At 66.7% G+C, this 57,671-nt stretch carries 47 protein-coding genes and 1 pseudogene (1 of these 48 running past the window's edge); 34 read left to right on the plus strand and 14 right to left on the minus strand.

Annotated features, from left to right (window positions below; translation table 11 throughout):
- Positions 1-170: 170 nt before the first annotated feature.
- The 7 genes from tkt to def form a co-directional block, all read right to left on the minus strand.
- Complete coding sequence (gene tkt / locus ACTFO6_RS03180) at positions 171-2,195, minus strand: transketolase (protein WP_439932992.1); 2,025 nt, start codon at positions 2,193-2,195, stop codon at positions 171-173.
- A gap of 235 nt (positions 2,196-2,430) precedes the next feature.
- On the minus strand, positions 2,431-3,693 hold the full coding sequence (locus tag ACTFO6_RS03185; protein WP_439932993.1) for a sigma-54-dependent transcriptional regulator: 1,263 nt from the start codon (positions 3,691-3,693) through the stop codon (positions 2,431-2,433).
- 8 nt (positions 3,694-3,701) lie between these two features.
- A complete protein-coding gene (locus ACTFO6_RS03190) occupies positions 3,702-5,858 on the minus strand; it encodes an ATP-binding protein (protein ID WP_439932994.1) in 2,157 nt (718 codons plus the stop codon).
- Between the two features lie 28 nt (positions 5,859-5,886).
- On the minus strand, positions 5,887-6,480 hold the full coding sequence (locus ACTFO6_RS03195; protein ID WP_439932995.1) for a DUF4390 domain-containing protein: 594 nt from the start codon (positions 6,478-6,480) through the stop codon (positions 5,887-5,889).
- The gene (gene rsmB, locus ACTFO6_RS03200; RefSeq protein WP_439932996.1) at positions 6,437-7,732 is read right to left on the minus strand and encodes a 16S rRNA (cytosine(967)-C(5))-methyltransferase RsmB; all 1,296 of its coding nucleotides are present in this window, start codon (positions 7,730-7,732) and stop codon (positions 6,437-6,439) included. Before rsmB ends, ACTFO6_RS03195 begins: the two co-directional genes overlap by 44 nt.
- A gap of 18 nt (positions 7,733-7,750) precedes the next feature.
- Positions 7,751-8,680 (minus strand): methionyl-tRNA formyltransferase, encoded by a 930-nt coding sequence (fmt, locus tag ACTFO6_RS03205; protein ID WP_439932997.1) that lies wholly within the window; start codon positions 8,678-8,680, stop codon positions 7,751-7,753.
- Between the two features lie 34 nt (positions 8,681-8,714).
- Positions 8,715-9,218 carry a peptide deformylase gene (gene def / locus ACTFO6_RS03210; RefSeq protein WP_439932998.1) on the minus strand — a complete coding sequence of 168 codons (504 nt, stop codon included), beginning with the start codon at positions 9,216-9,218 and terminating at the stop codon, positions 8,715-8,717.
- A gap of 128 nt (positions 9,219-9,346) precedes the next feature.
- Here def and ACTFO6_RS03215 point away from each other — a divergent pair, with 128 nt between their 5' ends.
- The 3 genes from ACTFO6_RS03215 (at position 9,347) to ACTFO6_RS03225 (ending at position 14,196) form a co-directional block, all read left to right on the plus strand.
- Positions 9,347-10,381 (plus strand): LysM peptidoglycan-binding domain-containing protein, encoded by a 1,035-nt coding sequence (locus tag ACTFO6_RS03215; protein ID WP_439932999.1) that lies wholly within the window; start codon positions 9,347-9,349, stop codon positions 10,379-10,381.
- 34 nt (positions 10,382-10,415) lie between these two features.
- Entirely contained in the window at positions 10,416-11,516 is a 1,101-nt protein-coding gene (dprA, locus tag ACTFO6_RS03220; protein WP_439933000.1) for a DNA-processing protein DprA, read from the plus strand.
- Between the two features lie 139 nt (positions 11,517-11,655).
- Complete coding sequence (locus ACTFO6_RS03225; protein ID WP_439933001.1) at positions 11,656-14,196, plus strand: DNA topoisomerase III; 2,541 nt, start codon at positions 11,656-11,658, stop codon at positions 14,194-14,196.
- 28 nt (positions 14,197-14,224) lie between these two features.
- Here the strand turns inward: ACTFO6_RS03225 and gyrB are convergent, their stop codons facing one another.
- The 3 genes from gyrB to dnaA all read right to left on the minus strand — a co-directional run bounded on the left by gyrB (position 14,225) and on the right by dnaA (position 19,272).
- Positions 14,225-16,654, minus strand: coding sequence for a DNA topoisomerase (ATP-hydrolyzing) subunit B (gyrB, locus tag ACTFO6_RS03230; RefSeq protein ID WP_439933002.1), 2,430 nt, complete (start codon positions 16,652-16,654; stop codon positions 14,225-14,227).
- Positions 16,655-16,659: 5 nt separating this feature from the next.
- On the minus strand, positions 16,660-17,769 hold the full coding sequence (gene dnaN, locus ACTFO6_RS03235; protein ID WP_439933003.1) for a DNA polymerase III subunit beta: 1,110 nt from the start codon (positions 17,767-17,769) through the stop codon (positions 16,660-16,662).
- 189 nt (positions 17,770-17,958) lie between these two features.
- Entirely contained in the window at positions 17,959-19,272 is a 1,314-nt protein-coding gene (dnaA, locus tag ACTFO6_RS03240) for a chromosomal replication initiator protein DnaA (protein ID WP_439933004.1), read from the minus strand.
- Between the two features lie 201 nt (positions 19,273-19,473).
- On the opposite strand from dnaA, the gene rpmH reads away from it, so the two are divergent.
- The 23 genes from rpmH (at position 19,474) to ACTFO6_RS03355 (ending at position 45,165) form a co-directional block, all read left to right on the plus strand.
- Positions 19,474-19,608 (plus strand): 50S ribosomal protein L34, encoded by a 135-nt coding sequence (gene rpmH / locus ACTFO6_RS03245; RefSeq protein ID WP_439933096.1) that lies wholly within the window; start codon positions 19,474-19,476, stop codon positions 19,606-19,608.
- Between the two features lie 47 nt (positions 19,609-19,655).
- The gene (gene rnpA / locus ACTFO6_RS03250) at positions 19,656-19,973 is read left to right on the plus strand and encodes a ribonuclease P protein component (protein ID WP_439933097.1); all 318 of its coding nucleotides are present in this window, start codon (positions 19,656-19,658) and stop codon (positions 19,971-19,973) included.
- Positions 19,958-20,191, plus strand: coding sequence for a membrane protein insertion efficiency factor YidD (yidD, locus tag ACTFO6_RS03255; protein ID WP_439933005.1), 234 nt, complete (start codon positions 19,958-19,960; stop codon positions 20,189-20,191). Before rnpA ends, yidD begins: the two co-directional genes overlap by 16 nt.
- Positions 20,173-21,819 (plus strand): membrane protein insertase YidC, encoded by a 1,647-nt coding sequence (gene yidC, locus ACTFO6_RS03260; RefSeq protein WP_439933006.1) that lies wholly within the window; start codon positions 20,173-20,175, stop codon positions 21,817-21,819. Before yidD ends, yidC begins: the two co-directional genes overlap by 19 nt.
- On the plus strand, positions 21,806-23,149 hold the full coding sequence (gene mnmE / locus ACTFO6_RS03265; RefSeq protein WP_439933007.1) for a tRNA uridine-5-carboxymethylaminomethyl(34) synthesis GTPase MnmE: 1,344 nt from the start codon (positions 21,806-21,808) through the stop codon (positions 23,147-23,149). Before yidC ends, mnmE begins: the two co-directional genes overlap by 14 nt.
- A 73-nt stretch (positions 23,150-23,222) precedes the next feature.
- Positions 23,223-25,061 (plus strand): phosphoenolpyruvate carboxykinase (GTP), encoded by a 1,839-nt coding sequence (locus ACTFO6_RS03270; RefSeq protein WP_439933008.1) that lies wholly within the window; start codon positions 23,223-23,225, stop codon positions 25,059-25,061.
- A 156-nt stretch (positions 25,062-25,217) separates the two neighbouring features.
- Positions 25,218-27,125 (plus strand): tRNA uridine-5-carboxymethylaminomethyl(34) synthesis enzyme MnmG, encoded by a 1,908-nt coding sequence (mnmG, locus tag ACTFO6_RS03275; RefSeq protein ID WP_439933009.1) that lies wholly within the window; start codon positions 25,218-25,220, stop codon positions 27,123-27,125.
- Positions 27,126-27,160: 35 nt separating this feature from the next.
- On the plus strand, positions 27,161-27,760 hold the full coding sequence (gene rsmG, locus ACTFO6_RS03280) for a 16S rRNA (guanine(527)-N(7))-methyltransferase RsmG (RefSeq protein ID WP_439933010.1): 600 nt from the start codon (positions 27,161-27,163) through the stop codon (positions 27,758-27,760).
- A gap of 33 nt (positions 27,761-27,793) precedes the next feature.
- Positions 27,794-28,579: a ParA family protein gene (locus ACTFO6_RS03285; protein ID WP_439933011.1), complete on the plus strand. Its 786-nt coding sequence runs from the start codon at positions 27,794-27,796 to the stop codon at positions 28,577-28,579.
- 13 nt (positions 28,580-28,592) lie between these two features.
- Positions 28,593-29,450 (plus strand): ParB/RepB/Spo0J family partition protein, encoded by an 858-nt coding sequence (locus ACTFO6_RS03290; protein WP_439933012.1) that lies wholly within the window; start codon positions 28,593-28,595, stop codon positions 29,448-29,450.
- 165 nt (positions 29,451-29,615) lie between these two features.
- Positions 29,616-29,987, plus strand: a complete 372-nt coding sequence (locus ACTFO6_RS03295) for an ATP synthase subunit I (protein ID WP_439933013.1) — start codon at positions 29,616-29,618, stop codon at positions 29,985-29,987.
- On the plus strand, positions 29,984-30,739 hold the full coding sequence (gene atpB, locus ACTFO6_RS03300) for a F0F1 ATP synthase subunit A (RefSeq protein ID WP_439933014.1): 756 nt from the start codon (positions 29,984-29,986) through the stop codon (positions 30,737-30,739). The genes ACTFO6_RS03295 and atpB overlap by 4 nt, the downstream gene beginning before the upstream one ends.
- 36 nt (positions 30,740-30,775) lie before the next feature.
- A complete protein-coding gene (gene atpE, locus ACTFO6_RS03305) occupies positions 30,776-31,069 on the plus strand; it encodes a F0F1 ATP synthase subunit C (protein ID WP_439933015.1) in 294 nt (97 codons plus the stop codon).
- Positions 31,070-31,106: 37 nt separating this feature from the next.
- Positions 31,107-31,577, plus strand: a complete 471-nt coding sequence (locus ACTFO6_RS03310; RefSeq protein ID WP_439933016.1) for a F0F1 ATP synthase subunit B — start codon at positions 31,107-31,109, stop codon at positions 31,575-31,577.
- 7 nt (positions 31,578-31,584) lie between these two features.
- Entirely contained in the window at positions 31,585-32,121 is a 537-nt protein-coding gene (locus ACTFO6_RS03315; protein WP_439933017.1) for a F0F1 ATP synthase subunit delta, read from the plus strand.
- 60 nt (positions 32,122-32,181) lie between these two features.
- Entirely contained in the window at positions 32,182-33,723 is a 1,542-nt protein-coding gene (gene atpA / locus ACTFO6_RS03320) for a F0F1 ATP synthase subunit alpha (protein WP_439933018.1), read from the plus strand.
- A gap of 26 nt (positions 33,724-33,749) precedes the next feature.
- Entirely contained in the window at positions 33,750-34,643 is an 894-nt protein-coding gene (atpG, locus tag ACTFO6_RS03325) for a F0F1 ATP synthase subunit gamma (RefSeq protein WP_439933019.1), read from the plus strand.
- A gap of 154 nt (positions 34,644-34,797) precedes the next feature.
- A complete protein-coding gene (gene atpD, locus ACTFO6_RS03330; RefSeq protein ID WP_439933020.1) occupies positions 34,798-36,177 on the plus strand; it encodes a F0F1 ATP synthase subunit beta in 1,380 nt (459 codons plus the stop codon).
- Positions 36,178-36,186: 9 nt separating this feature from the next.
- Positions 36,187-36,615: a F0F1 ATP synthase subunit epsilon gene (locus ACTFO6_RS03335; RefSeq protein ID WP_439933021.1), complete on the plus strand. Its 429-nt coding sequence runs from the start codon at positions 36,187-36,189 to the stop codon at positions 36,613-36,615.
- Between the two features lie 143 nt (positions 36,616-36,758).
- The gene (glmU, locus tag ACTFO6_RS03340; protein ID WP_439933098.1) at positions 36,759-38,132 is read left to right on the plus strand and encodes a bifunctional UDP-N-acetylglucosamine diphosphorylase/glucosamine-1-phosphate N-acetyltransferase GlmU; all 1,374 of its coding nucleotides are present in this window, start codon (positions 36,759-36,761) and stop codon (positions 38,130-38,132) included.
- A 51-nt stretch (positions 38,133-38,183) separates the two neighbouring features.
- Entirely contained in the window at positions 38,184-40,013 is a 1,830-nt protein-coding gene (gene glmS, locus ACTFO6_RS03345) for a glutamine--fructose-6-phosphate transaminase (isomerizing) (protein ID WP_439933022.1), read from the plus strand.
- A gap of 519 nt (positions 40,014-40,532) precedes the next feature.
- Entirely contained in the window at positions 40,533-42,887 is a 2,355-nt protein-coding gene (locus tag ACTFO6_RS03350) for an HDOD domain-containing protein (RefSeq protein WP_439933023.1), read from the plus strand.
- 97 nt (positions 42,888-42,984) lie between these two features.
- Positions 42,985-45,165, plus strand: coding sequence for a putative bifunctional diguanylate cyclase/phosphodiesterase (locus tag ACTFO6_RS03355; protein ID WP_439933024.1), 2,181 nt, complete (start codon positions 42,985-42,987; stop codon positions 45,163-45,165).
- 573 nt (positions 45,166-45,738) lie between these two features.
- Here the strand turns inward: ACTFO6_RS03355 and ACTFO6_RS03360 are convergent.
- The 4 genes from ACTFO6_RS03360 to ACTFO6_RS03375 all read right to left on the minus strand — a co-directional run bounded on the left by ACTFO6_RS03360 (position 45,739) and on the right by ACTFO6_RS03375 (position 48,353).
- Entirely contained in the window at positions 45,739-46,050 is a 312-nt protein-coding gene (locus tag ACTFO6_RS03360; RefSeq protein ID WP_439933025.1) for an endonuclease domain-containing protein, read from the minus strand.
- Between the two features lie 303 nt (positions 46,051-46,353).
- Positions 46,354-47,238, minus strand: coding sequence for a hydrolase 1, exosortase A system-associated (locus tag ACTFO6_RS03365; RefSeq protein WP_439933026.1), 885 nt, complete (start codon positions 47,236-47,238; stop codon positions 46,354-46,356).
- Complete coding sequence (locus tag ACTFO6_RS03370) at positions 47,235-48,065, minus strand: hydrolase 2, exosortase A system-associated (RefSeq protein WP_439933027.1); 831 nt, start codon at positions 48,063-48,065, stop codon at positions 47,235-47,237. Before ACTFO6_RS03370 ends, ACTFO6_RS03365 begins: the two co-directional genes overlap by 4 nt.
- Positions 48,066-48,068: 3 nt before the next feature.
- Entirely contained in the window at positions 48,069-48,353 is a 285-nt protein-coding gene (locus ACTFO6_RS03375; RefSeq protein WP_439933028.1) for a phosphopantetheine-binding protein, read from the minus strand.
- 213 nt (positions 48,354-48,566) lie between these two features.
- Between ACTFO6_RS03375 and ACTFO6_RS03380 the strand changes: the two genes are divergently transcribed.
- From ACTFO6_RS03380 to ACTFO6_RS03415, 8 genes and pseudogenes are all read left to right on the plus strand, one after another.
- Positions 48,567-49,754: a DegT/DnrJ/EryC1/StrS family aminotransferase gene (locus ACTFO6_RS03380; RefSeq protein WP_439933029.1), complete on the plus strand. Its 1,188-nt coding sequence runs from the start codon at positions 48,567-48,569 to the stop codon at positions 49,752-49,754.
- Complete coding sequence (locus ACTFO6_RS03385) at positions 49,751-51,049, plus strand: glycosyltransferase (protein WP_439933030.1); 1,299 nt, start codon at positions 49,751-49,753, stop codon at positions 51,047-51,049. The genes ACTFO6_RS03380 and ACTFO6_RS03385 overlap by 4 nt, the downstream gene beginning before the upstream one ends.
- A 311-nt stretch (positions 51,050-51,360) precedes the next feature.
- The gene (locus ACTFO6_RS03390) at positions 51,361-52,407 is read left to right on the plus strand and encodes a GNAT family N-acetyltransferase (RefSeq protein ID WP_439933031.1); all 1,047 of its coding nucleotides are present in this window, start codon (positions 51,361-51,363) and stop codon (positions 52,405-52,407) included.
- A gap of 277 nt (positions 52,408-52,684) precedes the next feature.
- Positions 52,685-53,683, plus strand: coding sequence for a KpsF/GutQ family sugar-phosphate isomerase (locus ACTFO6_RS03395; protein WP_439933032.1), 999 nt, complete (start codon positions 52,685-52,687; stop codon positions 53,681-53,683).
- A 136-nt stretch (positions 53,684-53,819) separates the two neighbouring features.
- A complete protein-coding gene (locus ACTFO6_RS03400) occupies positions 53,820-54,791 on the plus strand; it encodes a glycosyltransferase (RefSeq protein ID WP_439933033.1) in 972 nt (323 codons plus the stop codon).
- A gap of 44 nt (positions 54,792-54,835) precedes the next feature.
- Positions 54,836-55,993, plus strand: coding sequence for a hypothetical protein (locus ACTFO6_RS03405; RefSeq protein WP_439933034.1), 1,158 nt, complete (start codon positions 54,836-54,838; stop codon positions 55,991-55,993).
- 103 nt (positions 55,994-56,096) lie between these two features.
- Positions 56,097-57,106: pseudogene (locus tag ACTFO6_RS03410) on the plus strand (integrase core domain-containing protein).
- A gap of 68 nt (positions 57,107-57,174) precedes the next feature.
- Positions 57,175-57,671: the start of a glycosyltransferase gene (locus ACTFO6_RS03415; protein ID WP_439933035.1), read on the plus strand. 751 nt of this gene lie beyond the right edge of the window; the window shows 497 of its 1,248 coding nt (coding positions 1-497); its start codon is at positions 57,175-57,177; its stop codon lies beyond the right edge, outside the window.

The following is a 57,671-nucleotide window of genomic DNA, read 5'->3' on the forward strand; positions in this document are numbered from 1 at the left end:
CAAGCGCCGCGCCCGCGCGATCGCACCCGGCACCGCCTTCGCTCATAGCACCGACTTCACAGCCTTCACCACGTTTTAGCTCCGGCCTCACCTTGGCCTCCCGGCAAAGGTGAGCCTGCGCTGAAACTCAAGCGCCGCGCCCGCGCGATCGCACCCGGCACCGCCTTCGCTCATAGCACCGACTTCACAGCCTTCACCACGTTTTCCACGGTGAAGCCGAAGTGCTTGAAGAGGTCCCCGGCGGGCGCCGATTCGCCGAAGGTGTCGATCCCCACCACCGCGCCTTCGATCCCCACGTACTTGCGCCAGTAGTCGGTGACACCGGCTTCCACCGCCACCCGGGGTACACCCCTGGGCAGCACCGCTTCCCGGTACTGGGGATCCTGGCGATCGAACAGGGAGGTGCAGGGCATGGAGACCACCCGCACCGGGAGGCCCTCGCCGGCAAGGGCTTTCTGGGCGCCCATGGCGAGGGACACTTCCGAGCCGGTGGCGATGAGCACGCAGCGGGGCGCTCCCCCGGGCGCCTCCGCAAGCACGTAGCCCCCGCGCCGCACCCCCTCCAGGGCGGCCGCGTCCCGGGTCTGGAACGGAACGTTCTGCCGGGAGAGGAGGAGCGCCACCGGCCCGTCCCGGCGCTCGACGGCCCGCACCCAGGCCGCCGCGGTCTCCACCGTGTCGCACGGCCGCCACACCTCCATGTTGGGGATGAGCCGCAGGCTCGCCGCGTGCTCGATGGGCTGGTGGGTCGGCCCGTCTTCGCCGAGACCGATGGAGTCGTGGGTCAGCACGAACACCGCGTGCGCCTTCATCAGGGCCGCCATGCGCAAGGCGTTGCGGGCGTAGTCGGAGAACACCAGGAAGGTGCCGCCGTAGGGGATGAACCCGCCGTGCAGGGCCAGCCCGTTCATGATGGCGGCCATGCCGAACTCCCGCACGCCGTAGTGGATGTAGTTGCCGCCGTCCTTGCGGGTGACCGGCTTCGAGCCGGACCAGTTGGTCAGGTTCGACCCGGTGAGGTCCGCCGAGCCGCCGATCAGCTCCGGAAGCAGCGGCCCCAGCCCCTCGAGGGCGTTCTGGGACGCCTTGCGGGTGGCGATGGTCTCGGCCTTCTCGTGGGCCCGTTGCAGCAGCGCCTCCACGTGGGCGCTCCAGTTTTCCGGCAGCTCGCCCCGGATGCGCCGCTCGAACTCGGCCGCTTCCCGGGGATAGGCTTTGCGGTATTCGGCGAATTTGGCGTTCCACTCCGCCTCCAGCCTCGCCCCCTTTTTCCTGGCGTCCCAGGCCTCGTACACCTCCTTGGGAATCTCGAAGGGCCCGTAGTGCCAGCCGATGTGGGGCCGGGTGGCGGCCACCTCGGCCTCTCCCAGGGCCGCCCCGTGCACGTCGTGGCTTCCGGCCTTGTTGGGCGCGCCCATGCCGATCACCGTCTTGCAGCAGATGAGGCTGGGCTTGTCCGTGACCGCCTTCGCTTCCTCGATGGCCCCCTGGATCGCCACCGGGTCGTGGCCGTTCACGTTCGGCACCACGTGCCAGCCGTAGGCCTCGAAGCGCTTGGGGGTGTCGTCGGCGAACCAGCCTTCCACGTGCCCGTCGATGGAGATGCCGTTGTCGTCGTAGAAGCAGACGAGCTTGCCGAGCCCGAGGACCCCCGCCAGCGAACACGCCTCGTGGGAGACGCCCTCCATCAAGCAACCGTCGCCCAGGAACACGTAGGTGTAATGGTTGACGATGTCAAAGCCCGGACGGTTGAATTCCGCGGCCAGCACCTTTTCCGCGATGGCCATGCCCACGGCGTTGGCCAGTCCCTGACCCAGGGGGCCGGTGGTGGTCTCCACCCCGGGCGTGACCCCGTATTCCGGGTGGCCCGGCGTCTTCGAGTGCAGCTGGCGGAAGCGCTTGATCTCCTCCATGGGCAGGTCGTAGCCCGTGAGGTGCAGCAGCGCGTAGAGCAGCATGGAGCCGTGGCCGTTGGACAGAACGAACCGGTCCCGGTCGGGCCACTTGGGATTGGCCGGATTGTGGCGCAGATGATGGATCCACAACACCTCGGCGATCTCGGCCATGCCCATGGGCATGCCCGGGTGGCCGGACTTGGCCTTCTCCACCGCGTCCATGGCCAGCGCCCGGATGGCGCTGGTCAGGTTCTTGAAAACCGGTGCCTCGAAATCCTTGAAGCGCGCCTTGGCACTCATGCCTTGCTCCTTGGCGTTACGGTGAGGGATCCGGACGGGGCCCGGGCCCCGAGTCGCACTCCGAACGGCCCAGGCCGGGATCTGCGCCGAAGGGCGCTGATTATCGCCGACCCCTCATCCCCTAGGCAACGACACCCCCGCCGGATCCCTCGTGCGCGAGAAATTATGGGTGGCGGGCGCAGAGGAGAAAATCGAATGTTTTTATGGTGGGTATAACGACCGGGCGTCGGCGCGGTCAATCCTCGCCGCGGCCGGGAATGCGAATCCCCAACTGCTTCAGCTTGCGATAGAGGTGGGTGCGCTCGAGCCCCACCTTGTCCGCCACCCGGGAAATGTTGCCCTCTTCCCGGGCGATGTGGTGCTCGAAGTAGATCTGCTCGAAGCGCTCCCGGGCCTCCCGCAGGGGTAGATCCAGCGGGATCGGGAAGGGCTGCGCCGGGCCATCCGGGCGCGGCAGCAAGCGCTCGATCTCCTCCGCGGTGATCTCCGGGCCGAGGGCGGCGTGGGCGGCGGAACGGATCACCCCGTTCAGTTGCGCCAGATCGCCGGGCCAGCGGGCGTTGCGCAGCAGGTTGAGCGCCCCGGTGGACAGGGTGCGCACGGGCACCTCACCCGCCTCCACGCACTGGGAGAGGAGCATGCGAGCGATCTCGGGGATGTCTTCCCGGTGATCCTCGAGGGCCGGCACCGGGACAGTCAGCGCCGAGAGCAGCTCGTAGAGCTTGGCGTCGAACTGGCCTTGGCTCACCAGGGCAGCCAGGTTGTTGCGGGCGCTGGCGCACACCAGCCGGACGTTGTAGCGCTCCAGCTTGGCCGCGTGGATCAGCAGGCCCTTCTGCTCCAGGCGGCTCAAGTCCGCCACCTCCCGCAGGAACAACACGCCGTCGCGGGCCTCGGCCAGCAGGTCGACGGCCGGATCGATGAGGCGGGCGCCGTTCTCCAGCGCCACCCAGGGGGTGTTGGGGCGGTGCAGGAAGCGGGCGCACAGCTCCACCGGCGACCCCGGCGGGCCGAGGAGCAGCACCGGCGAGCGCAGGTTCGCCACCTGCTCCAGGCGGCGGCGCAGCTCGGCCACCACGGGCGAGCGGCCCAGGGCCAGCAGGGAAAGGGGCGGGGCGGGCTCGCTCTTGCCCCGCTGCAGGGCGCGCCCGACGGTGGCGAGCAGCTTCTGCATGGCGATGGGCTTTTCCAGGAAGTCGAAGGCGCCGATACGGGTCGCCTCCACCGCCGTGTCGATGGTGGCGTGCCCCGACATCATCACCACGGGCATGGTGAGCAGCCCCCGGCTGGCCCACTCCTTGAGCAGCGTCACCCCGTCGGTGTCGGGCATCCAGATGTCCAACAGCACCAGGTCGGGGCGCATGCGGTTGCGGATGTCCCGAGCCTGGCTGGCGTTCTCCGCCAGGCGCACCCGGTAGCCCTCGTCCTCCAGGATCTCGGACAGGAGCTCCCGGATGCCCACCTCGTCGTCCACGATCAGGATCTGGCTGGGTCCCATGGCCCGCCTCAGGAAGCCACCCGCCCCACGGCCATGCCGGCCTCGGCTACGGCGAGGGCCGGCAGCTCGATGGTGATGCGCGCCCCCCGGGGAGCGAGGTTTTCGATGCGCACTTTGCCGTCGTGGGCTTCGACGATTCTTCTCACGATGGCGAGCCCCAGTCCCGTGCCCTTGGGCTTGGTGGTGACGTAGGGTTCGAAGGCGCGGCGCACCACTTCCTCCGGAAACCCCTGGCCGTTGTCCAGCACCGACAGGGTCACCGTGCCGTCTTGCGCCCGGGTCGCCAGGGTGATCTGGGGCCGCGTCGCCTCCGCCGTGGCGTCCTGGGCGTTGCGCAGCAGGTTGTGGATCACCTGCCCCAACTGCTCCGCGTCGCCCATCACCAGGGGGAGCTGCGGCGCCAGGTCGACCCGGATAGCGGGCGCCGCCGCCTCGTAGAGGGGCAGAATGTCGTTGACCAGCCGGTTGATGTCAAGGGGCGCGCGCTTGATCTCCGGAAGCCGGGCGTAGCGGCTGAAAGCGTCCACCATGGTCTTCATGGCCGCGACCTGGGCGACGATGGTGCGGGTCGCCCGGGCGAGCACCTCCGCGTCGCGCCCGGTAAGCTTGTCCGCCAGCTTGTGCTGCAGCCGCTCGGCGGCGAGCTGGATGGGGGTGAGGGGATTCTTGATCTCGTGGGCCAGCCGGCGCGCCACCTCGCCCCAGGCCGCCTCCCGCTGGGCCTGGATCAGGTCGGTCACGTCGTCGAAAACCACCACGTAGCCGCTCGCCGCCACTTCCGGGAGCCGCGTGCCCCGCGCGAGCAGCACCTGGGTGCCGGAGGCGAGGGGTCGCTCCACCTGGCGCTGCCAGCGCTCCTCCTGGGATTGGGCGAATTCGCGCGCCACCGTCTCGACGAGAGGGGCGAGCTCCGGAAAGCGCTCGGCGATCTCGGCGTAGGTCAGGCCGACGAGGGCCTCCGCGTCCACCCCCAGGATGCGCGCCGCGCTGCGGTTGGCGGAGCGCAGCCGTCCCTCCTTGTCGAAGGCCACCACGCCCGAGGACAGGTTGGCGAGCAGGCTCTCCAGGTAAGCCTTGGCGCCTTCCACCTCGGCCTGCTTGCGCAGGGCCTCCGCCCGGGCCTCGGCGAGCTGCTGGGTCATGGCGTTGAACGAGGCCATGAGGATGCCCATCTCGTCCCGGCTCTGCACCGGGTGGCGGCGGCTGAAGTCCCCCTGGGCCACCGCCCGGGTGCCTTCAGCCAGCAGCCCCAGGGGCGCCGCCAGCCGCTCGCTCAGGATGAAAGCCAGGGCCAGCGCCGACAGCAGCGACAGCAGCAGCGACAGGGTCAGGGTCACGCGATACAGGCGCTTCAACCCGGTGCGCGCCAGTAGCAGCTCCTGGTAGTCCTGGTAGACCGCCTGCACCGACTCCGCGTCCTGCCTGAGCTGGGTCGGCACCGGCTGGATGAGCTGCAGCACCCGCACGTCCTCTCCCGGCAGGAGCACGTTCACCGGCATCAGCACCCGCAGCACCATGCCCCGGTCGGGCAGCCGCTCCACCGCCGAGTACGCCTTCTGCAACCGCACCTGCCGCAGCACGGCGGCGTCGGGAAAGTGGGGCAGCAGGGCCGCGCTGGCGCCGGTGGAGAAGGCGAGGAGCTTTCCCCGCTGGTCGAACAGGGACACTTCGAACAATCCCGTCTGCTCGCGCAACTGGTTGAGCAGCTCCAGGGGCTCGCGGCCGGGCTGTTCGGCGAGCACCAGGGAGAGATTCACCGCCGCCGCGTTCATGTCCTTGAGCATGTTGTCGAGGGCGGTACGGCCCAGGTTGAGGCCGCCTTCCAGCGCCCGCTCGACCCGCACGTCGAACCACGACTCGATGCTCTTGGTGAGGAACTGGACCGAGACCACGTACACCAGCGCCCCCGGCACCAGCGCCATGAGGGTGAAGAGCGCGAGCAGCTTGAAGGCCAGCCGCGAGCCGAACACGCCACGGCGCAGCTTCTTCACCAGCCGCGCGAGCTGCGTTCCCACCACCAGCAGCAACAGGACCACGAGCGCCCCGTTCAGCGCCAGCAGCAGCGGATACTGGTCGGCGAAAAGGGCGCTGTTGCGGCTCGCGGTGGCGAGGAGATATAGCAGCACCGCGCCCAGCCCGATGACGATGACCACCAGGTACTTCACGGGCGCCTCCTGCGGGCGGCGGCGCGGCTCACGGCATGAACCTCCACTGGTACCAGTCGGACTCGATCGCCCAGTCCCGGGTGGTGAGGGAGCTCACTTGAAACGGCGGCGGCAGCCGGGCGGGATCCAGGCGCATGCGCACCGCCGCCCGGTACACCACGCCCCGCTCGAGGGCTCGGCCGTCCAGCACCCGCCAGCCCCGCACCCGCCCCGCCCAGCGCAGCGCCGCCTCTAGGCTGTCGGCCACATGGGTGCCCTGATCGTCGGACACCTCGTACTGGCGCGTGAGGGGGACGTAGGAGAGCCGCACCGAATGCTCGCCGCCCGCGATGCGCTTGCCGAACCAGTACCTGCGCGGGCGCGACACTTCCACGTCCACCACGAAATGGACCGGCACGCCCTTGCTCAGGGCGGTAATGACGACGGGATTGAGGGAGATGGCGAAATCCGCGTTCAGGACGTAGCCGCTGCCCGCTTGCACCAGCTCGGCCGAATTCACCTCGATCGCCTCGGCCCGGGCCGCGGCGGCAGCGGCGAGGAGCAGGCAGGCGGCAAGCGCCCCGCGCCACGGACGCCGCTCAGCCCAGGGCCGGTTCAGCGCTTCCCTTACCGAGCAGGGCATAGAAAAATCCGTCCTGGGAGGCGTCGGGGAAAAGCTGCCGCATGCCGGACTCGGCGCCCGGCAGCGGCAGGAGCCGGGCGTCGCCGTGCCGCTCGAGGAACGCGCCGATGACGCCCTGATTCTCCTCGGCGAACACGGAGCAAGTGACGTAGAGCAATTTACCACCACTGTCCAGGACCCGCCACACGCCGTCCAGGATACGCCCCTGCTCGGCGGCGAACCGGGGAAGATCGGCGGCGCGTCTCAACCACTTGATGTCAGGATGGCGCCGCACGACCCCCGAGCCGCTGCAGGGCACGTCCGCCAGCACCCGCTGGAAGGGCCGGCCGTCCCACCAGCGTTGCGGGTCCGCGCCATCGGCGCACAGGAGGCTTGCCGAAAGCCCCAGGCGGGCAAGGTTGGCCTCGACCCGCTTCAGCCGCTCCGGGTCCCGGTCTAGGGCCACCAGCGCCACGTCCGCGTGCTCGAGGAGGTGGGCCGCCTTGCCCCCCGGGGCGCTGCAGGCGTCCAGCACCCGCATCCCGGGCTGCGGGTCCAGGAAGGCGGGCGCGAGCTGGGCTCCCAGGTCCTGCACCGACACCCAGCCTTCGGCAAAGCGCGGCAGCCGCTCCACCGGCACCGGCCGCTCCAGCAGCACTCCCGCGGGCGGCACCGGGCGGGCTTCGAGCCCCGCCTCCGTGAGCAGCGCCAGGTACCCCTCCAGGGTCGTGCGCCGCAGGTTCACCCGCAGGCCCATGGGCGGATGCCCGTTGCCGGTCTCGAGCAGCGCCCGGTAGCGCCCGGGATACTGGATCTTCAGCGCCTCGATCCACCAGCGGGGATGGGAGTAGCGGGCGCTCTCGTCGTCGGCCACGGCGCTCCTCACCAGCTCCGCCGAGCGGCGCTGGAAGGCGCGCAACACCGCGTTGGCGAACCCGCGCGCCCCCTGCCCTGCCAGCTCGCCCGCAAGCCCCACCGCTTCGCTTACCACGGCGTGGGGCGCCGCCCGGGTGGCATGGAGCTGGTACAGAGCCACCAGGAGCAAGGCCCGAAGCCGCTGCGGGCGGGGGGCCTTACGCGCGAGCCGCTCGAGGACCGCGGCGAGCAGCCCGTAGTGGCGCAGGGTGCCGTAGGCCAGATCCTGGGCGCGGGCCCGCTCGGCCCCCGCCAGATCTTTCCGCCGGTCCAAGGCGAGGGGCAGCGCCGTGGAGAGACTCTCGCCCCCGAGGACCCGCGCCACCGCTTCGGCGGCCACCCGCTGGGCTTCGCGCATCGTCCCGAGACCCCCGCTTCAGCCGCCCAGCCGCTCCCCGGGCTGCAGGGGGAAGCCCCGCAGGAACTCGGCCGCGGGCAAGCGCCGCCCGCCCGGGCGCTGCAATTCCAGGATCCGCAGCGCCCCCGAGCCGCAGCCCACCACCAGGCCTTCCGCGTTCGCCTGGAGCACCCGACCGGGCGCGCCCCCTGGAGATTCCACCGGCCGAGCCCGCCACAGCTTGAGGGCCGTGCCTCTGGCGGAGGTGGCGGCTCCCGGATGGGGGCTGAACGCTCGCACCTGGCGCTCGATGAAAGCGGCCTCCCGGCTCCAGTCGATGGCGGCTTCCTCCCGGGCGATCTTGGGGGCGTAGCAGGCCCCCGCCTCATCCTGGGGCGTGGGGCGCAGCTTCTCCGCTTCCAGGGCGTCCAGAGCTTCCACGATACATTGGGCCCCCAGGGCAGCCAGCTTGCCGGTGAGGCTGCCTGCGGTATCGTCCGGGGCAATGGGCAGGGCCCGCTGGAGCAGCACCGGGCCGGTGTCCAGGCCCTCGTCCATCTGCATGATGGTAATGCCCGTTTGCTCGTCCCCGGCGAGGATGGCTCGTGGGATGGGCGCGGCGCCGCGCCAGCGGGGGAGGAGGGAGGCGTGGATGTTGACGCAGCCATGGCGCGGGATCGCTAGGACCGCGCGGGGGAGGAGCAGGCCGTAGGCCGCCACTACCAGCACATCCGGCGCCGCCTCCACCAGCGCCTGCTGGACCGCCCCATCCCGCAGGGTCTGGGGCTGGAGCAACGCGAGCCCCGCCTCCTGCGCCAGTCGCTTCACCGGGCTTGGGGCGGGCTTGAGGCCCCGACCTGCCGGCCGGTCCGGCTGGGTCAATACCAGCATGACCCGGTGTCGGGAACGCAGCAGCGCCGCCAAGGCGGTCGCCGCGAATTCGGGCGTGCCGGCGAAAACGAGATTCATGGGGGAATCTCCCGGTCCTGGACCGGGACCGGGCTCACATGACCTTGCGCTGCTGCTTGCGCAGCTTGGCCAGGATGCGATTCTGCTTGAGGCGCGAGAGGTACTCGACGAAGACCTTGCCCTGCAGGTGGTCCATCTCGTGCTGGATGCACACGGCGAGCAGGCCCTCCGCGTCCAGGGTGAAGGATTTGCCCTGCGGGTCCAAGGCCCGCACGGTCACCCGCTCGGCCCGCTGCACCCGCTCGAAAATGCCGGGCACCGAAAGGCAGCCCTCTTCGATCTCCGACACGCCGCTCTTCGCCAGGATCTCCGGGTTGATGAGCACCAGCAACCGATCCCGGGTCTCGGACACGTCGATGGTGATCACCTGCAGATGAACGTCGATCTGGGTGGCAGCGAGCCCGATGCCTGGGGCGGCGTACATGGTCTCCGCCATGTCCTGGACCAAGGCCCGGATGGAATCGTCCACCAAGGCGACCGGGGCCGCTTTCTTGTGCAGCCGAGGATCGGGGTACTGCAGGATTTGCCGGATCGCCATAAAATCTTGCCGATTGAATGGACTATATGGAGAATTTAATCTAAAGTGTCAACTGGAAGCCAGCCGTCCGCCCCTCTTTACTCCGCCGGCGGGGGAGGCGCCAGCCCATCGAAAAAGGCGAAGCCGCTATGCATAAGAGCATTATATCCCTGTTTTTGTTTCCTTGTTTCCTCCTTTGGCTGCCCGCCAAGGGCGTTCAGGCCCAGCCCCTACAGCTCGTCCCTGACGCCCCGGACCGGTACGTGGTCCAGAAGGGCGACACCCTGTGGGCCATCTCCGGCCGCTACCTCCAGAGCCCGTGGCGCTGGCCCGAGCTATGGGGGATGAACAAGGAACAGATCAAAAATCCCCACCTGATCTATCCGGGCGACGTGCTGGTGCTGGACCGCCGCGGCCCGGCACCCCGGCTCTCCAAGGAAATGGAGACGGTGAAGCTCTCTCCCCGGGTCCGGGTGGAGCCCAGCACCCGGGAGGCCATTCCCACCATCCCGGCGAGCGCCATCCGGCCGTTCTTGGCCAAGCCTCTGGTGGTGGACGCCCAAGGACTCCATGGGGCGCCCCGCATCGTCGCCATGCAGGAGGGGCGGGTGATCGCCTCCGCCGGCGACCTGCTGAGCGTCGCCGGCCTGCCCCAGGGCCAGGGCCTGCTCTGGGACATCTACGAGCTGGGGGGTGCCTTGAAAGACCCGGGAACTGGAGAAATCCTGGGCCACGAGGCGGTGCATCTGGGGACGGGCCGGATCGTGCGCCATGAACCCGCGGCCACGGTGGTGGAGGTGGTGGATTCCAACCAGGAGATCCTTCTGGGGGCCCGGCTGGTGAAAGCCGTCGAAATGCCTTACATCAACTTCGTACCTAAGGCGCCCCAGCGCCGGATCTCCGGTTTCGTCATCTCCACCTACGGCGGGAGCACCGAGGCGGGCCCCACCGCCGTCGTGGCCATCAACAAGGGCAAGCGGGACGGCCTGGAGCTTGGGGACGTACTGAAGGTGCGGGCGGGCCAAGGCCGGGCGACGGTGGAGCGGGGGCGCTCGGCGGAGGCCGCCCCTGACCAGAGCATCGGGTTGATCATGGTGTTCCGCACCTTCGACCGGGTGTCCTACGCCATGGTGATGCAGGCGAACCGCCAAGTGGCGCCTCTGGACACGATCGAAAACCCTTGAGCGACGGCAGGGCCGCGACCGGGCGATTTCGCCCATGGCGCCGGATCGCCGCACCGAGGCCTGGGTTCGGCTGAGCCTCGTTCCCGGATCGGGCGGCAAGACCCTGCGGAGTCTCCTCGCCGCCTGCGGCGGACCGGAAGAGGTGCTGGCCGCCTCCCGGGGCTTGGTCGCCCGCATCGCCGGGGAAGCCGCCGCGGCCCGCTTGCAGGCGGGCCCTGACCCGGCCCAGGTCGAAGCGACCCTGGCCTGGGCCCAACTCCCCGGCCATCACCTGGTGGCCCTGGACGACCCCCGCTATCCCGGACAACTGCTCCATATCCCGGATCCACCCCTGCTCCTGTACGTGAGGGGCAGGGCCGAGCTCCTGGCGCGACCGGCCCTGGCCATCGTGGGCAGCCGCAACGCCACGCCCCAGGGCCTGGCCAACGCCGAAGCCTTCGCCAAGGCCTTGAGCGACGCCGGGCTGACCATCGTGAGCGGTCTCGCCTTGGGGATCGACGCCGCGGCCCATCGGGGCGGCCTCGCCGGAGCCTCCAGCAGCGTGGCGGTCACCGGGACCGGGCTTGACCGGGTCTACCCGGCCCGCAACCGGGACCTGGCCCTGGCCCTGGCGGAACAGGGGGCCCTGGTGTCCGAGTTTCCCCTGGGAACGCCCGCCCGGGCGGAGAACTTCCCCCGCCGCAATCGGCTCCTGAGCGGCCTGTCCCGGGGTTGCCTCGTGGTGGAGGCGGCGCTCCAGAGCGGCTCCCTCATCACCGCCCGCCTGGCCGCAGACCAGGGCCGGGAAGTCTTCGCCATCCCCGGCTCTATCCACTCGCCCCTGTCAAAGGGCTGCCATGCCCTCATCAAGCAGGGGGCGAAGTTGGTAGAAACCGCCCGGGACATCCTGGAAGAGCTGGGCCTCCAAGCGGCGGGCATCGGGCCGTCCTTAGGCCTCGCCCCCGGTTCTGCGGCACCCGGCCAGGCGGAGGCCTCGCCCCTGCTCGCCCACCTGGGCTTCGACCCGGTGGACCTGGATACTCTGGCCCAGCGCAGCGGCCGGCCACCCCAGGAGCTCCTGGCAGAGCTGGTGGCCCTGGAGCTGGAAGGCCGGATCGCCAGCCTACCCGGCAGCCGCTACCAGAGAATCAAATAAAAAAATCAAAATATTGTGAGTAAGTAAGCGCTCGCAATACGAGTGCCCCGGCTGCCCGCCTGACTTGTACCGCCCGGGAATAGCTCCTATCATCAACCGCTTTCTTTTTCCGGCGCGAACGCTCCCAGCGGTCCATTCCATGGGTAAGAAACTGATCATCGCCGAGAAGCCTTCCGTCGCCGCGGACATCGCCCGGGCGCTGGGGGGCTTCAAGAAGCACGGCGAGTATTACGAAAGTGATCGCTACGTGCTCTCCTCCGCCGTGGGCCATCTGCTGGAGCTAGCCGTTCCTGAGGGGCACGAGGTGAAGCGAGGCAAGTGGTCCTTCGCCCACCTACCGGTGATCCCGCCCCACTTCGAGCTCAAGCCCATCGAAAAATCCGAGGAGCGGCTCAAGCTCTTACTGCGCCTCATCAAGCGCAAGGACGTGACGGGCCTCATCAACGCCTGCGACGCCGGGCGCGAAGGGGAGCTCATCTTCCGCTACATCGTCCGCTACGCCAAAACCCGCAAGCCCATCGAGCGGCTGTGGTTGCAGTCCATGACCCCCGAGGCGATCCGGGAGGGCTTCGCCCAGCTCAAGAAGGACGAGGAGCTGCGGCCCCTGGCGGACGCGGCCGTGTGCCGCTCGGAGGCGGACTGGCTGGTGGGCATCAACGGCACCCGGGCCATGACCGCCTTCAACTCCAAGGACGGGGGCTTCTACAAGACCACCGTCGGGCGGGTCCAGACGCCCACCCTGCGCATCCTGGTGGAGCGGGAGGAGCAGATCCGCAACTTCGTGCCCCGGGACTACTGGGAGGTGCACGCCACCTTCGCCTGCGCGGGGGGCGAATACCCGGGCCGCTGGTTCGACGAAAAGGCGGCCAAAACGGGCGCCGAGGGCGACCCCGAGGCGCGGCCCGAGCGGCTGTGGGACCAGGCCCGGGCGGAGGCGATCCGCGCCAAGTGCGAGGGCAAGCCGGGCACGGTCAGCGAGGAGGCGAAACCGTCCACCCAGGTGGCGCCGCTGCTTTTCGACCTGACCAGCCTGCAGCGGGAGGCCAACAGCCGGTTCGGCTTCTCCGCCCGCATGACCCTGTCCCTGGCCCAGGCCCTGTACGAAAAGCACAAGGTGCTCACTTATCCGCGCACCGACTCCCGGGCGTTGCCCGAGGATTACCTCGCCACGGTCAAGAAGACCCTGGAGACCCTGCGCGGGGGGAAGAAAAGCGAAGCCTCCCCCTACGCCCCCTTTGCCGACCAGATCCTGAAACAGGGCTGGGTGCGGCCGAACAAGCGGGTCTTCAACAACGAGAAGGTCTCGGACCATTTCGCCATCATCCCCACCCTGCAGCCGCCCAAGCACCTGAACGAGACGGAAGCGAAGCTCTACGACTTGGTGGTGCGCCGCTTCCTGGCGGTGTTCTACCCAGCGGCCGAGTACTTGGTGACCACCCGGATCACCCGGGTGGCGGGCGAGGCGTTCAAGACCGAAGGGCGGGTGCTGGTGAACCCGGGCTGGCTCGCGGTCTACGGCAAGGCGGCCGAGGAGGACGCCCAGCGCCTTCCTCCCGTCCAGGCGGGAGAGAAGGCGCGCACCCTAGCGGTGGAGGTGCGGCAGAACCAGACCAAGCCTCCTCCCCGCTACACGGAGGCCACGCTCCTCTCCGCCATGGAGGGGGCGGGCAAGCTCATCGAGGACGAGGAGCTGCGGGCGGCGATGGCGGCCCGGGGCCTGGGAACCCCCGCCACCCGCTCCCAGATCATCGAGGGCTTGATCCAGGAGGAATACGTGCATAGGAACGGCCGGGATCTGCAGCCCACCGCCAAGGCCTTCTCCCTGCTCTTCGCCCTGGACCACTTCGGGGTCAACGAGCTCACCTCCCCGGAACTCACGGGCCAATGGGAGTACAAGCTCAAGCAGATGGAGCAGGGGAAGCTCCCCCGCAGCGAGTTCATGGACCACATCGTGGACCTCACCCGCGACATGGTGAAGCGCATCAAGGAGGGAGAGATCCCGGACGAAGCCTTCCGCACCCTCAAGACGCCCTGTCCCAAGTGCGGCGGCGTGGTGCAGGAGAACTACCGCAAGTTCCAGTGCCAGGGCTGCGACTTCGCCATCTGGAAGGTGATCTCCGGCCGAGAGCTGGAGCCGGAAGAGGTGGAGCGGTTGATCACCCAGCGCAGCGTGGGGCCCCTCACGGGCTTTCGCAGCCGCATGGGCCGGCCGTTTTCGGCGGTCCTACGGCTCAGCGACGACCTGCGCACCGAGTTCGACTTCGGTCAGGCGAGTGCCGAAGGCGACGAGGAGGAAGCGGACTTCTCAGGCCAGGAGCCCGTGGGCCCCTGTCCCAAGTGCGGGGCCCGGGTCTACGAGGTCGCCGCGGCGTACCTGTGCGAGCGCTCGGTGGGGCCCAGCCGTAGCTGCGACTTCCGTACCGGCAAGGTGATCCTGCAGCGGCCCATCGAGCGGGAGCAGATGAAGAAGCTGCTTGCCCACCGCAAGACCGACCTGCTGCATCGCTTCATTTCCCGCAAGAACGGCCGCCCGTTCTCCGCCTTTCTCACCCTGTCGGGCGATGGCAGCGTGGGGTTCGAGTTCGCTCCCAGGGAATCCAAGAGCGCGAAGCAGAGAGAAGCGGGAGAGGCCAAAGCGGCGCCGAAGCCCGAAACCCGCCGCCGGGCAGCCGCCAAATAACCCCTTTTAACCCCTTTCGAAATCGCCTCTAGATATCCAGGTTGCGTACGCCGAGGGCGTTTTCCTCGATGAACGCCCGCCGCGGCTCCACCTGATCCCCCATCAGGGTGGTGAAGATCTCGTCCGCGGTGATGCTGTCCTCGATCTGGGCCTTGAGCAGCCGGCGCTTGGCCGGGTCCATGGTGGTCTCCCAGAGCTGCTCCGGGTTCATCTCCCCCAGGCCCTTGTAGCGCTGGATGGAGGCGTGGGCGCGCACTTCGGCGAGGAGCCAGTCGATGGCCTCGCGGAAATCGGCGACCGCCCGCTTGTGCTCGCCCCTGGCCACGTAGGCCCCTTTGTGCAGCAGGCCCGAAAGGGCTTGGGCCGTCTCCCGGATCTGGGCGCAATCGCCGCTTTGCAAGAACTCCTGGTCGATGGAGCTCGCGCGCACGACCCCGTGCTCCCGGCGCAGGATCATAAGGCGCAGGGCCTCGGTGGCCTCGTCCACCCCCACCTCGACGGCGAGCGCCGGATCGTCCACCGCCGCCGCCAGGACCCTGGCGCTTTCCTCCGCCGCCGCCCGGCCGGACAGGTCCAGCGTCACGCCCTTGAGCAGGGCGCGCAGGGCGTCCCGGTCCACCCCCCGGCTTAGCCGGTCGATCACCGCTTCGGCGAGAAGATACTGTTCCGCGAGCCTCTGGAAAGCGGCCGGTGGCAGCGCCTCTGCCTCCGCCGAGGGGTACAGGGCCGCGTCGGCGAGGGCCTGCTTGAGCAGGAACTGCTTGAGCTCGTGGTCGTCCCGCAAATAGGTCTCCTGGCGCCCAAGCTTTATCTTGTAGAGGGGCGGCTGGGCGATGTAGATATGGCCGCGCTCGATCAGCTCCGGCATCTGGCGATAGAAGAAGGTGAGCAGCAGCGTACGGATGTGGGAGCCGTCCACGTCGGCGTCCGTCATGATGATGATGCGGTGGTAGCGCAGCCTGTCCGGGTTGTACTCGTCCTTGCCGATGCCGGTGCCCAGCGCCGTGATCAGGGTGGCGATCTCCTGGGAGGAGATGAGCCTGTCGAAGCGCGCCCTCTCCACGTTGAGGATCTTGCCCTTCAAGGGCAGCACCGCCTGGAAGCGCCGGTCCCGCGCCTGCTTGGCCGAGCCGCCGGCGGAGTCCCCTTCCACCAGGTACAGTTCCGACCGGGACGGGTCCCGTTCCTGGCAGTCGGCGAGCTTCCCCGGCAGGCCGAAGCCGTCCAGCACCCCCTTGCGCCGGGTGAGCTCGCGCGCTTTCCGCGCCGCCTCCCGGGCCCGCGCCGCCTCGATGATCTTGTTGCAGATGATCCTGGCGTCCTGGGGATGCTCCATCAGGAAGTCGTGGAGCTTGGCGGAGACGATCTCCTGCACCACCGGCTGGACCTCCGAGGAGACCAGCTTGTCCTTGGTCTGGGAGGAGAACTTGGGCTCGGGGACCTTCACCGAGAGCACGCAGGTCAGCCCTTCCCGCATGTCGTCGCCGGTGGTCTCCACCCTGGCCTTCTTCGCCAGCTCCTCCTTCTCGATGTAGCTGTTGAGCGTGCGCGTGAGCGCCGCCCGAAGCCCGGTCAAATGGGTGCCACCGTCGCGCTGGGGGATGTTGTTGGTGAAGCACTGGACCGACTCCTGGTAGGAGTCGTTCCACTGCATGGCCACCTCCACCGTGATGCCGTCCTTTTCTCCGACCGCGTGGAAGATGTTGGAGTGGAGCACCACCTTGGTGCGGTTCATGTACTCCACGAACCCCTTGACACCGCCGCTGTAAGCGAAGTCCTCGCTCTTGCCGCTGCGCTGGTCCACGAGCTGGATCCTGACGCCGTTGTTCAGGAACGAGAGCTCCCGCAGCCGCTTGGCCAGGATCTCGTAGTGGAACTCCACCTTGCCGAAGATCTTCTCGTCGGCGAGGAAGTGCACTTCGGTCCCGGTCTTCTCGGTCTTGCCGATCACCTTGAGGGGCGCCACCGGCACGCCGTGGTCGAACTCCATGGCGTGCACCAGGCCGTCGCGGCGGATGGTGAGGCGCAGCCACTTGGAGAGGGCGTTGACGCAGGACACCCCCACCCCGTGCAGCCCGCCCGACACCTTGTAGGAGTTGCTGTCGAACTTGCCCCCGGCGTGCAGCTCGGTCATCACGATCTCCGCCGCCGAGCGCTTGAGCTCGTCGTCCTCCTTGATCCCGGTGGGGATGCCGCGGCCGTTGTCGATCACCGACACGGAATTGTCCGGGTGGATCACCACCTTGATGTCGTCGCAGTAGCCGGCCAACGCCTCGTCGATGGAGTTGTCCACCACCTCGAACACCATGTGGTGCAGCCCGGTGCCGTCGGAGGTGTCGCCGATGTACATGCCGGGGCGCTTGCGCACCGCCTCCAAGCCCTTCAGCACCTTGATGCTGCTGGAGTCGTAGCTGGAGCTCGGGCGTTCTTTGGCCGCTATCTCAGTCACCGGATTCACCCTCGTTAGATGCGCATCGGCATGACGACGTACTTGAACTGGTCGTCGCCCGGCACCGTCACCAGGCAGCTGGAATTGGGATCGTTAAAGGCGCAGCGCACGGTCTCGCTGGCAAGATTGCCCAGCACGTCCAAGAGGTAGGTCACGTTGAAGCCGATGTCCAGCGGCTCGCCGCTATAGGCCACCGCCAGCTCCTCCTGGGCCTCCTCCTGCTCGTTGTTGGTGCAGATCACCCGCAGGCTATCGGCTGTCAGCACCAGGCGCACGCCGCGGATCTTGTCGTTGGAGAGGATGGCGGTGCGGCTTAGCGCCTGCAGGAAGGCGAGGCGCGGCAACTCGACCACCTTGGGATGGGCCTGGGGAATCACCCGCTGGTAGTCGGGGAACTTGCCGTCTACCACCTTGGAGACCAGCACCACGCCGCCGAAGGCGAAGCGTACCTGGTTCGGCCGCACGGTGATCTCCACCGCGTCCTCCGAGTCCGACAGGAGCTTCAGCACCTCCAGCACTGCCTTGCGCGGCACGATCACCTCCCGCGCTTCCTGGGCGGAGGGAAGCCCCGTCGCGGCGTAAGCCAGACGGTGGCCGTCGGTGGCCACCAGCTTGAGGGCCTGGCCGCCCAGCACCAGCAGCAGCCCGTTCAGGTAGTAGCGGATGTCCTGCTGGGCCATGGCGTAATGGACCAGGGCCAGCAGCCGCCGCAACTCCTTCTGCGGCAGCCGCACGCTCAATTCGTCACCCGCGGTCTCGGCGAGCCGGGGAAAGTCCTCGGCGGGCAGGGTCTGCAAGCTGAAGCGGCTGCGGCCCGCCTTGACCTGGAGCCGCCCGTCCTCCTGGGCGAGCGCCACCTGGGCATCCTCCGGAAGCGCCCGCAGGATATCGTGGAGCTTGCGCGCCGCCACGGTGAGGGAGAAAGGTTTCGCGCTTTCCTTGAGCCCGTGAGCCGAGGTGGAGACCTGGATCTCCAGGTCGGTGGCCATGAAGCGAGTGCCGTCCTGGCCGCGCTCGATCAGCACGTTGGATAGGATCTGAAGGGTGTGCCGCCTCTCGACGATTCCGGTGACCGCCTGGAGGGGCCTCAAAAGCGCGTCCCGGTCGGCTTCGATCAGTAACATGATTGTCCTTCTGGTAAGAATAGATAAGCCCGTCGAAAAGCCCTCGAAACAGGAAATTTGTTAATTATAACAATCTCTTGTACCTATGGAAAGACTGGGTATAAGCCCCAGTCGGGCTGTGGACAGATTGTGTACGAAAAACCGGACCGGACGCGCCGCGGGGGTTATCCACAGGCTGTCCATGCGCCATCAACCGCGCAGGATCTGAATGAGCGTCTTGAAATCCCGGGAGATTTCAGGGTTTGTGGCCTGCAGCTCGCCGATCTTGCGGCAGGCGTGGAGCACGGTGGTATGGTCGCGCCCTCCGAAGGCGTCGCCGATGTCCGGCAGGCTCAAGGAGGTGAGTTCCTTGGCCAGCGCCATGGCGAGCTGTCGCGGGCGGGCCACGTTGCGGGAGCGCTTCTTCGAGTACAGGTCCGACACCTTGATCTTGTAGTAGTCGGCCACCGTCTTCTGGATGTTCTCGATGGAGATCTGCCGGCTCTGCACCGCCAGCAGGTCCTTCAGCGCCTCCCGGGCCAGGTCGAGGGTGATGGGCATGCCGGTGAAGCGGGAGAAGGCTACCACGCGCTTGAGTGCCCCCTCTAGCTCCCGGACGTTGGAGCGGATGTGCTTGGCGACGAAGAAAGCGACGCCCTCGTCCAGTTGAATCTGCTCGGAGGCCGCCTTCTTGATCAGGATCGCCACCCGCATTTCCAGCTCCGGCGGCTCCACCGCCACCGTGAGTCCCCAGCCGAAGCGGGAGATCAGCCGGTCTTCGATCCCGTTGATCTCCTTCGGGTAGCTGTCGCAGGTGATCACCACCTGCTTGTGGGCCTCGATCAGGGCGTTGAAGGCGTAGAAAAACTCCTCCTGGGTGCGGCTCTTGCCACCGAAGAACTGGATGTCGTCGATCAGCAGCAAGTCCAGGGAGTGGTAGTACTGCTTGAAGTCGTCGAAGGACTTGTGCTGGTAAGCCTTCACGACGTCGGAGACGTACTGTTCGGCGTGGGTGTAGCGGATCTTCGCTTCGGGATGGAGTTCGTGCACCAGGTTACCGATGGCCTGGATCAGATGGGTCTTTCCCAGTCCCACGCCGCCATAGATGAACAGGGGGTTGTAGGCGGTGCCGGGATTTTCCGCCACCTGGATGGCGGCGGCCCGGGCGAGTTGGTTCGCCTTGCCGGTGACGAAGGTGTCGAAGGTGAAGATGGGATTGAGCCGGCTCGGGTCCCGGACCCGGGTTCTGGCTCGGGGCAGGCTCGCGGCGCCGGCACCCTCGACCCCCTGACCCGAAAGCTCCAGGGTGACGGGCACGGCCGCGGCGAAATGGGCCTTGGCCATGCCTTCGATCGCCTCCAGGAAGCGGTCCCGCACCCAGTCCAGGACGAAGCGGTTGGGGGCGTGGAGGACGATGCCCCGGGGCTGCCGCTCGTATTTCAACGGCTTGATCCAGGTCTTGAACTGCTGCGGCGTGAGCTCGCGCTCGAAATGCTTGAGACAGCCTGCCCAGAACTCGTCCATGGAGATGGGGGATCTTTTTTTGGGAGAAGGACTTCGCGCCGGCGGCGCGAAATCGACGAAGCGTTATTCTAGTCCCTTCGCCGTGCCTTATCCACAGCGCCCGAGCGCGTCCGCGGCTGCGCCGCCAGCGGGCCGCGGTTGACAGGGTGCGGGTCTCGGTTTGTAATAGCGGGCTTTTCCGCCCAACGATGAGGTTTAACCATGAAGCGCACCTATCAGCCGTCGGTCGTTCGGCGAAAGCGCACCCATGGCTTCCGGGTCCGCATGCGCAGCCGCTCGGGTGCGGCAGTGATCCGCGCGCGCCGGGCGAAGGGCCGCGCTCGGCTCAGCGTCTGACCCTGGCGGTACGGCGGCACGGTTTTCCCAAATCGGCGCGACTGCGCCTGCCCGGTGAGTTTCGCGCCGTCTTCGAGCAGCGTTCGAGCCTCGCCGGCCAGTATTTCCAGGTGTTCGCCCGGCGCAACGGCCTGGGGCGGCCGCGGCTCGGCCTGGCGGTCTCCCGCAAAGCGGCGCCCCGCGCCGTGGATCGCAACTACGCCAAGCGCATCGCCCGGGAAGTCTTCCGCCAGCGGCAGGCGGCGTTGGGAGGGGCGGACATTGTCGTGCGCTTGAGGCGCCCGATTTCCCGAAGGGAGGGGGGAGCGGCGCGGGAAGAGCTGGCGGCCCTGATGCAGAGAATTGCCCCATGTCACGGTTCCTGATCGTCCTTATCCAGGCCTACCAGATAGGGGTGAGCCCCCTGCTCGGACCCCGTTGCCGGTTTACCCCGAGCTGCTCCGAATACGCCCGGGAGGCGATCCAGCGTCACGGCCCCGGACGGGGGACGTGGCTCGCCCTCAAGCGCCTGGCGCGCTGCCATCCGTTCCACGCCGGGGGCTATGACCCGGTGCCCGAGGACCCATGGAAATCCAACGGCTGATCCTGTTCCTGATCTTTTCCATGTCCCTGCTGTTCCTGTGGGACGCCTGGCAGCAGCACCAGCGCGGCTCCGTCGCGCCCGCGCCCCAGGCTCAACCCGCGCCCGAGGCGCCGGCGCCCACGGTGGGGCGGGAGCTGCTGGAGAAGCAGGGGGATCTCGCGCAAGCCGAGCGCCCGGCCACGCCTGCGAGCGGCAGCACCCTCACCGTCACCACCGACGTGCTGCGGGCGCAGATTCAGACCCTGGGGGGGGATCTGGTCCGGCTGGAGCTGCTCAAGCATCCGGGAGCGGTGGATAAGAGCAAGCCCTTCGTCTTGTTCCAGCGGGAGGGGGAACGGGTGTATGTGGCCCAGTCGGGCCTGATCGGGGATAGCCTGCCGAGCCACAAGACCCTCTTCACCGCCGAGCCTGGGTCCTACCAGCTCAAGCCGGGGGAGGACGCGGTGCAGGTGCGGCTCGCTGCTCCGCCCGTCAACGGTACCGTGGTGGAGAAGATCTACACCTTCCGCCGCGGCAGCTACGTGGTGGACGTGGCCTTCTCCATCCGCAACGAGGGCGCCGCGCCCATCGCTCCCTTCGCCTACTACCAGTTTCAGCGGGACGGCAAGGCCCCCGAGGGCGAGCAGCGGTTCCTCCATACCTACACCGGCCCCGCAGTGTACACCGAGGCGACCAAGTTCCAGAAGCTTCCCTTCTCGGATATCGAGAAGGGCAAGGCAGAGCTGCCGAAGGCGGCCAGCGACGGCTGGATCGCCATGGTGCAGCATTATTTCCTTGCGGCCTGGCTGCCCGAGGGCAACGCCTCCCGGGAATTCTTCGCCCGGCAGCTTGCCCCGGACTTGTACGCCGTAGGGATCATCGTGCCGGTGGGCACCCTCGAGCCGGGGGCGAGCCGCACGGCGAGCATGCGGCTTTACGCAGGGCCCCAGGAACAGCGCACCCTGGCCCAGCTCGCCCCCGGCCTCGACCTGGTGGTGGACTACGGCTGGCTCACCGTGATCGCGGTGCCTCTGTTCTGGGTGCTGGATCTGTTCCATCGGTGGGTGGGCAACTGGGGCGTGGCCATCATCCTGCTCACCGTGCTGGTCAAGGCCGTGTTCTATCCCCTGTCCGCGGCGAGCTACCGCTCCATGGCACGCATGAAGGCCGTCACTCCCCGGCTGCAGCGGATCAAGGAGCTGTACGGCCACGACCGGCAGAAGCTGCACCAGGCGATGATGGAGCTCTACAAGGAGGAGAAAATCAACCCTTTGGGCGGATGCCTGCCGATCCTGATCCAGATCCCGGTGTTCATCGCCCTGTACTGGGTGCTGGTGGCGGCGGTGGAGCTGCGCAACGCTCCCTTCGTCGGCTGGATCCAGGACCTCTCGGCGCCGGATCCCTATTTCGTCCTGCCGGTGGTGATGGGCGCCACCATGTGGATCCAGACCAAGCTCAACCCCACGCCCCCGGACCCGATCCAGGCCCGGGTGATGCAGATCATGCCCATCGCCTTCTCCATCTTCTTTTTCTTCTTCCCGGCGGGGCTGGTGCTCTACTGGCTGGTGAACAACGTTCTGTCCATCGCGCAGCAGTGGTACATCACCCGCCGGATGGAGCGGGCGACCGCTGCCCATGCAAAACGGTGAGCCGATCGCGGCCATCGCCACGCCTCCCGGGCGCGGCGGCATCGGCATCGTGCGGCTCTCCGGCCGGGATCTCAAGCCTTTCCTGATCGCGCTCCTCGGGCGCGTGCCCAAGCCCCGCTTCGCCACCCTGGCCTGCCTCCAGGACGCCGAGGGGAGGGTGATCGACGAAGGCATCGTGCTCTATTTCCCCGCGCCCCACTCCTACACGGGGGAAGACGTGGTGGAGCTGCAGGGCCACGGCGGAATGACCGTGCTTCGCCTTCTCCTCCAGCGCTGCCTGGAGCTGGGCGCCCGGCTCGCCGAGCCGGGGGAATTCAGCAAGCGGGCTTTCTTAAGCGGCAAGCTGGACCTGGCCCAAGCGGAAAGCGTGGCCGACCTGATCGACGCCTCCACCGCGCAGGCCGCGCGCAGCGCCATGCGCTCCCTTCAGGGGGAGTTCTCCCGGGAAGTGAACGCGCTCAAAGAGGAGCTGATCGAGCTGCGGGCCCTTACCGAGGCGACCCTGGATTTCCCCGACGAGGAGATCGATTTTCTGCGGGAAGCCGACGCCTTCGGGCGGCTCGAGCGGCTGCGCCGCAAGCTCGAGACGCTCACCGCCAACGCCCGGCAGGGAGCGCTCCTGCGGGAAGGGGCCCAGGTGGCCCTGGTGGGGCGCCCGAACGTGGGCAAGTCGAGTCTGCTCAACCGCCTGGCGCGGGAGGAGGTGGCCATCGTCACCGAGGTCCCCGGCACCACCCGGGACACCCTGCGCAGCCACGTGGAGATCCAGGGCGTGCCCTTCCACATCATCGACACCGCTGGCCTGCGGGAGACCCAGGACGCGGTGGAGCGCATCGGCATCGAACGGGCGCGGGCGGTGGCGGCCCAGGCGGACCTGGTGCTGGTGGTCACCGAGTACGCCCGGGGGGTGACGCCGGAAGATGAGGCGATCCTGCGGGAGTTGCCCCCGGGGCTCCCGCGGGTGATCGTGCGCAACAAGATCGATCTCGTCGGCGTGGCGCCCCGACTCGCCCAGGAAGGGAGTGCGGCCGAGGTGTGGCTCTCCGCCAAGACGGGGGAGGGGGTGGATCTGCTGCAGCAGGCGCTGCTCCGGCAGGCGGGATGGACGGGGGGCGACGAAGGGCTGTTCATGGCCCGGGCGCGGCACCTGGAGGCCCTCGCCCGGGCCGAGGAGCGGCTCGCCGCCGCGGCCGAGGCGGCGGGCCGGGGCCTGGAGCTCTTCGCCGAGGAGCTGCGCCTGGCCCACCTGGCCCTGGGCCAGATCACGGGGGAGTTCACCGCCGACGATCTGCTGGGCCAGATCTTTTCCCGCTTCTGCATCGGCAAGTAGGGTTCCGCGGTGCCTCGGGGCTCGTGTAAAGTGTGTGTCCCATCCCGTCCAACAAAAAAGCAGGGCTACAACGATGAATCGAACCACGGCGGCCGCCGCGAGCCGGCTCGGCGCTCCTGACGAAGTGAGGCATGCACGGCTCATCGAGTGGGTGCGAACCATCGCCGAGCTTGCCCGGCCGGAGCGGATCGTGTGGTGCGACGGCAGCCAGGCCGAGTACGATCGGCTATGCGACGAGATGGTGGCCGCGGGCACCTTGATCCGCCTGAACCCGGCGCTTCGTCCCAACAGCTTCCTGGCCCGCTCCGACCCCACCGACGTGGCGCGCATGGAGGACCGCACTTTCGTGTGCAGCCGCCGCCGGGAAGACGCCGGCCCCAACAACAACTGGGTGGACCCACAGGAGATGCGGGGCACGCTTCGGCGGCTGTTCGCCGGCTGCATGCGCGGCCGCACCCTGTACGTGGTGCCGTTTTCCATGGGGCCGGTCGGCTCCCCCATGGCCCACGTCGGGGTGGAGCTCACCGACTCGCCCTACGTGGTGGTCAGCATGCGCATCATGACCCGCATGGGGCGCGCCGTGTACCGCGTCCTGGGAGAGGACGGTGATTTCGTGCCCTGCGTTCATTCCGTTGGCATGCCCCTCGGCCCCGGCGAAAAGGACGTCCCCTGGCCGTGCAACCGCCAGGAGAAGTACATCGTGCATTTCCCCGAGGACAAGGAAATCTGGTCCTACGGCTCGGGCTACGGCGGCAACGCGCTTCTCGGCAAGAAATGCTTTGCCCTGCGCATCGCCTCCGTCATGGCCCGGGAGCAGGGCTGGCTCGCCGAGCACATGCTCATTCTCGGGGTCGAGTCTCCGAGCGGCGAAAAGAAGTACATGGCGGCCGCCTTCCCTAGCGCCTGCGGCAAGACCAACCTGGCCATGCTGGTGCCGCCCAAGGCCCTGGCGGGCTGGAAGGCTACCACAGTGGGGGAGGACATCGCCTGGATCAAGCCCGGCGCCGACGGACGCTTCTACGCCATCAACCCGGAAGCGGGCTTCTTCGGCGTCGCCCCGGGCACTTCCACCGAGACCAACCCCAACGCCGTGGCCACCCTCCATGCCAATTGCATTTTCACCAACGTGGCCCTGACCCCCGAGGGGGACGTCTGGTGGGAGGGCATGACCCGCACGCCGCCCCCGGTGCTCACCGACTGGCAGGGTGAGCCCTGGACCCCGGACTGCGGGCGCAAGGCGGCCCATCCCAACGCCCGCTTCACCGTGCCCACTGCCCAGTGTCCATCCATGGACACGGAATGGGAGAACCCGGACGGGGTGCCGATCTCGGCCTTCATCTTCGGCGGGCGCCGCTCCGAGACGGTGCCCCTGGTGACCGAGGCCTTCAGTTGGAGCGACGGGGTCTACATGGCCGCCACCATGGGATCCGAGACCACCGCCGCCGCTACCGGCCAGGTAGGGGTCGTGCGCCGGGACCCCTTCGCCATGCTGCCGTTCTGCGGCTATCACATGGGGGACTATTTCCAGCACTGGCTGAGGATGCGCCGGGCGGTGGTGGAGCTGCCCCGGATCTTCCGCGTCAACTGGTTCCGGCTCGGGCGGGACGGCGGCTTCCTATGGCCCGGCTTCGGCGAGAACATGCGGGTCCTCCAATGGATTTTCGAGCGCTGCGCCGGCCGGGCGAATGCCCGGGAGACCGGGCTCGGCTGGATGCCCCGGTACGAGGACCTGGACTGGCGCGGGCTGGAGTCCTTCCCCCCGGCCCAGTTTGAGGAGCTCATGTCGATAGACCTGGAGGCGTGGCGCCAGGAACTTGCCGCCCACCGGGAATGGTTCGAGCGGCTGGGGGAGCGCCTGCCCCGGTCCCTGGCCCTGAGACAGGAGCTACTGGCCCTCGAGCTGGGCGCATGATTTATACAACAAATTGATTTTAATTAATTTTTAGCCGTTCCGTTTCACGTGAAACGCCCATGGGCAGGCCCAGTTTCACGTGAAACCCGAGCCGTCCTGATTGGGCGACCCCCGCGATTGCAGTATCATTGGCAGCCCAATGATTGCGGTTGCGCCATGGAGTATCCCACCCATTTCGACGTGATCGTCGTCGGCGGCGGGCACGCGGGCACCGAGGCGGCCCTGGCGGCGGCCCGGGCCGGAGTCCGCACCTTATTGCTCACCCATAACATCGAGACCCTGGGGCAGATGTCCTGCAACCCTTCCATCGGCGGCATCGGCAAGGGGCACCTAGTGAAAGAGATCGACGCCTTGGGGGGCGCCATGGCGGCGGCCACCGACGAGGCGGGGATCCAGTTCCGCATCCTGAACGCCAGCAAAGGGCCGGCGGTGCGGGCCACCCGGGCCCAGGCGGACCGGGTGCTCTACAAGCAGGCCATCCGCCGGCGGCTGGAAAACCAGCCCAATCTGTGGCTGTTCCAGCAGGCGGTGGACGACCTGCTCCTGGAAGGCGAGCGGGTGACGGGGGTGGTGACCCAGTTGGGGCTTCGTTTTGAGGCCCGGGCCGTGGTGCTCACCACCGGCACTTTCCTGTCCGGCCTGATCCACGTGGGCTTTACCAACTACCAGGCCGGCCGAGCAGGGGACCCGCCGGCCCTGACCCTGGCCGCCAGGCTGCGGGAGCTGAAGCTCCCCGTGGGACGCCTGAAGACCGGGACGCCGCCCCGCATCGACGGGCGCACGGTGGACTTTTCGGTGATGGAGGTGCAGCCCGGGGACGATCCACCCCCCGTCTTCTCCTTCCTGGGGGATCCGGCCCAGCACCCCCGGCAGCTTCCCTGCTGGATCGCCCATACCAACGAGCGTACCCACGAGATCATCCGGAGCGCCCTGGACCGCTCCCCTTTGTACTCGGGCAAGATCCAAGGGGTCGGTCCCCGGTACTGTCCCTCCATCGAGGACAAGGTGGTGCGGTTCGCGGCCAAGTCCTCCCATCAGGTTTTCCTGGAGCCCGAGGGACTGACCACCACCGAGCTCTATCCCAACGGGATCTCCACCTCGCTACCCTTCGACGTGCAGCTGGCGGTGGTGCGCTCCATCCGCGGCCTGGAGAACGCCCATATCACCCGGCCCGGCTATGCCATCGAATACGATTATTACGATCCCCGCTGGCTCAAGAGCTCCCTGGAGACGAAGCAGATCGAGGGGTTGTTCTTCGCCGGGCAGATCAACGGCACTACGGGCTACGAGGAGGCAGCGGCCCAGGGCCTCCTCGCCGGCATCAACGCGGCGCTCCAGGTCCAGGAGCGGGAGCCCTGGAGCCCACGCCGGGACGAGGCTTACCTGGGGGTCCTGGTGGACGACCTCATTACCCGGGGCGTGACCGAGCCCTACCGCATGTTCACCAGCCGGGCCGAGTACCGCTTGAGCCTGCGGGAGGACAACGCGGATCTGCGCCTCACCGAAACCGGGCGGCGGCTCGGCCTGGTGGACGACGGGCGCTGGGAGCGCTTCTGCCGCAAGCGCGACGCCATTGCCCGGGAGCAGGAGCGGCTCAAAAGCACCTGGGTCAACCCCCGCCTGCTGGACCCGGAGGTGCAGGCGCGTCTCTTCGGCAAGTCTCTGGAGCGGGAGGCCTCCGCCCTGGAGCTGTTGCGGCGCCCGGGGGTCACGTACCGGAGCCTGATGACTCTGCCCGGGGTGGGGCCCGGGCTGGAGGACGCCCAAGCCGCCGAGCAGGTGGAGATCCAGGCCAAGTACTACGGGTACATCGAGCGTCAGAAAGACGAAGTGGAGCGCCAGCGCAGCCTGGAATCGACCCGCCTGCCCGAGGACCTAGACTACACCACGGTGCGCGGGCTGTCGGTGGAGGTGCAGCAGAAGTTGAATCTCCACCGGCCCGAGACCCTGGGCCAAGCGGCCCGGATTTCGGGGGTCACCCCGGCCGCCATCTCCCTGCTGCTGGTACATCTCAAGCGGGGTTTCTCCTGCACGCCAGGGCGAGCACAGAAGAGGCGGGCCTGAGGGAAGCCCGGCTCCTGGAAGAGGGGCTTGCCCGGTTGAGCCTCGCGCTGGCCCCCGAACGGGTCCAGCGCCTTCTCGACTACATCGCCCTGCTGGCGAAGTGGAACCGGGTGTATAGCCTCACGGCGATCCGCACACCGGCCCGCATGGTCACGCACCATCTGTTGGATTCGCTTGCGATTTTGCCCTTGATCGAGGGGGCGCGGATCGCGGACGTGGGCAGCGGGGCGGGACTGCCGGGAATTCCCTTGGCCATCGCCCGGCCGGGGCTGGAAGTGACCTTGATCGAAAGCAGCCAGAAGAAGGCGGCGTTTCTCGTCCAGGCGAAGGCGGAACTGGGGCTCGCCAACGTGACCGTGGAGCGGCGCCGGGTGGAAGCTTGGGTGCCCCACATCCCCTTCGATGGGGTCGTGTCCCGGGCTTTCGCGGCGCTGCCGGAATTCCTGCGGCTGGCGGGCCACCTGGTCCGCAGCGGCGGACAAGTGCTGGCGATGAAAGGAGAATATCCGGTGGAGGAGCTGGGGGGAATCCCTCCCGGCTACCGGTTGGAGCGGGTGGCGGCCCTGGGGGTCCCGGGCCTGGAAGCGGCCCGGCACGTGGTGCTACTGCGCAAGGAAGCGGGGCCGGGGGCCTGACCCGGATGTGGCACGAAAGAGGATAGAGGGAGAATGGTACGGATCCTGGCGGTCGCGAACCAGAAAGGGGGGGTGGGGAAGACCACCACCAGCGTCAACCTGGCGGCCAGTCTGGCGGCGGCCTCCCGCCGGGTGTTGCTGGTGGACCTGGATCCCCAGGGCAACGCCACCATGGGCAGCGGCGTGGACAAGCGCAAGCTTTCCCGCACCGTCTATCACGTGCTGTTGGGTCAGGCGACGGTCAAGGAAGTCCTCGTCATCGGACAGTCCTGCGGCTATCACCTGCTCCCCGCCAACCGGGAGCTGGCGGGGGCGGAGGTGGAGCTGGTGGAATTGCCCGACCGGGAGTCGTGCCTGAAACGGGCGCTGGCGGAGGTGGAGGAGGACTATGACTTCATTTTTCTCGATTGCCCGCCGGCCCTGAACCTGCTCACGGTCAACGGGCTGACCGCTGCCCACTCGGTAATGATTCCGATGCAGTGCGAGTACTACGCCTTGGAGGGATTGTCCGACCTGGTGCAGACCATCCGCCGGGTGCGGGCCCATCTCAACCCGCGCCTGGAGATCGAGGGGCTGCTGCGCACCATGTTCGACCCGCGCAACACCCTTTCCCTGCAGGTATCGGCTCAATTGGTGCAGCATTTTGGCGACAAGGTTTACCGCACCGTGATCCCGCGCAATGTGCGGCTGGCGGAAGCCCCCAGCTTCGGGGTGCCCGTGCTGCAGCACGACCGGACCTCTAAAGGATGCCAGGCTTACCTGGCCCTGGCCGGGGAGCTGCTCAACCGGCACCCGGCGCCCCCGTCCGGCCAAACCTGAGAGAGCACCCATCATGGCAAAAGCGAAAGGATTGGGGAGGGGGCTGGACGCCCTCCTCGACGCCACTGGACAAGCCTCCCCCTCAGAGGACCTGCGGACCTTGGCGGTGACGACGCTGCGCCCCGGGCGCTACCAACCCCGGGTCCGGGTGGACGAAGAATCTCTCCGGGCCCTGGCGGACTCCATCAAGGCGCAAGGAGTCATGCAGCCCATCCTGGCTCGCCCCCAGGGGGACGGGCACTACGAGATCATCGCCGGCGAGCGCCGCTGGCGCGCCGCCCAGTTGGCGGGGCTCAGCGAGATCCCAGCCGTGGTGCGGGATGTCCCGGACGAGACGGCCCTCGCCATGGCGCTGATCGAGAACATCCAGCGGGAGGACCTGAATCCCCTGGAGCAGGCCCGGGGGATCCAGCGCCTGACCGACGAGTTCGGCATGACCCACCAACAGGCGGCCGAGGCCTTGGGGTACTCCCGTAGCGCGGTTACCAATCTGTTACGGCTGCTCAATCTGGCTCAGCCGGTGCAGGAGATGCTGCTGGAGGGCAAGCTGGACATGGGCCACGCCCGGGCGTTGCTTGCTCTTTCGGCGGCCCAGCAAGTTCAAACCGCCCGCCTCGTGGTGGCGAAGCAGCTCTCGGTGCGGGATACCGAGCGCCTGGTCCAGAAACGCGGCGCGGTCCCTGAAGCGCCCAGGGCCCGGCGGATCGACCGGGACGTGCGCCGGCTGGAGGAGGAGGTATCCGAGGCCCTCGGGGCCAGGGTGGAGATCAAGCCGGGCGCCCGGGGCCGCGGGCGAGTAATTTTCCACTATGCCACCCTGGAGCAGTTGGATCACCTGTTAGGGAGGCTAAGGGGCGGTCCCCGTCATTAGTGCGGCGCAACATGAAGGGTCCGGCAACAAGCTATTGATAATATAATGTTTTCCTTCGCGCCCCCGACTTATCAAGCGCTATTGCCGTTGACGGCTTTTAGAGCCGCCCAGTAGAATTTCAAGTCTTTTGCGTGGGCTTGCCGCCGAACGGACGCCCCTCGGGCCGTGAATCGTACGATCGCACGAGTCATCTACGCCCAGATCGCGGTCACCGTGCTCGGCGCGCTGCTCGCGGCCGTCTGGGGAGGGAAATGGGCGGCGGCATCGGCCAGCGCTGGCGGAGCCATCGGCTTCGTCCCGAGCCTCGTCTACGCGATGACGGTTCGGGCCGCCGCCGGGGGGACGCTGGAAAAGCAGTGGCGGGCCGGGTATGTGGCGGAGTTCCTGAAAATCGTCGTCACACTGGCGCTCTTCGCGGCGACCTTCATCGGTTTCGCGGAACTCAAGTTCTGGCCCCTGTTTCTGACCTACCTCGGGACCCAGGGAGCCTATTGGCTGATTTTATGGTTTGACGTTCCGGTCATCAAACAACAATGAGCACACAAGCGCCTCAGTCCGCCTCCGAATACATCATCGGCCACCTGACCAACGCCAAGATCGGCAGCGGCTTCTGGACCCTGCACGTCGACACCCTGTTCTTTTCCGCCCTTCTGGGCGCCATCGTTTTCGGCCTGTTCTACAAGGCGGCCAGGAACGCCACGGCCGGCGTTCCCGGCAAATGGCAGAACTTCGTCGAATGGCTGGTGGAGTTCGTCGACAGCCAGGTGAAAGTGATGTTCCACGGCAAGAGCGAGCTGATCGCACCCCTCGCCCTCACCATTTTCGTGTGGGTCTTCATCTGCAACGCCATGGACCTGCTGCCGATCGACATCCTGGCGGTCTTCGGCGTGCACATGAAGCTAGTGCCGACCACCGACCCCAACATGACCTTCGCCATGTCGATCTCGGTGTTCCTGCTCATGATCTACTACAACTTCAAGATCAAGGGGATCAAGGGCTTCCTGCACGAGGTTACCCACGCGCCGTTCGGCAAGTGGCTGGCGCCGGTGAACGTTCTGTTCCGCATTATCGAGGACCTGTCGAAACCCCTGTCCCTGGCGCTGCGGCTTTTCGGCAACATGTACGCGGGCGAAATGGTGTTCATCCTGATCGCCCTGCTGCCGTTCTACATCCAGCCGCTCTTGTCCTGGCCGTGGGCCGTGTTCCATATCCTGATCATCACGCTCCAGGCCTACATCTTCATGATGCTGACCATCGTCTATCTCAGCATGGCCCACGAGACCCACTGATTTCGCTTTCTTTGACCATCAACTTCGGGAGAAAAAATGGAAACAATCGCAATTCTTGGCAACGTTCACGGCCTTGCGATGATCGGTGTGGCCCTGATGCTGGGGCTGGGGGCGCTCGGCGCCGCCGTCGGCGTGGGCCTGCTGGGGGGGCGCTTCCTGGAGGGGCTCGCCCGCCAGCCGGAGCTGATGCCCATGCTCACCGGCCGCTTCTTCCTGGTGGCGGGCCTGGTGGACGCCGTGCCCATGATCAGCGCGGCGATGGGCCTGTACGTGCTGTTCGCCGATCCCTTCGGCTTCCTCGCGGTGGTGCAGAGGGCCGCCGGCGGCTGACCGGCCGGGCCCCGGGGAACTTGAAAGGAGCGCTCCAGTGAACATCAACGTAACGATCATCGGGCAGATGATCACCTTCATCCTGCTCGTCGTGTTCACGATGAAGCTGATCTGGCCCTACCTGATGCGGGCCATGGAAGAGCGCCAGAAGCGGATCGCCGATGGCCTCGCGGCGGCGGAGCGCGGCAAGCACGAGCTCGAGCTGGCGGGCAGGCGTTCGTCGGAGATCCTGCGGGAGGCCAAGCACCAGGCCGCCGAGATCCTGGCTAACGCCGAGCGCCAGTCCGCCCAGCTCATCGAGGAGGCCAAGGCCGCCGCCAAGCAGGAAGGCGAGCGGCTCATCGCCAGCGCCAAGGCGCAGATCGAGCAGGAAGTGTTCCGCGCTAAAGAGGCGTTGCGGCAGCAGGTGGCGGCGCTGGCGGTCGCGGGCGCCGAGAAGATCCTGCGCCGGGAGGTGGACCCCAAGGTCCACCGGGACATCCTGACCCAGATCGAGAAGGAGCTGTAGGCGCGCCATGGCCGAGCCTATCACCATCGCACGGCCCTACGCCGAGGCCGTATTCAAGCTGGCAGCCGAGCAGCAGGCCCTCGCCCGCTGGTCCGAGATGCTGGCGCTGGCGTGCGCCGTGGCCGAGGATCCGCGCGTGCGCACCCTGCTGGGCAATCCCCTGGTTACCCGCAAGCAGCTCGCCGACCTCTTCCTCGGCATCTGCGGCGAGGGGCTCACCGCCGACGCCCGCAACTTCATCCTGGTGCTGATCGAAAACGGCCGCTTGGCGCTGCTGCCCCAGATCCGGGAGCTCTACGAGGATCTGCGGCGGCAACGGGAGGGCGTGCTGGAGGTGGAAATCGAGTCGGCCTACCCGCTGGACGAAGCCCAGAAGGCCGAGCTGGTGCAATGGCTCAAGAAGAAGTACGGTCGCGAGGTGAGCGCCGGGGTGAAGGTCGAACCGGAGCTGATCGGCGGGGTGCGCATCCACGTGGGCGACGAGGTGCTGGACGCTTCGGTGCGCGGCAAACTGGAGGCCATGGCGGCGGCCCTGGCGGCCTGAGGCGGTGGAATTGACGCCGGCGCTGCTTGAGAGCGGCGGCGAAACTTTCGAGGAGTGACCATGCAGCTTAATCCTTCCGAGATCAGCGAGCTGATCAAGAGCAAGATCCAGAGCCTGGCGGTGACGGCCGAGACGCGCACCGAAGGCACGGTGGTGTCGGTGACCGATGGCATCGTGCGCATCCACGGGCTGGCCGACGTGATGCAGGGGGAGATGCTGGAGTTTCCCGGCAACACCTTCGGCCTGGCGCTCAACCTGGAGCGGGACTCGGTGGGAGGCGTGGTGCTGGGCGACTACGAGCACATCACCGAGGGCGACACGGTCAAGTGTACCGGCCGCATCCTCCAGGTGCCGGTGGGACCCGAGCTGATCGGGCGCGTGGTCAACGCCCTCGGACAGCCCATCGACGGCAAGGGACCGATCAACGCCAAGCTCACCGACCCCATCGAGAAGATCGCCCCGGGGGTGATCTGGCGCAAGTCGGTATCCCAGCCGGTGCAGACCGGCTTGAAGGCCATCGATTCCATGGTGCCCATCGGGCGCGGCCAGCGGGAGCTCATCATCGGCGACCGCCAGACCGGCAAGACCGCGGTGGCGGTGGACACCATCATAAATCAGAAGGGCAAGGACCTCTTCTGCATCTACGTGGGTATCGGCCAGAAGGCCTCCACCATCAAGAACGTGATCCGCAAGCTCGAGGAGCACGGGGCGATGGACTACACCATCGTGGTGGCGGCCTCCGCTTCCGAGTCGGCGGCCATGCAGTACATCGCCCCTTACGCCGGCTGCACCATGGGCGAGTACTTCCGCGACCGGGGCCAGGACGCTCTCATCATTTACGACGACCTGACCAAGCACGCCTGGGCCTATCGCCAGATCTCCCTGCTCCTGCGCCGCCCGCCGGGCCGGGAAGCGTACCCGGGCGACGTGTTCTACCTCCACTCCCGGCTGCTCGAGCGTGGCGCCCGGGTGAACGAGGCCTACGTGGAGCGGTTCACCAAGGGCGAGGTCAAAGGCAAGACCGGTTCCCTCACGGCGCTTCCCATCATCGAGACCCAGGCGGGCGACGTGACGGCGTTCATCCCGACCAACGTGATCTCCATCACCGACGGGCAGATCTTCCTCGAGACCGATCTCTTCAACGCCGGCATCCGGCCCGCCATCAACGCCGGCATCTCGGTGTCGCGGGTGGGGGGCGCGGCCCAGACCAAGGTGATCAAGAAGCTGGGCGGTGGCGTGCGCCTGGCGCTCGCCCAGTACCGGGAGCTGGCGGCCTTCGCCCAGTTCGCCTCCGACCTGGACGAGACTACCCGCCGTCAGCTCGAGCGCGGCCGACGGGTCACGGAGCTGATGAAGCAGCCCCAGTACTCGCCCCTGTCGGTGGCCGAGATGGCCCTCACCCTGTACGCGGTGAATAACGGCTATGTGGACGACATCGACGTCAAGCAGTGTCTCGCCTTCGAGGCGGGCCTGCGCGCCTACATGAAGAGCCAACATCCCCAGATCCTGGCGAAGATCGAGGAGACCAAGGACCTGGACGCGGACACGGAAAAGCAGCTCGCGGCGGCCATCGAGGCGTACAAGAAGACCGCCACGTTCTGAGGAGCCGTTCGAAGGAGGATCGCGCCATGGCCGGAGGCCGCGAGATACGCAACAAGATCAAAAGCATCAGGAACACGCAGAAGATCACCAAGGCGATGGAGATGGTGGCCGCCTCCAAGATGCGCAAGGCCCAGGAGCGCATGCGTGCCTCGCGCCCCTACGCCCTCAACATCGCCCGGGTGATGATGCATCTGGCCCGGGCCAACACCGAGTACAAGCATCCGTTCCTGATCAAGCGGGAGACGGTGCGGCGGGTGGGCATCATCGTGGTCACCTCGGACAAGGGGCTGTGCGGGGGCCTGAACACCAACGTGTTGCGCCTGGCGGTGAACCAGATGAAGGAGTGGCAGGCGCAAGGGATCGAGATCGACGTGTGCGCCATCGGCAACAAGGGCTTCGGCTTCATGCAGCGCATGGGCGCCAACATCGTCTCCCACGTCGTCAACCTGGGCGACACGCCCCACCTGGAGAAGCTGATCGGGCCGGTCAAGGTGTTGCTGGATAGTTACAGCGAGGGCCGCATCGACGAGCTGTACGCCTTCTACAACCGCTTCGTCAACACCATGCGCCAGGAGCCGGTGCAGGCCCAGATGCTGCCCATTCCCCAGCAGATCACCGACTACGAGGGCAAGCCGATCGCCGGCTTGGCCGGCACGGGGCTGTGGGATTACCTCTACGAGCCGGAGGCTAGGCCGCTGCTCGATGCGGTGTTCACCCGCGCCACCGAGGCCGAGCTGTACCAATACGTGGTGGAGAACATGGCCTCGGAGCAGAGCGCTCGCATGGTGGCCATGAAGGCGGCCTCCGACAACGCGGGGAACCTGATCGACGAGCTGACCCTGATCTACAACAAGACCCGGCAAGCGGCCATCACCAAGGAGATTTCGGAGATCGTCAGCGGCGCGGCGGCGATCTCGTGAGGAGGCGCCGCTGACGATCGGGCGAGGCTAACGTGAGCGGCAGCGAGCGTTACGACGAGACCAGATCGCCGAAAGCGCGGCGGCGATCTCGTGAACGAGGTGCCGGCGGCGCCCGCCCCGGTGAGCAGGGTTTCATCGCTTTGAGGAAAGGACCATGACCGAAGGAACGATTGTCCAGTGCATCGGCGCGGTGGTGGACGTCCAGTTCGACCGCGAGCACATGCCCCGCGTCTATGACGCCCTCACCATGGACGAGATCGGGCTGACCCTGGAGGTGCAGCAGCAGTTGGGCGACGGGGTGGTGCGCACCATCGCCCTCGGTTCCTCCGACGGCCTGCGCCGCGGCATGAAGGTGAAGAACACCGGCGCCCCCATCTCGGTACCGGTCGGGCCCAAGACCTTGGGGCGCATCATGGACGTGCTGGGCCGCCCGATCGACGAGGCCGGCCCCATCGGCGCCGACAAGACCATGCCCATCCATCGCAAGGCGCCCAGCTTCGAGGAGCTCTCCCCTTCCCAGGAGTTGCTGGAGACCGGCATCAAGGTGATCGACCTGATCTGCCCCTTCGCCAAGGGGGGCAAGATCGGACTCTTCGGCGGGGCCGGCGTGGGCAAGACCGTCAATATGATGGAGCTGATCCGCAACATCGCCATCGAGCATTCCGGCTACTCGGTGTTCGCCGGCGTCGGCGAGCGTACCCGGGAGGGCAACGACTTCTACCACGAGATGAAGGAATCCCAGGTGCTGGACAAGGTGGCCCTGGTCTACGGCCAGATGAACGAGCCCCCCGGCAACCGGCTGCGGGTCGGGCTGACCGGCCTCACCATCGCCGAATACTTCCGCGACGAGGGCCGGGACGTGCTGCTGTTCATCGACAACATCTACCGCTACACGCTCGCTGGAACGGAGGTGTCGGCGTTGCTCGGCCGCATGCCCTCCGCCGTGGGCTACCAGCCCACCCTCGCCGAGGAGATGGGCAGGCTCCAGGAGCGCATCACCTCCACCAAGACAGGCTCCATCACCTCGATCCAGGCGGTGTACGTGCCGGCGGACGACCTGACGGATCCCTCGCCCGCCACCACCTTCGGCCACCTGGACGCCACCGTGGTGCTCTCCCGGGACATCGCCGCCCTGGGGATTTACCCCGCCGTGGACCCCCTGGACTCCACCTCGCGCCAGGTGGACCCCAACGTGATCGGGGAGGAGCACTACAACACTACCCGCGCCGTGCAGGCGACCCTGCAGCGCTACAAGGAGCTGCGCGACATCATCGCCATCCTGGGCATGGACGAACTCTCCCCCGAGGACAAGCTGGTGGTGGCCCGGGCCCGCAAGATCCAGCGCTTCCTGTCCCAGCCCTTCTTCGTCGCCGAAGTGTTCACCGGCAGCCCCGGCAAGTACGTGCCCCTCAAGGAGACCATCCGCGGCTTCAAGATGATCGTCAACGGCGAGTGCGATCATCTGCCGGAGCAGGCGTTCTACATGGTGGGCACCATCGACGAAGCGTTCGAGAAGGCGAAGACGCTCCAGTAAGGAGGCTCCATGGGAACCACTATGCACGTGGAAGTGGTAAGCGCGGAGGAGTCCATCTATTCCGGCCCCGCCGAGTTCCTGGTGGCGCCGGGCGAGATGGGGGAGCTTGGCATCTACCCGCGCCACACGCCGCTCCTCACCCGGATCAAGCCGGGGGCACTGCGCATCAAGGTGCCGCTCAAGGACGAGGAGGAGATGGTGGTGGTCTCGGGCGGCATTCTGGAGGTCCAGCCGAGCGGTGTGACCGTGCTGGCGGACACCGCGGTGCGCGCCGCCGACCTGGACGAGGCCAAGGCGCTGGAGGCGAAGCGAGCGGCGGAGGAGGCGCTGCAGAACAAGACCTCCAAGCTGGAGATCGCCAAGGCCCAGGCGGAGCTGGCCGAAGCCGCCGCCCAGCTCGCCGCGATCCAGAGGCTGCGCAAGGCGCGCAAAGGGTAATTTTTTTGCCCCCTCCCGAGTCTACGGAAGGCAGCCTGCAGGCTGCCTTCGTCACTTATACTGCCTAGGGTGCTTCGAGCTCGCGGCAAGCCGGGACCGAGCCTCGAAGATTGACAGGCATCGTTCTTGCTCTTGCTTTCGCCATGACCGCCCTCGACATCGCCATCCTCGCCGCCGGCAAAGGGACCCGCATGCATTCCCGGCTGCCCAAGGTGCTCCATCCCCTGGCGGGACGGCCGCTGCTCGCCCACGTGATGGAGACCGCCCGGCGGCTCGAGCCCCGGACCCTCTGCGTGGTCTATGGCCACGGAGGGGAGCAGGTGCCCGAGGCCCTCGCCGGCTGCGACGCGGTTTTCGTGCGCCAGGAGCCCCAGCTCGGCACCGGCCACGCCCTGGCGACCGCGCTGCCCCACTTGCATCGCACCGGCGTGGTCCTGGTGCTCTACGGCGACGTGCCCCTCATCGGGGAGGCGACCCTACGGCGCATGCTGGAAGGGCGAGCCGACGAGCGGCTCACCCTGCTCACGGCCGAAGTGGACGACCCGGCGGGGTATGGGCGCATCGTGCGCGACAGCGCCGGGCAGGTGGTGCGCATCGTGGAGCACAAGGACGCCTCGGCCCGGGAGCGCTCGATCCGGGAGATCAACACCGGCATCCTGGCGGCGCCCGCCCGCAGGCTCGCCCAGTGGCTGGCGCGGCTCGGTACCGACAACGCCCAAGGCGAGTACTATCTCACCGACGTGGTGAAAATGGCGGTGGAGGAAGGCTTCCCGGTCGCCACCGTGCAGCCGGAGACGGTGGAAGAAGTCCTCGGAGTCAACAGCAAGCGCGAGCTCGCGACCCTCGAGCGCCGCTACCAGCGGCGGCAGGCGGAGCGCCTGATGGCGCAAGGGGTGACCCTGCTGGACCCCGAGCGCATCGATGTCCGCGGCGAGCTCACCTGCGGGCGCGAGGTGGTGATCGATGTGGGCTGCGTGTTCGAGGGGAACGTCCTGCTGGGGGACCACACCCGGGTGGGGCCCTACGCCGTCCTGCGAGACACCCGCATCGGCGCCCGGGTGGAAGTGCTGCCTTACACCCTGATCGAAGGGGCCGAGGTGGGCGACGACTGCCGCATCGGTCCTTACGCCCGGCTGCGTCCGGGGGCGCGCCTGGCCGAGGAGGTGCACATCGGCAATTTCGTCGAAGTCAAGAACAGCGAAATCGGCCGGGGGAGCAAGGCCAATCATCTAGCTTACGTGGGAGATGCCGCCGTGGGTCGTGACGTGAACATCGGCGCCGGCACCATCACCTGCAACTACGATGGGGCCCAGAAGCACCGCACGGTAATCGAGGACGAAGCCTTCATCGGCTCCGACACCCAGCTCGTGGCCCCGGTCAGGGTGGGCAAGGGGGCGACCCTGGGGGCCGGCACCACCCTCACCCGGGACGCCCCGCCCGGCAAGCTCACCCTCTCCCGCGCGCCCCAGGTGACGGTGGAGAACTGGAAACGGCCGGTGAAAAAAGGCGAAAAGTGAGGCTGGAAAGAGTGGGTCCGGGGTTTTTGACTTCCTTGATCTTTTCCTGACATGTGCGGAATCGTAGGCGCCGTAGCGCGGCGAAACGTGGTGCCCATCCTGCTGGAGGGCTTGCGCCGCCTGGAGTACCGCGGCTATGACTCGGCGGGGCTTGCCGTCATCGACGGCGGGCTTAAGCGGCTGAGGAGCGTGGGCCGGGTGGCGGAGCTCGCCCGGCGGGCGACGGCAGAGGGCCTGAACGGCCGCCTGGGCATCGCCCATACCCGCTGGGCGACCCACGGCGCCCCCACCGAGCGAAACGCCCACCCCCACGTGAGCGGCAACGGCCTGGCGGTGGTGCACAACGGCATCATCGAGAACCACGAGGCCATCCGCCGGCGGCTGACGGAGGCCGGCTACGCGTTCGTATCCGACACCGACACCGAGGTCATCGCTCACTTGATCGAGCATTACTTGCGCAAGGGCGAGAGCCTGTTCGACGCCACCCGCCGGGCGGTGGCCGAGCTCCACGGCGCCTATGCCATCGCCGTCGTCTCGGCGGACGAGCCCGAGGGGCTGGTAGTGGCGCGCCAGGGGGCGCCCCTGCTGCTGGGGCTGGGCGAGGGGGAAAACTTCGCTGCCTCCGACGCCTCCGCCCTGCTCCAGGTAACCCAGCGCATGATTTACCTGGAGGAAGGGGACGTGGCCGAGCTGGGACTCGACCGCTACCGGATCGTGGACGCGGCGGGCCACGCGGTGGAGCGACCGGTGCACCTGTCCCAGTTGACCGCCGACGCGGTGGAGCTGGGGCATTACCGCCACTTCATGCAGAAAGAGATCTTCGAACAGCCGGGGGCGGTGGCGGCGACCCTGGAGATGGTGACCGGCGCCTCCTCCCTCTCGCCCCAGCTCTTCGGCGTGGATGCCCAGGAGGTGCTGGCGCGGGTGAACGCCGTCACCATCGTCGCCTGCGGCACCAGCTTCCACGCCGGCCTGGTGGCCCGCTACTGGATCGAGCGGGTCGCCCGCATCCCCTGCAATCCGGAGATCGCCAGCGAATACCGCTACCGGGACAGCGTCCCCGACCCTGACGCCCTGGTGGTGGCCATCTCCCAGTCGGGGGAGACCGCCGACACCCTGGCGGCCCTCGGCCACGCCAAGGCCCTGGGACACCGGCACACCCTGGCCATCTGCAACGTGCCGGAAAGCGCCCTCATCCGCCAGGCGGACCTGCGCTTCCTCACCCGGGCGGGCCCGGAGATCGGGGTCGCCTCCACCAAGGCCTTCACCACCCAGTTGGCCGCTCTGTTCTTGCTCACCCTGGTGCTGGCCAAGCTGCGCGGTCGGCTCACCCCCGAGGAGGAAAGGCGGCACATCGCGGCGCTCCGGCACTTGCCTTCGGCGCTCTCCCGGATCCTGGAGCTGGAGCCCAGGATCGTGGAGTGGTCCCAGCGATTCGCCGAAAAGGAGCATGCCCTGTTCCTCGGCCGCGGCATCCACTATCCCATCGCCATGGAGGGGGCGCTCAAGCTCAAGGAAATCTCCTACATCCACGCCGAGGCCTATCCCGCCGGGGAGCTCAAGCACGGGCCGCTGGCCCTGGTGGACCGGAACATGCCGGTGGTGGCGGTGGCGCCCAACGACCTCCTGCTGGAGAAGCTCAAATCCAACCTCCAGGAGGTGCGGGCCCGTGGCGGGGAACTCTACGTCTTCGCCGACGCCGACAGCCAGATCCAGGAGAGCGAGGGCGTGCACATCATCCAGATGACCGACCATGCGGGGCTGCTCAGCCCCATCCTGCACGTGCTCCCGCTCCAGCTCCTGGCCTACCACGTGGCATTGCAGAAAGGCACCGACGTGGACAAGCCGCGCAATCTGGCCAAGTCTGTGACCGTCGAGTAGCCCGGCTCGGAGCCCGCCCGCCGGTGCCATCTCCACAAAAATTAACTTAATTTTCAGAGCTTATGCTTGATGGGAGGACCCCTTTGGGCCAAGCTTGGGGCTAGGCCACCGGTTTTCTTGCCTCGCGAAGCCGGCCCACGGGGCGGGTTCCATTTGAGCCCGCGGTGAATGGAATGGCTAACCGGCCATTCACCGCCATCCCGTTCCCCTCTTCTGCTGGGAGAGAGGGAGAGAGGGCGGGGAGAGGGTCGAGCGTCTTCGGTTCATGACGCTTGGCGAGCCATAAGAGGAAGCGTCTTCGCGGCGCTTCGTTAAAAACTTATAAACGCTACAAGTGGGGGTTCGTCATGATTTCGGGACCGGGCGCTGCCCGGGCGCTCACCGCAGTCAGGGCGGCGCCGGGCCGGGGCATGGGCGCCGGCCTCGCTGAACCCTTTACCACCGTCATGGCCGGATTTGCCTCCGGGACCCGCCGCCGGGGCTTCGGTCTTCCTGGAATCCCCTGGGGGCGAGGATCGAGTGGGTAGCACGCGCCCTTCCCCGCCGAAGCAGAATCCAGAGCCGCCCGAGGAATCCACGGGCGGGTCCAGTCACGTCTCCGAGCTGGAGGCCCGGCTCGTCGATTCGGTGGTCCGGCGGACCCGGATCATCCGCCTGCCGGCCCTACCCCAGGTGATCGACCGGGCGCTCAAGGCCCACCGGGAAGGGACGGAGACGAACAAAACGGCCGAGTGGCTCCTGCTGGAGCCGGTCCTGGCCCTGCGGGTGCTAGAGGCCGGTGCTAGCATGGCGTTCTCTGCCGGGGCCGGGGGCGCCCCGTCCATGGAGCGGCGCATTGCCGCCCTGGGACACGAGGCCGTCCGGGCCCTCTTGTTGAGCGCGGCCCGGGCGTCCCTGACCCCCCGCCGGGCCCCTCTCTCCCCCGAGGCGCTGGGCGGCTACTGGAGCCATTGCGTGCGAGTTGCCCTCATCGCCCGGGCCTTGGCGGAGGCGGCGGGCTACGAAAGCCAGGAGGAGGCTCACCTGGCCGGACTCCTACACGATTCGGGCGCGCTGCTGCTGGCGACCGCCGTGCCCGATACCTTCCGCTCCCTGGTGGACCAGAAGGCGTGGGCCGAAACGGAAGGCATCCCCGAACAGGCGGGGCGGCTCGGCACGATTCACGCCGATATCGGCGCCCGATTCTTGGATGGGCTCGACCTTCCCTTCCCCTTGCGCGACGCGGTCCTGCTCCATCACGCCCCGGGCGTGGAGCTGGAGGGGACCCACCTGCTGGTGCGCATCGTCCGCTCGGCCGAGTCCCTGGTGCGGCAGCCCGCCTCCGAAAGCCGGCGGGGGCTCGCGGCGGATTTGCTGGGAATTCCCGCAGCGTCGGTGCAGACCGCCCTGGAGCGCGCCGCGCGGGCATTCGAAGCGGTGTTGCGAGGCCTGAACCTGGCGACGCTGCCGCCGCCCCGCTACGAGGAAGAGGCCATTTCCCGCTCTTTCGTCGACACCCGGGCGCTCACCGAGACCCTGGTGGGGCGGGTGGTGGAGGAGGCGAGGCGGCCGGAAGCGCGGGACAGGATCCCGCCGCAAAGAGAAGAACCCGTCCGGGCTGCGGGCGAACCCCAGGGCGGATCCCAGGGGCCGCCCCCCATGGCCTCGGCGGCCGCCTCCCTGCTGGAGCAGGTGCTGGAGGACGCCCTCCAACTCGAGCTGACGGTTCCCTTGCAGGCCCTGGACCGGGTTCCCCTGGGATTGGGAACGCTCATGCCCCTGCTGGCCGCCGTGGCGGGGATCAAGCGTTTCCTCCTTTTCCTACCCGCCGAAGGCGAGGCCGTCTGGCCCGGATGGAAGGTGGAAAGCGGGGAGGTGGCCCGTTTCCAGCTCGATCTCTCCCCTGCCGTGGCCCATAGCCTGGTGGCCCGGGCGGCCCGGGAGGGCACCACCGTCGTCTCCTACGAGGCGGGAGGCCTTAAGCGGCTCATGGGCCTGGATGTGCAGATCGCCCGGGCCCTAGGGGCGGAAGCCCTCGCCGCCCTGCCGTTGAAGGAGGCGGGTGCCCCTGCCCGGGGGGTGTTGGTGCTTCCCGTCCCGGCGTTGCAGGCGGCGGAGTTCGAGGAGATCCTGCCCTTGCTGGAAGAAGTGGCCCGCAAGCTGGCCGCCGCGGCTCGCCGCGGGAGGAAGGAAGCCGGTCCGGCCGAAGCCCTTCCCCTGGAGGCCTTGCAGGCTTCCATCCGGCGCCTGGTCCACGAAGCGCGCAATCCCCTTTCCGCCCTCAAGACCTATCTGGAGATCGCCCGCGGCCGTACGAGGGCCGGGGAGAACGTGGAAAAAGATCTGGAAATGGTCGGTCACGAGATCGACCGGGTCGCCCGGCTGCTGGAGCGCATGGGCCAGCCCGAGGAAGAGGCCGCCCCGGAAGGAGGGCTCATCGACATCAACCGCATGGTGGAGGAGTTCCTTCTGGTTTACCGGGAACCCCTGTTCGCCCAGCGGGGCATTCGGGTCGACCTGGAGCTGGACCGGGGACTGCCGCCCGTGCGCACCGACGCCCGCATGCTTAAGCAGGTGTTGCTCAACCTGCTGAAGAACGCCTCCGAAGCCGTGCCGGAGGGCGGCCGGCTGCGGATCACCACCTCGGACCTGGTCAACTACGAGGGCCAGATGATGGTGGAGATCGCGCTCGCCGACACCGGGCCGGGCATCGCTCCGGAGAAGCTCGCCACCCTTTTCACCCCGCCCGCCGAAGCCGCCCTGGCGGGCCGGGGGGTGGGGCTGGCCAACTCGCTGGCATTGGTCAAGACTATGGGGGGTCACCTGGCCTGCCACAGCCGGGTGGGCGCGGGCACCACCGTGCGCATCCTCCTTCCCCGGATCACCCAGGGGTAAAAGTAGAAACGGTTCTTTCGATGACCGGATGAAAGCGATTCCATGACCCAGGACCCCCCGTCGGCCCAGACCTTCGCCCGCTCGAGCTGGTTCGCTCATGCCGATCATTGATGGCCTGCCCCAGTGGCCCTCCCTGCCGGAGGCGGCGCCGGAGCCCTTGCGGCTCCTGGTGGTGGAGGACGACGCCTCCGTGCGCAATGCCATCCTGGCCCTGATCGCCGGCGAGGCGCGGGAGGTGCGGGCCGTGGACACGGGCGCTGCCGCCGTGGAGCTGCTCGCCCGGGAGCCCGTGGACGTCGTGCTCCTCGACATCAACCTGCCCGACATGACCGGGCTGGAGGTCCTGCGCCGAGCCCGGGAGGCAGGGCTCAAGGTCATGGTCATCGTGGTGAGCGGCGACGACAGCATCGACTCCGCCATCGCCGCCCTGCGGCTCGGGGCCCACGAGTACATCCGCAAACCCTTCGAGCCCGCGGCGCTCCAGCGCAGCGTGGACAACGCCCTGACGGCGCGCCGACTCGCCCTGGAGAACAGCCTCATGCGGGCGCGGCTGGAGCACTCCGAGCGCCTCTATCGCTCCCTGGTGGACCACTCGCCGGACCTGATCTTCGCCGTGGACCCCGAGGGCCGTTTCTGGTACGTGAACGAGCGCTTCGGCACCCTGCTCGGCTACTCCAGGGAAGAGCTCACGGGTGCCCACTACTCGACCATCGTCCACGAGGACGACCTGGCCCGCGCGGCCCGGGTGTTCCACGAACGCCGCATGGGGGAGCGGGCCACCCGCAACGTGGAGCTGAGGTTCAAGGGAAAACCCGTCCAGGACAGCGGCCCGGCGGAACCTGCCTCAGTGATCGTGTCGGTGAGCGCGGTGGGCCTCTACGGCCCGGGCGCCGAAGGCGCGCCCCTGGCGCGGCGCTTCGTCGGTACCTACGGGGTGGCGCGGGACATCACGGCGCGAAAGCGCGCCGAGCAGATCATCGCTTTCCACGCCTACCACGACGCCCTGACGGGGCTGCCCAACCGGGCCCTGTTCCTGGACCGCCTGAAGCAGGCCATCGCCCACGCCCGGCGCCACCAGCGCCGGCTCGGGGTGCTCTTCGTGGACCTGGACCGCTTCAAGCTGGTGAACGACACCTACGGCCACCTGAAAGGCGACCTGCTGCTGCAGCACACCGCGGCGCGCCTGCGCAAATGCCTGCGCAGCACTGACACCCTCTCCCGCATCGGCGGCGACGAGTTCCTGGCCCTGGTCCCCGACCTGGAAGCCCGGGAAGACGCCCTGGCCGTGGCGAAGAAAATCCTTCACGAGCTGAACCAGCCCTTCTTCCTGGGCGACGGGGAATTCACCATCGGCGTGAGCATCGGTATCGCCGTGCACCCCGAGGACGGGACGAGCGAGGAAGACCTGATCCGCAACGCCGACATCGCCATGTACCACGTGAAGCGCCGGGGCAAGAACGCCGCCGCTTTCTTCTCCCCGGACATGAGCGCTTCCTTCAGCGAGCGCATCCAGCTCGAGAACGACCTGCGCGGCGCCCTGCAACGGGCCGAGCTGGAGCTCCACTTCCAGCCGATCCACAACGTGCGCACCGGCGGCATCGAGCGGGTCGAGGCCCTGCTGCGCTGGCGCCACCCGGTCCACGGCCTGCTGGCGCCGGGCCGCTTCATCTCCATCGCCGAGGAGACGGGGCTGGTCCACGCCATCGGCGACTTCGTACTCCAGTCAGCCTGCGCCCAGCTTGAGCGCTGGCGCGCGGGAGGCTTCGCCGACCTGGGGGTGGCGGTCAACCTCTCGCCCCGGGAGTTCGACCGCATCGACCTGGTGGAGCGGGTGATCGGCGCGGTGGAGCGGCATCGCCTGCCGCCCCACGCCCTGGAGGTGGAGATCACGGAGAACGTGCTCATCGAGGACGTGGACGCGGTGGCGCGCAAGGCGGCGCTCTTGAGGGAGCACGGGGTGGGCATCGCCATCGACGACTTCGGCACCCGCTACTCGTCCCTGGCCTACCTGCAGTCGCTGCCCATCAGCGCCATCAAGATCGATCAGGCCTTCGTGCGCGATCTCGGGCAAAAGCGGGAAAGCCATGCCATCGTGGCGGCGATGATCGGCATCGCCCGGGGGTTCGGCCTTGGCTTCGTGGCCGAGGGCGTGGAACGGGCCGAGCACCTGGAGTCCCTCGCGGGGCTGGGATGCGACGTAATGCAGGGGTTTTTCTTCAGCCGCCCCATGCCGGCGGCGCAGATGGACGCTTACCTTGCCCGCCATCGGATGGGTTAAGCCACCTCGGCCGAAACTCCAAGCGCTTCTTTCGGCGACTGCTTTGCCTACGCGCTTGCCGAGGTAGCGGGCGAGCCGCTGCTGTTCGAGGGAGAGGACTTTCTGCACACGGACGTCACGCCGGCCACGCTCGACCTTTAGCCTGTGGCTGCGCGGTCAGACGCCAACGGCGGAGGCGATGGATAAGGTGAGCGTTTCACAGGCGCCGATGAAACTGTAAAGCCTTCGGTGACGCGAAAACCTCCTCGCCTTCAAAAGGGAAGCCGAGAAGGGGAGATAGGTGCATCGGGCACAAGAGCCGTAAAGCGGCAAACCTCGAAACCCATCCCCACCCTGACCCTCCCCTTGAAGGGGAGGGGACCCCATCCCCACCCCAGCCCGTCCACGGCCCGGCAGGCTCGTGTCCTCCTCCCCCTTCAAGGGGGAGGCCGGGAGGGGGATGGGTGCCTGTGGGCGCAGAGCAGTGCTCTGCGAAACCCCCGCTCCGCCCCCTTGAAGGGGAGGAAACGCGCTCCATGCGCCGCGGCGCCCGCCACTGGCGGCGCAGGAAGAAGTTAGAAAGTTCCTTCCCCTTCAAGGGGAAGGACAGGAAGGGGATGGGTGCAACGCCTGCAAGATGCGCTCGAGCACGGCCTCCGTCTCCTGCAGCACTTCGTTGTTCCAGAAGCGAAGCACTCGAAACCCTGCCGCTTCGAGCGCCGCGGTGCGTGCCGCATCCTGGGCGAGGGCCTGGGCGTGTTGCGATCCGTCCACTTCGACAATCAGTTTTTGCTCCAGGCACACGAAATCGAGGATGTAATTTTCGAATGGGTGCTGACGGCGGAACTTCACCCCCAGTTGTTCGCGCCGTATGCGATGCCAAAGCTTTCTTTCTGCGTCGGTCATGCTTCGGCGCAGCCGGACGGCGCTTTTGCGAGCAAGTGGACGTGTTTGGCCGTGCATAGGATTTCTCGTTACCCCATGAAACCCATCCCCACCCCAGCCCGTCCGCGGCCCGGCATGCCCCCGTCATCCTCTCCCCTCAAGGGGGAGTCCGGGAGGGGGATGGGTAGGAGAAACCGTCTCGGCTGGGACTTCTAAAGCGGGGTTAAGGTGCTCTTGAGCGCACCGTTCGTGGGATTTCGACCCTTCGGTGGATGGTGCGTTTCGCCTGCCTGCCGCGGCCCGTGGGGCGCAGGCAGGCTCCACTTAACGCACCCGACGGATTGCCCGAACCCATTCCAGTGTCCACGCGGCCACCTGATCCCGGTGGGCGGCGCTGGAGAAGGTATGGTCCGCCTCCGGCAGCTGCTTCCAGGCGACTCGACACGCGGCGAGCGCCGTGGTCCAACGCTTCGACACCCGCGCCACGTCCATGAATTCCTTGGCGGTGTAGTCGTTCCCGCTTAGCATGAAAAGCACCGGTCCCCGGAATCGAGCGAGACTGGCGGCCATACGGTCGGGAAGGCTCCCTGGGCCCGGAGCGGTAGCCAGGGATGATGCGCCATCTTCCCCGTCCTGCTCTTTGGGTCGCAGCGCTTTGCCCACGAGCCGGGCGAAGGCGCCGAGCGACTCCGTCGGGCGCCACTCTCCCCGGGCGAGCTTCATCCAGAAATCCCGATCCCAAAGCCGCCGGGCGTAGTAGTGCTTCAAGTAGGTGGCCGCAGCGGTCGCCTCGGTGCGCACCCAGGGATTCAACAGGACGAGCCCCGCCACCCGGGCGTCGCTGGGCGCGTACAGGCAGGCGACGGAGGCGGCGTCGCACAGTCCCCACAGCACCACTTGCTCCAGCCCGGGCAGCCGGTCCATGAAGGCGTCGATGGCGACGCCCACGTCGGGCAGCGCTTGCTCGAAGCCTTGCGCAGGCCCAGTGCTGTCTCCCATGCCCCGGTAGTCGAAGCGCATACAGGGCACACCGTGGGCGGCGAGCATGCGACTCAAAAGCAGGAACTGACGGTGGCTGCCTACCCGGTACTGGGGGCCACCCACGATCACGAGCACCCCGACCGGCGCCGGACGGGATGGCCGGGCGATGATTCCGAGCAGGGACTCGCCGCCGCAGGAGAAAAAAAAGGGCAGCTCTTCGACGGTCATGCCCCGCTTGCCCGCAATGCGCTGATCGTCGCCTCCACCAGGGCCGGGCACTCGCTCACCTCCACGGTTTGCCAGAAGGGCGGCCCCGCCACGGCGTGAGCCGCGACCCGCAGCCCCTCCTCTTGCCACCGGGCGATGCGCTGCCCCGCGGCGGGACTCAGGACTGGCGGAGTTGTTGCGGAAACCTCGAGCCAAACGATGCGCTTCACCTGCGCCCCGATCTCCAGGGTGGCGTGCTCAAGCCCCCGGGCAAGGGCAGGGGTAAGGGTGTAACCCGCCACTTCGACGGGCTGGTCTTCTTCAACAAGCTTGCGCCTCAAGTCGTCACGGCGGGAGGCCGACCCCGAGGCCAGCAGCGCGTTCGCGCTCTTGAGCCTCAAAAACTGGGCTAGGTGTTGGGCACCGCTCGCCACCGGCTGCCACAACAGCAAGCCGTTCACGCTTTCGATGCGGCGCGAGGCTTCCGCGGCCAAGAGGCATCCGGCCCGCAATCCCCACAGCCAGCCCACGGGCGATCCCTGCTCCCGCGCCAGCCAGTCTGCTGCCGCCCGGGCGTCTTCCAGCCAGCCGTCCCAGGTGGCCTCGCCGAAATCCCCCGGGCTGTCACCGCATCCCAGGAGATCCACCTGGAGCACCGCGAACCCCGCCGCCGCCAGGGCCTGGGCGCCGAGGGCCGCCATGCGGCGGCACTTGTTCATCTCCTCGGCGAAGGGATGCAGGTAGAGGACGACCCCCCGGGGGTTGCCAGCCGCGGGACGGTGCAGGAGGCAAAAGCGGGGCCCGGTGGCGAGGGGGGCGAACAGGCACCGGGAATCGATGGGGGACAAGCCTCAACCTTGGGCGAGCTTGCCTTCCACAAAGGCGGTGAGGCTCCCCACGGTGGCGAAGGTAGATCCGTCGATCTCGTCGTCGGCCACGACGAAGCCGAAGTGCTCCTCCAAGCTCGTGATCACCGCCACCACCGCCATGGAATCGAGTTCGGGGATGTTGCCCAAAAGCCGCGTGGACGCCGTGAAGCCCGCCGCGCGCCCCCGCAGGCTCAGCACCTGGTCGAGGATGTGGAGCACCTGGTGTTGAACGTCCGAGGTTGCGATGTCGGAAGGAGGCACGCTCATGAGCTTAAGCCCCGTGGCTGATTCGAGGAAATAGGAGGCGAAGGCACCCTTCGGAAGGCGTATTATAGGCGAGCTGGCGGGCTGTAAGCCTTATCCGGCAGGCCATGCGCCCAGGATTAATAAAATTTAAACTCGCCCTGGCAGGAAGCCTTCTATCATGGCGTCTGAACCCGTTGGAGCCCCTCGAGCCCTGTGACTGCGAGGCCGCATCCCTTGCCTTCCGCTTCCAAGGCCTTTCCCATTCCCAAACTGCCGGTGTTCGGCTGGCAGACCTTTGCCGGGGACAGCAGGGCCCCGCTGCCTACCCTGCTGGACCTGCCGGGCCTGGTCTTTACCACCAGCGGCCGGGCGGCCATCGGCCTCGCCCTCAAAGCCCTGGGCGTGGGCCCCGGCGACCGGGTCCTGCTGCCCACCTACCACTGCACCACCATGGTGGCGCCGGCGGTCGCCGCAGGGGCGCGGCCCGTGTACTACCCTATCACCAGCTCGGGAAGCGCGGACCTGGCGGCCCTCGAGGGCCTCGATACGGCCGGCGTGCGAGCCATGCTGGCGGTGCACTACTTCGGCTTTCCCCAGCCCCTCGGGGAAGTGCGGGCCTTCTGCGATCGCCGGGGCATCACCCTCATCGAAGATTGCGCCCACGCCCTTTTCGGTGAAACCGACGGGCGCACGGTGGGAAGTTGGGGGGATCTCGCCATCGCGAGCCTCACGAAGTTTTTTCCCGTGCCCGAAGGCGGCTGCCTCGTCTCCACCCGGCGCCCGCTGAACGGGGTGGGATTGAAGCGCCGCGAAGCGCTGGCCGAGGTGCGGAGTCTCGCCAACATGGTGGAGACGGGGGTGGATCATGACCGGCTGTGGGGACTCAACACGGTGCTCTCGATGGCCTTCGGGGTGAGAAACAGCTTCCTCCATCGCAGGCGGGCGGAGTCTTCCAACGGAGTCGATGCACCGCGTACCACCGAAAGCGAACTCTTGGCCCAATTCGACCAGCGGCTCGCCGACCACCGTCCCACCCGGGTCTGCCGTTGGCTCGCGCGCCGGGCGAGCCGCGAGCGCATCGTGACCAGGCGGCGGGAAAATTACGCCTATCTCGCCAGACGTTTCGAGCATTTTCCCGGCGCGCGGCCCTTGCTGCCCGAACTGCCGCCCACCGCCGTGCCCTACGTGTTCCCCCTGTGGGTGGAAAACCCCGACGGCCGTTACGCGCTCCTCAAGGCCGAGCGCTTCCCCGTGTTCCGTTGGGACTGGCTGTGGCCGGGCACGCCGGCCCTCCCCGGCGATCACGGGCTGCCGTGGTCGAGGCACGTGTTTCAGTTGCCGTGCCACCAGGATTTGTCCCGGGAGCATCTCGATGCGCTGGTCGATCGCCTGGGGCGGACCTTCGAGCGCGTGAAGCCTTGAAAAAAGTCTTGATGATCGCCTTCCACTTCCCGCCCTTGATGGGCTCGAGCGGGATCCATCGCACGTTGAATTTCGTGCGCTACCTGCCCAAGTTCGGCTGGTCCTCCCTGGTGTTGACGGCCCACCCCCGGGCCTACGAGACGGTGAGCGACGATCAGCTCGCGGCGGTTCCCCCGGACACCGTCGTCGAGCGGGCCTTCGCCCTCAACACCGCGCGGCACCTCTCCCTCCTGCGCCGCTATCCGGCGTTCCTCGCGCGGCCCGACCGGTGGGTGAGTTGGTGGCTGGGGGCGGTGCCGGCGGGACTGCGCCTCATCCGGCGCCACCGGCCGGACGTCATCTGGTCCACCTATCCCATCGCCACCGCCCACCTGATCGGCGCCACCCTGGCGAAGCTGACCGGCCTGCCCTGGGTGGCGGACTTCCGCGACCCGATGGCGCAGGACGGCTACCCCAGCGACCCGAAAACCTGGCAGAGCTTCAAGCGGGTAGAAGAACGCGTCTTCGACCGGGGGTCGGCCTTCGTCTTCGTCACCCCCGGCGCCGCCCGCATGTACCAGCAACGCTACCCGAGCATCGAGAGAAGCCGCGTGTTCGTGATCGAGAACGGCTACGACGAGGCCATCTTCGCGGCGGTGGAAGCGGAAACGGACCGGACGCAACCGCTCAATCCCGGCCGGGTCACTTTGCTGCACAGCGGGGTCATTTATCCTTCCGAGCGCAACCCCGATCCCCTGCTAGCCGCCCTCGGCGAACTCGTGGCCAGCGGCAAGATCGACGCGAACCGTTTCCGCCTGCGCTTCCGGGCGGCGGTGCACGAAGCGCTGCTGCGCCGGCTTGCGGCGAAATACTCCATCGAGCCCTGCGTCGAGCTTTTGCCTCCCGTGCCTTACCGGGAGGCCCTCGCCGAGATGCTGCGGGCGGACGCGCTCCTCATCCTGCAATCCCGGGGCTGCAACGACCAGATCCCGGCCAAGCTCTACGAATATCTCCGGTGCGCAAAGCCGGTGCTGGCCTTGACCGACCCCCAAGGAGACACGGCGAGCCTGATCCACCGCCACCGGGCTGGCCTGGTGGTCCCCATGGAGTCGAAGGAGGAAATTGCCCGGGCGCTGCCGGAGTTCCTCGCTCGGCTCGCCCGGGGAAGCCTCCCCGTGGCGGATCCCGGCAAGGTGAAAAACGCATCCCGCTTGGAGCGGACACGGGAGCTTGCCCAGGTGCTGGACGAAGTGGCGTCCGCGGCGGGTGCTCGCGCCCCGGCGGCCCAGGAAGCCCCGCCTCCGCGCCGGCCATGAACGAGACGTGTCTGCTGATGGAACGGGCTTTTCTTGCCCTGAGTTCTGGTAGGGCGCGCTTCAGCGCACCGTCGCAAAAGATCGGAAGGCATGGCGCGTTTCGTTGACTCAACGCCCTTGAGGGGCTTCGAGGTAGCTCTCATGGAGAGATGCATAATCGGCCTTACGCGCGATAGCGCAGTTGAGCTTGCCCTCTCCCCCAGCCCCTCTTCCCTGGGGAGAGGGGTGCGCGGCAGCGCAGAAGAGGGCTGCTTGGCATATCTCAAGGGATTGCGTAAGACTCTACAGGCAAGTCGAAAGACCGCCACGTGATGGAATGGAGTCTGTTGCCGGCGGACGGCTTTCCCAGCATCGCGAACGCCTGGGATCGTCTGAACGCGTTGAACCGTGCGGTGCCGTTCCTGGGCTCGGAATTCATCGCCCAGGCCCTCGCCCATTTCGGAACCGGCCGGGAGAGGATTGCCGTCTGCACGGCGCAAGGCGAGCCCGTCGCGATGGGGGTGCTAACCCGCCTGTCTGCGGGCATGTGGCGGACTTTCCAGCCCTCCCAGCTTCCCCTAGGCGCCTGGGTGGTGCACCCGAATGGGCGACTGGAGGCGTTGGCTGCGGAGCTGATCCGGTATCTCCCGGGTTCACCCCTGCTGCTCGGGATCACCCAGCAGGACCCTGACCTCGTCCCTCGACCGGAGGACTCGGAGCGCATGAGGACTCTGGACTACATCCAGACCGCCTGGGTGGACATCTCCGGCACCTTCGACGAGTACTGGGCGGCCCGGGGGAAAAACCTGCGTCACAACATGAGACGGCAGCGGGCAAAACTGGAGGCGGACGGAATCCAGGCCGTCCTCGAGGAGCTGACCCGAGCGGAAGAAGTGGCCGACGCGATCCGGGACTATGGACGGCTGGAAAGCGCCGGGTGGAAGGCGGCGAGCGGCACCGCCATTCACCCTGATAACGTGCAGGGGCGCTTCTACCGCGACATGCTGGAAGCCTATTGCCGGAACGGCGCCGGACGCATCTACCGCTACCGCTTCGACGACAAGGTGGTGGCGGTTGACCTGTGCATCGAAGGCGGCGCTACTCAGGTGGTGCTGAAGACGACCTACGATGAATCCTACAAGAATCTCTCCCCAGCGTTTCTGATGCGCCAAGAAGCCCTGCGTCGCCTGTTCGAATCAAAACGATTCAGGCGGGTAGAGTTCTATGGAAAATGCATGGAATGGCACACCCGTTGGACCGATCGGGTGCGCACTCTGTACCATATCAACGTCTACCGCTGGCCCCTGTTAAACCGGCTGCACGCCTGGTGGAGCGGCCGGCGGGACGCGCGGGAAGCCCAGGCGCCCGGCGCGGCGTGAGCGGGCTTTCCGCTGTCATGAGGGGGACAATTGGGAGACGGAACGTAGGAGGCATGGAAGCGAAGGGCAATGCACCACGCGGATTGCCGCGCGCCAAGGCGCACCCTACGACTCTGTGCCGGGATACATTAGGAATGCGACGTTGCCAGGCGGCTCAGCATAGCGCTGCGGATGCACCCCTCTCCTTCAAGGGGAGGGTCGGGGTGGGGATGGGTCTTAACGGTCACCGCCGAAATTCAACTCCGCGCCGTTCCTTAAACTTCGAAAAGCTCTCGGCATGAACCCCAACGCGCACACACCCGCGCTGAACGACGAAGAACTGCTGGCGGTCGCCCAGGAGGTGCTGCGCACGGAAGCCGAGGCCATCACCGCCCTGATCGGGCGCCTGGATGGGGGTTTCGTCGAGGCCGTGCGCATCATCCTGGTATCCAAGGGCCGAGTGGTGGTCACGGGCATGGGCAAATCCGGTCACATCGCCCGCAAGATCGCCGCCACAATGGCGAGCACTGGCACCCCGGCCTTTTTCGTCCATCCGGCGGAGGCGGGCCACGGGGACCTGGGCATGATCACCCCCGATGACGTGGTCATCGCCATCTCTAACTCGGGCGAAAGCAACGAGATCTTGCTCATCTTGCCCATGCTCAAGCGCCAGGGCGCCAAGCTCATCGCCATGACCGGCAATCCCCGCTCCAGCCTCGCCCGCCAGGCGGACGTGCACCTGGACGCGGCGGTCGATCGGGAGGCGGGCCCCCTGGGGCTTGCGCCCACCTCTAGCACCACGGCGGCCCTCGCCTTGGGCGACGCCCTGGCGCTTGCGCTGCTCAAGGCCCGGGGCTTCAGCGCCGAGGACTTCGCCCGCTCTCATCCCAGCGGCAGCCTCGGGCGGCGGTTGCTGGTGCGCGTCGCGGACGTGATGCATCAAGGCGAGCGGCTGCCCAAGGTGCCGCGGGACGCTCTGATCGTGCAGGCTTTGCTGGAGATGAGCGGCAAGGGCCTGGGTATGACAGCAGTGGTGGACGCGGACGACCGTCTGCTCGGGGTCTACACCGACGGCGACCTCCGCCGCACGTTGGAAAAACGCATCGACGTCCACACGACGAGGATCGACCAGGTCATGCATCCCCATCCCCACACCATCGGGCCCGAGCAGTTGGCCGCCGAAGCGGTCAAGTATATGGAGAAGTTCCGCATCAACGGCCTACTGGTGGTCGACGAAGACGGACGGCTCGTCGGCGCGTTCAACATGCATGACCTGTTCAAGGCGGGCGTGGTTTGATGCCAACGCGGGTTATAGGATCAACAGAGCGAGCCGAGCTCGCTTGTGTTACTGAAGGCCCTCTTTTTCTCGGCCGATAAAGTTTGGCACGGGCCGACAGGCCTGTATGGCGCAATCTCCGGGTGCACAATTCAACGTGATTACCACCATCATCCCATACTATCAGCGGAAGCCGGGCATACTGGGTCGAGCAGTTCGCTCAGTTATCAAGCAATCTCTACCTGAGCGGATCGACTTGATCATCGTGGACGATGAATCCCCTGTTCCTGCTGGAAACGAGCTCCAGGAGATCGACGTGCCAGACCGAATTTCTGTTCGCGTGATTCGCCAGCTCTGCGGTGGCCCAGGCGCAGCTAGGAATGCGGGCCTCGACAACACCTCTGAAGAAACCAGATATGTGGCATTCCTCGATTCCGACGACGAATGGACGGAGGATCATCTTGAGAATGCGGTGATCGCGTTAGACCACGGTTACGATTTCTATTTTGCGGATTTCTATCAGCTCCATCAGACAGTCAGCGCGTTTGCAAGAGCGGGCAGGATTGATGTGGCAAAACACGAGCGGGTGCGTGGGGCACAACATCTATTCGCCTACGCAGGAGACATGGTAAACCAGATCATTACTGGGAATATCATCGGCACCTCCACAGTGGTATTCAATTTCAGAAAGTTTCCAGAGATCCGGTTTCGTGAGCACCTTAGATTTGCCGGCGAGGACTACCTTTTCTGGATGGAGTTTGCGAGACGAGGTGCTAGATTCGTTTTTTCCTCGCGTCCGGAAGCCATTTACGGGGCCGGGGTAAACGTTTACTCAGGAGCGAGATTTGGCTCACTAGAGTTGCTTCGCCGAATCCAAAACGAGCTCGAATATCGCAAAGCTACCGATGAAGTTGTGGCTCTGACAGAGGCTCAAAAAAAATTCCTGAAAACAAAGATAGCCGAACTCCGGGAAAACTTTCTGAGAGCATTGTTCCAGTATGTAGTTGGTGCGAAAAAAGTACCTGCTTCATTGATCTTGCTGCAACTCAGGCAAGACCCGGCAACGATGTTTGCTCTGCCAAAGTTGATCGGGCGAGTTGCTACAAGGCTTTGGCGGCAAAAAGGATGAAACCCGCACCGCGCTCCTGGGTCCAGTCTGTGGGCAGGGAAATCATGGTCGAATCGAGCGGATTGCCGCCCTGGGTGCCACCGGAAGGCACGTTCGCTGATTTGCCTGCGACCAATACACCGGAGGAGGCCGCTCCGAAGTTTTATGCCAAGCGCAGGGTGCTAGACCCATTCATCCAATGGGGCGGCGGCGCCTACGCCCCGGAATGGGGACAGCTCGGAGCCATGCTTTACCACTCGAGCGGGCACTTGCCGAAAGGAACACCGGTTTTTCAGCCAGTGCTGTGTTTCGATTTCGATCGGTTAACTTGGTATTCGACCAACGAGCCTATTCGGCAAAACGTGGAAGGACAGCCGCTCGACCAAGATGGTAGGTTCGAAGATGGAACCTATTACACTCCGCATACGTATCTCGGCCTCCAGTATTTCCCCGTATCATGGGGTGCTACCGCGCCAAGAGGCGAACTACTGCAATTTTTCCATGCGGGCGGGCGGATTAGGAACAGGGTCTTGCGGTTCGATTTGAACCAGAAGAAATTGGGAGTCACGAAGTGGTTGACCATCGATTTCGACGGCCTCATGGGAACTTATCCTTCCACCGTGATGGATCGCAAACGCAAAGGTTGGTGGGTAGGCGCATGCTATGGCACCTTATGGCGGATGGCTTTCCTGAGCGCCGACGGTGAAATTACCTATCACGATATACCGAACAATCGCTCCACGAGCTGGTTAATCAATCCATTAGCGGATGTGATGATTGGCCTGAGCGACTGGGATGACGAAAACCCACGTACCCAGCAAGTCTACGTCGTCGATCTGGGCGCACCCAGCAGACGACGCAATAGAGTCTCCTTGAAGATTTCAGCAAGCACCCAGAAACCTTTTCCGATCAAAGGAACAAATCGGGCGGAATTGTTCAAGCTCGGAATGGTTTGGTCTGATCTGCTCAACTGTGGAGTGGGGTACGAGGGGGGCGGCAGCCTGATAGTTCACAAGCTGCTCATGCCAGACGATCCTTTTCACGGGCCATACGTATTGACCCATGAACAACTCGCACCGCACAGAAGTGCAGTCCCCGCCTTCAATGGGGTAAGGAACGGAACCTGGGGTCGCTTTCGCGAGGTGCCGGCATTGCGATCGTTTTTTTGGGCGGATTTACCCGGCGGTAACCCGCAACTCTTTCGGTTGAAAGGAATGGCTTAAAGCGCATGAGCCAAGACTTAATCTGACAAGGCGTGTCGGTTTTGATATGTTTGCAGCACCCTCAGTCGAAGGGCCGAAGGGCGCTGTGGAGAGGACCGACACGATGAACAAGCAACAGAAAGTGATTCGCTGCGAGGTGGGGCTGCTGGAGCAGGCGCAGCAGCTGGACAACGTCAGCCAGGCATGCCGCATGATGGGGTGCTTGCGAGACAGCATTTGCCGTTTCAAGGAGCTCTATGAGAGGGGGCCAAGCTAGCGCTGCAGGATATCAGCCGGCGAAAGCCCGTGATCAAGAGCCGGGTCGTCCCCGAGATCGCACAGGCGATTGTGGCGCTTGGCGCGCAAGCAGCCTGGCTGGGACAGGCGCGGGTATCGATGTACTGGCCAGGCGGGTGTGCGCTGTGTTTGGCTGCGTCATGATTTAGAGAAGGCCCGAAAGCGGCTGAAGGCGCTGGAAGCGAAGGTGGCGCAGGGGGGCTGGTGCTGACCGAAGCGCAGTTGCCTGCCATGGAGAAGGCAAAGGCCGAGAAGGAGGTGTACGCAGAGTTCGAGTCCGAGCGCCCGGGCTACTGCGGCGCTCAAGACACCTTCTACGTCGGAACGCTCAAGGGCGTAGGGCGGATCGACCAGCAGAACTTCGTGGACACCTGCGCAAAAGTGGCCTTCGCGAAGCTCTATGACCGGAAGACCCCGATCAGCGCGGCGGACTTGCTCAACGATCGGGTGCTGCCCTTCTACGAGGCGCAGGAGGTGCCGCTGCTGCGCGTTCTCACCGACCGGGGGACCGAGTACTGCGGCAACCCCGAGCGGCACGAGTACGAGCTCTACCTCGCGATCGAGGACATCGACCACAGTCGCACCAAGACCAAGAGCCCCGAGATCCGCGGCATCGTCGAGCGGCTGCATCGCACGATGCTCGATGAGTTCTACCGCGTGGCGTTCAGAAAGAAGATCTACCGCTCGATCGAAGAGCTGTAGCAGGACCTCGATGCGTGGCTAGAGAACTACAATTGGCGGCGCCCGCACCAGGGACGCTGGTGCTTCGGCAAGACGCCGATGCAGACATTCCTGGACGCACGCCCGATCGCACAGGAGAAACGCATGGCATCCTAACAAAGACCACCTCACACAACACCGGGACACCGACTATCAAACGAAATCCTAGCTAATACGGATCAAAAGTGAGGGCTTTGTTTGTATCACGCCATTTTCCGAATCCGCCAGAACAGGCAACTTATGGCGTCTTTCAGCGATTGCGGATGTTTCTTGAGGCGGCAGCCGGTCTATGTGAGCGTCTCGACGTCCTTTTTTTTGCGCCACCAAGCTTCGAAATCAACAGAAGGAGCATTGCAGCCTGGCAAGATCTTCTACGGGTCGACTGGGCACTAGACATCAATCTTTTTCTCTCGCACCTTGATTATCTTGAACAGCCTACCACAGGCGCGCTCAGGTATTACTTGACTGGAACGCTGGATTACTGCAATCAACACCCATATCGACAAGCTGCAGGGACCAAACAAGCTCATGCTCTTCTTGAGAGACTTCAGGATCAGCCTGATTTTATTTTTTTACACAAGCTCTCTGTGACCTGCGCTTGCCGGCATCTGAGAAAGAGATTGCCGCCGCTCTTTATTGATCTTGATGACCTGGATTACCTTGCGCTTTTGCGACGGCTTAG

It is taken from the genome of Pelomicrobium sp. G1, assembly GCF_051905455.1.
Taxonomy (GTDB): Bacteria; Pseudomonadota; Gammaproteobacteria; order Burkholderiales; family UBA6910; genus Pelomicrobium.

What these genes read in the sequence shown, in the direction of transcription:
- tkt (WP_439932992.1), bottom strand. Translation starts at nt 2,195, where the DNA reads ATGAGTGCCAAGGCGCGCTTCAAGGATTTCGAGGCACCGGTTTTCAAG.
- ACTFO6_RS03185 (WP_439932993.1), bottom strand. Translation starts at nt 3,693, where the DNA reads ATGGGACCCAGCCAGATCCTGATCGTGGACGACGAGGTGGGCATCCGG.
- ACTFO6_RS03195 (WP_439932995.1), bottom strand. Translation starts at nt 6,480, where the DNA reads ATGCCCTGCTCGGTAAGGGAAGCGCTGAACCGGCCCTGGGCTGAGCGG.
- rsmB (WP_439932996.1), bottom strand. Translation starts at nt 7,732, where the DNA reads ATGCGCGAAGCCCAGCGGGTGGCCGCCGAAGCGGTGGCGCGGGTCCTC.
- fmt (WP_439932997.1), bottom strand. Translation starts at nt 8,680, where the DNA reads ATGAATCTCGTTTTCGCCGGCACGCCCGAATTCGCGGCGACCGCCTTG.
- def (WP_439932998.1), bottom strand. Translation starts at nt 9,218, where the DNA reads ATGGCGATCCGGCAAATCCTGCAGTACCCCGATCCTCGGCTGCACAAG.
- ACTFO6_RS03215 (WP_439932999.1), top strand. Translation starts at nt 9,347, where the DNA reads ATGCATAAGAGCATTATATCCCTGTTTTTGTTTCCTTGTTTCCTCCTT.
- dprA (WP_439933000.1), top strand. Translation starts at nt 10,416, where the DNA reads ATGGCGCCGGATCGCCGCACCGAGGCCTGGGTTCGGCTGAGCCTCGTT.
- ACTFO6_RS03225 (WP_439933001.1), top strand. Translation starts at nt 11,656, where the DNA reads ATGGGTAAGAAACTGATCATCGCCGAGAAGCCTTCCGTCGCCGCGGAC.
- dnaN (WP_439933003.1), bottom strand. Translation starts at nt 17,769, where the DNA reads ATGTTACTGATCGAAGCCGACCGGGACGCGCTTTTGAGGCCCCTCCAG.
- dnaA (WP_439933004.1), bottom strand. Translation starts at nt 19,272, where the DNA reads ATGGACGAGTTCTGGGCAGGCTGTCTCAAGCATTTCGAGCGCGAGCTC.
- rpmH (WP_439933096.1), top strand. Translation starts at nt 19,474, where the DNA reads ATGAAGCGCACCTATCAGCCGTCGGTCGTTCGGCGAAAGCGCACCCAT.
- yidD (WP_439933005.1), top strand. Translation starts at nt 19,958, where the DNA reads ATGTCACGGTTCCTGATCGTCCTTATCCAGGCCTACCAGATAGGGGTG.
- yidC (WP_439933006.1), top strand. Translation starts at nt 20,173, where the DNA reads ATGGAAATCCAACGGCTGATCCTGTTCCTGATCTTTTCCATGTCCCTG.
- mnmE (WP_439933007.1), top strand. Translation starts at nt 21,806, where the DNA reads ATGCAAAACGGTGAGCCGATCGCGGCCATCGCCACGCCTCCCGGGCGC.
- ACTFO6_RS03270 (WP_439933008.1), top strand. Translation starts at nt 23,223, where the DNA reads ATGAATCGAACCACGGCGGCCGCCGCGAGCCGGCTCGGCGCTCCTGAC.
- mnmG (WP_439933009.1), top strand. Translation starts at nt 25,218, where the DNA reads ATGGAGTATCCCACCCATTTCGACGTGATCGTCGTCGGCGGCGGGCAC.
- ACTFO6_RS03285 (WP_439933011.1), top strand. Translation starts at nt 27,794, where the DNA reads ATGGTACGGATCCTGGCGGTCGCGAACCAGAAAGGGGGGGTGGGGAAG.
- ACTFO6_RS03290 (WP_439933012.1), top strand. Translation starts at nt 28,593, where the DNA reads ATGGCAAAAGCGAAAGGATTGGGGAGGGGGCTGGACGCCCTCCTCGAC.
- atpB (WP_439933014.1), top strand. Translation starts at nt 29,984, where the DNA reads ATGAGCACACAAGCGCCTCAGTCCGCCTCCGAATACATCATCGGCCAC.
- atpE (WP_439933015.1), top strand. Translation starts at nt 30,776, where the DNA reads ATGGAAACAATCGCAATTCTTGGCAACGTTCACGGCCTTGCGATGATC.
- ACTFO6_RS03315 (WP_439933017.1), top strand. Translation starts at nt 31,585, where the DNA reads ATGGCCGAGCCTATCACCATCGCACGGCCCTACGCCGAGGCCGTATTC.
- atpA (WP_439933018.1), top strand. Translation starts at nt 32,182, where the DNA reads ATGCAGCTTAATCCTTCCGAGATCAGCGAGCTGATCAAGAGCAAGATC.
- atpG (WP_439933019.1), top strand. Translation starts at nt 33,750, where the DNA reads ATGGCCGGAGGCCGCGAGATACGCAACAAGATCAAAAGCATCAGGAAC.
- atpD (WP_439933020.1), top strand. Translation starts at nt 34,798, where the DNA reads ATGACCGAAGGAACGATTGTCCAGTGCATCGGCGCGGTGGTGGACGTC.
- ACTFO6_RS03335 (WP_439933021.1), top strand. Translation starts at nt 36,187, where the DNA reads ATGGGAACCACTATGCACGTGGAAGTGGTAAGCGCGGAGGAGTCCATC.
- glmU (WP_439933098.1), top strand. Translation starts at nt 36,759, where the DNA reads ATGACCGCCCTCGACATCGCCATCCTCGCCGCCGGCAAAGGGACCCGC.
- glmS (WP_439933022.1), top strand. Translation starts at nt 38,184, where the DNA reads ATGTGCGGAATCGTAGGCGCCGTAGCGCGGCGAAACGTGGTGCCCATC.
- ACTFO6_RS03355 (WP_439933024.1), top strand. Translation starts at nt 42,985, where the DNA reads ATGCCGATCATTGATGGCCTGCCCCAGTGGCCCTCCCTGCCGGAGGCG.
- ACTFO6_RS03360 (WP_439933025.1), bottom strand. Translation starts at nt 46,050, where the DNA reads ATGACCGACGCAGAAAGAAAGCTTTGGCATCGCATACGGCGCGAACAA.
- ACTFO6_RS03365 (WP_439933026.1), bottom strand. Translation starts at nt 47,238, where the DNA reads ATGACCGTCGAAGAGCTGCCCTTTTTTTTCTCCTGCGGCGGCGAGTCC.
- ACTFO6_RS03375 (WP_439933028.1), bottom strand. Translation starts at nt 48,353, where the DNA reads ATGAGCGTGCCTCCTTCCGACATCGCAACCTCGGACGTTCAACACCAG.
- ACTFO6_RS03390 (WP_439933031.1), top strand. Translation starts at nt 51,361, where the DNA reads ATGGAATGGAGTCTGTTGCCGGCGGACGGCTTTCCCAGCATCGCGAAC.
- ACTFO6_RS03395 (WP_439933032.1), top strand. Translation starts at nt 52,685, where the DNA reads ATGAACCCCAACGCGCACACACCCGCGCTGAACGACGAAGAACTGCTG.
- ACTFO6_RS03405 (WP_439933034.1), top strand. Translation starts at nt 54,836, where the DNA reads ATGGTCGAATCGAGCGGATTGCCGCCCTGGGTGCCACCGGAAGGCACG.